The organism is Ensifer sp. SSB1 (assembly GCF_016652895.1).
Classification (GTDB): domain Bacteria; phylum Pseudomonadota; class Alphaproteobacteria; order Rhizobiales; family Rhizobiaceae; genus Ensifer.
Window position 1 is genome coordinate 1 of record NZ_JAEPRP010000032.1, and the last position, 46,690, is coordinate 46,690.

The window sequence follows — 46,690 nt, forward strand, 5'->3', positions numbered from 1 at the left end:
AGGAAAGCTGTATTAATCAGCAAACGAGATTTTATAACAGTCAAACTGAGTAACGGCGGGATCTTGCCGTAATAGGTGATGGTGAGATTGCCATCACCGAGGGGACGGACGTTGATGGTGCTGCCGACGATGGCGTACCCGGCCGGGACACCCGAGCGGCCAGCGTAGCTCTCGGTGAGCTGCTGAAGAGACACTGCACGGATCGGCAGCCCGTTGGCGTTCTTGACCTCCCTCGCCTCGAGGAAATCGGTCGGCAGCGTGCCGGCGCCATTCGTGATGGTGACAGGAGCCACGACCTCCATATCGGCAACACGAAGGAAGCGGTTCAGCTTCACCTCGGCCATGCCGACGAAGCGCGGGAAAAGGTGGGCGACGTCGTTGCGGCCGCTGTACTCGCCAGCATCGATGAGCAGCGAGGCGTAGTCGGCAATGGTGCTCATAGGGGAACCTTCCGGGCGCGCTCGGCGTCGGCAAACATGCGGGAGCGGTCTATGAGGCGAGAAATCTGCTCATTCGCTTCCCGGTGAGCCTCGGGGTTTTCCTCGGCGCTGGGCCGGCTCGCCTCGATGGCCTTCACCTTGGATCTGATGCGGTCAAATTCGACGCTCATATCCGGCCGTCCTTCGTCCTGAATGCGCGGTTGTCGCCGTCATTCAGCCAGCGCGAGACATAGCCGTCGTCGCTCTGCTGGATGGCGGGGGCAAGCTGCTCGTGAAAGATGTTGAGCGGGACCGACGCAACGCGATGCCAATCGCCTCGCCAGGCCCGCTCTGCACTATTGCGGACGGCGGCATTTTCACTCACGAGGTTCGTTACCGGATAGTCGGTGCGGTAGACGTAGCGTGCGCCATCGTACATCCGCCAGACAGACCGGCCCGTTTTCGGGTCGTATGTGACCAGCTCGAAATCACCGTCCTTGATCGCCACTGGCTTAGTCCTTCTTGACGCGAGCCAGAGCGCCGCTCTCGATGCCTTCGAGTGCCACCTCGACCGGAACCTTGATGATGGTGCCGGCGCGCTGGCGCTCGCCCTCTTCGTCCCAGAAGTCGCGTTTGATCTCGACTTCGATCAGGTTTTCCTTCGGCTTGTCGGTCTGATTGTCCTGCGGCTTGTTGTCAGCCATGTTCGTTTCTCCTGGTTGGAAATGGAAAAGGCGGCCCGAAAGCCGCCTCTACGCTCAATGATATGACGCGCCGATCAGCTCGACGCGGTGAGGCCGAAGACGTCAGCGACGACGCCGTGAGCGGCTTCGTTCGTGACCTTGAGGCAGCCCTCGCCGATCAGGACGAACTTCTCGGCGTCGCCCGTCTTCGCAACGGCCTTGTCTTCCTTGATGGAACGGAACCAGTTCCATGCCAGGTGGTCAGGGTCGAGCAGGAAGGCATTGCGGGCCACGCCGGCATCGGTCGCCTGTACGCGGTTCGGCACGATCGACACCTTGCCGAACGGGCCTTCGTAGATGTCCGCCGTGGCGACGATGGTGTTCTTGCTCTTGCCGTCGGCCGCATAGCGGAACGATGCGACGTTGGTGTCCGACATGAAGGTGACGAACACGCTCTTGACGTAGGGCGAGACTACGCCGTAACGGACGTTACCGCCCGAGTTGTAGGCCGCCTGCATCGTGCCATCGAGCAACGCCTTGGTGAACGCGCGCTGCGTCCCGTTGGTCGCGGCAACAGTCAGGCCGGAACCCGAGCTGAAACCGCCGTTGGCGCCGGTGGCACCGCGGGAGACGTTGGTCGTCAGCCAGGACGGCAGACCACCAGAGACGCGGGCGGCACCGCCCACAGAAGCGACGTTGGAGACGAGCGAGTATTCGACGTCCTTGCGCAGTTCCACACCACGCATCAGCTTCTGATATTTGCGCTTTTCCGCCTGACCGGCGTTGTCGGCCTCTTCCTGCGAGCCCGAGATGATGCCGGTCTTACGCATGATCTGCGTATAGTTGCCGACGCGGGCCGCCGGCGTCGAGGCGCCGAAGGTGTACTCATCGCCTTCCGTCTGGACGTTCGTGCCAGGAGGAGAAAGGGCGATGGTTTCCCATTCGGGGTGCGTGCCTTTGACGCTGGGATGATCGATCATGGAATAGATCGGGGTGTCTTCCGGCGTGATGCGCGACACCACGTCGGAAAGCTGCTCGCGATTGCCCTTTGCGGCAGTCGTCATGAAGGTATTAGCCAATGCGGCCATGGTCGTATTCCTTCGATAGAGGGGTTAGTCGAAGTCGATCGCCATTGCGTCTTTGATCGACCCGGTTTTCGACAACCGCTGCATCGCTTCCTTGTTCTTCCGAACCTGCTGCTGGCCGGGTGCACCGCTCGGGCGGGCCTTCGGTGTCGCCGGGGGAGCGTTGTTGACCTTCGTCAGCGCCTTCCCCTTCGCCTGCTCTGCCTGCATCCCGATCCGGGCATAGTAGGCCAGCCCGAACAGCCGGTGATCAGTGACGCCCTTCAGTTCCTGGTCGGAAAAGCCAAGCTCAAGTGCCGCCGAAAACGCCTGATCGAAGAAAGCCTTGCGGCCGTCCTCTTTCGTCGTCTGCGGGAACACCTGGGCCAGCTTCTCGCTCTCGGCTTGAAGCGTCTCCTGGGTCGCCGACGATTGAAGCTCGCCGGCTACTGCCGTGGAGTCGTTCGCCAGTTCGATGATCTGGTTGATGTTCGCCAAACCGTCGTCATACAGCGCCTTCTGGCGGGTGTACTCGGCGGGGTTCTGATACGCCAACTGACGTGGCGGCTCAGGCGGCAAACGTTCCGCCAGATAGGAAGCGATACCCTTGACCGTGTTGGCCACGCGGGTTGTCATGGTCTCAAGAGCGCGCCCTTTGTTGGCAGTCTCCTGAGTTTTGTAACGGTAGTCGCGCTCCCGCATGTACCCGAGCTTCAGCTCGGACAACGGTACCTGCTCGCCACCCTTCAGAGTGACAAGCTGGCTGTCGGCTTCGTTGGCCGCCTCGCCATTCTCGGCATCGACTGGCTCGTCGCCTTCGGCGTCGTCTGCGGTCTCGCCGGCCTCTTGACCATCCTCGATGGTCTCATCCGTCTCGCCTTCGATCCCTTCCTCGCCTTGTTCCGAGTTGGCCGGCTCGTCGTCGTAGCCTGGCTCCCAGAAGTTCAGATTGTCGGGGTTGTCGAGCTGGGTCGAGGGTTGCACGGTTTCGTTCCCAGCCGCGGCCGGGTTGACGCTCTCGCTCATGATGTTGTGCCTTTTGAGGTTTGGCCCAGGCCCTATGCCGGGGCGCCCTTCCCGTCAGCCTTGGCTTGTTCCTCGGCGAGGAACTTGAGCTTGCTGCGGAATTTCCTGATGGCCCGCGCTTCTGCCGCGAAGGCGGCGCGGGTTTCGTCGTCGGTAACCGGGGCGTTGATGCACCCGTTGATAGCTGCTGCTTCCAGATCGTCCATGACGGCGTGAAACAGCGGATTGTCGAGCATCGCGCGCGCTGCGGCTTGCTTTTCTTCCTGCGTCATCCTGGCTGCCCTCCAATCTGGGTTTGCGGGATGCGCTGACCGACAAAGGCCTGCGCCAACGCCTGCTGGCGCTTCAGTTCGATTTCCTGATCGATCTGGTAGCGCTTGATCTCGGTTTCAGCTTCGATCTTCGCCATGTCGACGCGGGTCTGTGCTTCAAGCTTCATCCGGTCGGTCTCTGCCTGAAGCTGCGCCTTCTGAACGTCGGCCTGCGCCTGCGCCTGGACCTTCTGCATTTCCGGATCTGGCTTGGCTGCATCGGCCGCCAACCGCTTCTGAAGCTGCTCGGGGTCCGGCTTCGTGAAATACAGGTCAGGAGACTTCAGGCCGGCTGCCTCGACCGTTTTCGCGATCGAGTTATAGAGGTTGTCAGGCGACACATAGGGGTTGTTGACCGGGCCTAGCGACGCGAGCAGCTTCTCCTGCAACTGCTGGACCATCTGCACCATCATCATGTCGCGCTCACGCGTGCCGGCGCCGAGACCGGTGTTGACGGTCGCGTCCATGGCAGCATTCCAATGCCGAGGGTCGAAGGTCACCCACTTACCGCGCAGACGAACCGTGCGCGGCTGATCCTGATGCTTGATGGTCAGCTTCAGAAGGCCCTGAAAAACTCGCTTCAGGCCCTGCGCAAACGTGCGAACCATCAGCTCGGTCTGGCCGATGCCAGCGGCCTCGATCATCGACGACGCTTTCGCGGTCATGTTCTGCAGAGCGTCGGGCGCCATGCCGCTCGATGCGTCGGAAATGCCTGTGCGGTCCGTCGCCTCCTGATCAAGGTAGCCCAGCATGTTGAACGACTTGTCAGCGACCATCGGCACCTGATTGTAGCCGACAGCGGCGCGAACGTCCGTGTTCTGGCTCACGCGGATAGGCTGGCCGAATTTCGGGTTGAGCACCGCCTCGGGGTTCTCGATCGTGCCTTCCTGCACGATTGGCTGAAGGTTGTTCTGCCAGTACAGGTTATCGAGCGTCTGACGCAGCAGCACCGTCTTGATGCGCTGGATTTCCGCCATGTCGTCGGTGATCGAGTTGCCTTCGCGCTGGTGCGGCCGGCGTTCCGTGATCAGGTCGGCAAACGGTACCTCGTCCCATTCCTCATTTTCGAGGAGGTTTTTCTCTGCGGTACCGCCTGCAAAGACCATACGGCGCAGCTCGGCGATTCCGTCGTCGTCAGCGTCGATCCGGACATAGAGCTCGTAGTAATCGACCTCCTGGGCTGCCTTGTCCGACTGGTCGTCGGCGTTCACGACGTCACGGCGACGGGCGGATTCCTCGGTTTCCTTGTCGTTGTCGCGGGTCGACGCCGGCAACTCGTCGATCACGGCGCGATCATAGCCCATCGCGATCAAGTCAGACCGACGCATCTTCATGCTGATGCCGGTGCAGAGGCTATCCTCGATCGACATCGCGTCGGGATGGATGAGGAATTCTTCGAGCGGTACCGCGGCGAGGCGCGTGCACCCATATACCGACGTCCTGCGGATCTTAACGTCATAGAGCGTGGTCGGCACCGGGCCTTCCGGTGTCTGGATTACCTCGATGTACTGCCCTTGCTCCAAAACATCGACGTCATCGCCGCCAACGAGCTGCACCAGCGCATTCTGATCAAGGCCGGTATGCCGGGAAACCGCGACGACACGCTTCTTGTCGTACCACCAGCGGATGACACCGTTGCGCAGCTTAAGCGCATCGTGCGCAGCATCCTGCACCGCGTCATAACCATCGCTCTCCGGAAACACGATGTAGTTGATGTAGTCGGTGGCCTGCTCGGCGCCGGCTTCGTCGCCCTGGTTCACCGGTTCGTACTCAACGACCTTGTCATTGCCGAGGATGGTCCGGATGAGCGACGGCAACACCTTCTTGATGGCAGACCGCACGTCGCGCGAGACGACTTTCGACCGGTTCGCATCGGCCGGCACGTCCCTCATCACGCCATCGTAATACTCCATCGCCTTGACGCGATCGGCTGACGACTGGTCGCGAAAGTCTTCGCAGTCCTTGACCAATTGCGTCACCTGCGAGGTGACCTGTTCGTTCGATACGGCGGGCATTAGGCGCGGTCCTTTGGCTTAACCTGCGGCACAGACACTGCCTTGCGGTTTGGGCGGGGCTTGAAAAGCGCCTCGGCCTGGGCTTTCGCTGCTCGCTTGTCGCGCGCCGGAGGGATGATTAGGCAACCGCCCGGCGACGGTGGTTTGGGAAATCCTGGCGTGCCCATGTCAAACAACTCCCTTTCGATCCGTGAAGCCCCAGCCCTTGTTGTCGGGCTTGACCTTCGCAAAGCGCTTCATCATCAGCGCGTAACGGGACGCCGAAAGCACGTCGTCCATCTCCTTGACGACCTTCCCATCCTTGCGGTGGTAGAGAAGGAACTCGTCGAACCACTCCGGACACGTCGAGAACACTTTCCAGCGCCCGGTGATCATCCGGTCGAGCATGTCCATCAGACCCGCCTCGACGCTGTTGCTGCCGTCGTCGAACGTGGCCTTTTCCGGCAGCAGGTTCAGCCCCTGCGCCTTGTATTGCGTCGCAAGGTTCTGGCCTGCCGCCGTGTCGTTGTTGCCATCGTGCGGCCATGACCATGGAAGCCAGCTGCCCCAGGCCTTGAGCGCTGCAGCGTGAACGATCGGTGTCGCCTCTCGCTGCCGGTAAACCTTCGTGACATAGATCACGTCTGCATCGCGGTCCCACGCCAGAGCGGCGCCGGCCGTCGGGTGATCCCATCCAAAGTCCATGCCGCCGATCTGGACCCAATGCTTCGGGATCTCGAACGGCGCGACCTTGATGCTCTCTTCCGTCACCGGGAAGATGCGGCCCGAGCCCAGCGCCGGGATGCCCTTCGTGCGTGCCTCGCGCTCGTGCGCCGGATAGCTGGCGATGATCTTTGCCCGCTCCTCCGGCGTGTAATGCTCGGCGTCGTCGATCGTCATCGTGGTGACGTTGCGGTCTACGGCGCCGGGATCGTCCCCAGGCTTGATGTAGCGTCGTACCACTTCGCTCATCCCCTGCAACGGCGTGAACGTGACCGCGATTAGGCCACCCGTCGCATTGGTGCGGGTGATGCCCTCGAAATAGACGGCTTGCGGCGGCTCTTCATCGAACCAGACGTAATTGACCGTGTTGGCCTGCCACTTCGACCGGCCTTGCTCGTAGGCCTTGAAGAGCAGTGTCGAGACGCCACCCGACTTATGCCGAACCGTAACGCTATCAAGCGCACCAGATACGCCTGAGCGCTTGGTGGTCGCGACAATGGCCTTTTTCGGAACATACCCGGTTCCCCAATCCTCGGGGTTCATCGGCGGCCCGATCATGAGCCGCTGCACGCCATCGCGCGTCAGTTCGTACGATTCGGAACCGGCAAGCATGACGATCGGCCCGGAGAACCGATATCCTTGCCACCAGTCCGGATATTCCCCTGTGAGGTGCATCGCCGCTTCGGCAGCGCCCGCCAGCGTCTTGCCGAGCTGGTTGCCGGCCATGAATAGCCGCTCTCGGTAGGCGGCGCCTGCGAGGTGGAACTCGCGCTGCTTCTTATAGGGGCTATAGGAACCGAGCCGGTTTGCTCGTTGCCGCCGCTCTAGCTCCTCAAGAAGCTGCACCGCCTCCAATTTTTCCGAGTAACTCAGCGAGCCGAGCGCCGATAGATTCATCCGTCATGCCCTCGAACTTGTTCGTAACCTCGCGCCGGTTCGTGTAGCTGTCGCCAACTTCCTTAGCGGCCTGCTCCATCAGCGAAGCCGCCAGCACCATGTTGCCCGAGGTTTCGGCCTTCTCTGCCATGCGCTGAAGAGCGCGCAGACGAACGGCGCGATGGCTGATCGCAATCGAGGCGGTATCCTCAAGGAAGGCCTTGCGGGTTTCTTCGAACAGGACGCGCCACTTTGGCGCCAGACCTGAAGCTGCCTTCTTGTTCGGGTCGTGGCTCTCGACCAGCTGCCGGCTCACATCGAGGCCGAAATCCTTCTTGACTGCGGATGCCACGACCGACGGGCTGTCGAAGCATGCCAGAGCCTGCACGATGTAGGTTTTCACCTCGTCCGTTAGCTTTCCTTTAGCCATTGATCGTCAAAGTCCGGTCAAATCTTAAGGAGATACTTGATGACTTCAGGCATGCAGGCTCTCAATGACTTTGTAGACACGCACGGGATCGAACGCAGTTCGACGGGACGATGCACCTTTGACGCTGATGTCGACTTTGTGGGTGACCACAATCGAGCCGTCGAAGAAACCGAAGTCACCATCAGCTTTCATACGGGAGACCGAAACCAAGTGCGCATGACACCGAAAGGCGATCTAACCCTAAAGTTCTTCCACATGGATTTCGCCGATGGGCCGCAGGAATTCCAGTTTGATGGCCAGATCCTTACAATCACCGGCAACTCACAGAAGATGGATAACTATAAGGTGACCGTGCAGCCGGCTCGGTAGCTAAGCAACTCGGAGCTGGCAGGTACCGCATGCATGCGCGATCTGCACTCTGGCGATCTCGGGTTTCTGGTTGGCTGCATCGACCATGGCGCGGACGCCTGCAGCATCTGCCCCATAGCGTCTGACCACACCGACGAACTCCTCGACGTCGTGTCCGCGAATGACGAACACCGGGCGTCCGGTCGCCTTGCTGAACTTCGGGGCGCCGAATGCATCGACGTCCTGGGCGGCGTGATAGAGCTCGTGCTCGACCAGCGCCATGAACTCGGCGTCTCCGCACTCTCGGCAGTAGTCAGCATCCAACGTGATGATGAAATCCGGGACGTGGCCGAACCACTGCTTCACCTGCATCTCTGCCCGGGCGCGAGACCACTTGCCCATTGTGCCCTGTGGCGACCCTGTCTCGCACTGGCCGATGACACGGCGGCCCTTCTTGCAGTTGCCGACTGTGGTCCAGAGGTAGCCGATATCAGCAAATCTAAGGTGGACATGATCCGGGTTGTGAACCGGCGACGCGGGATCGAGGAACGTTCCCTCTACCCAGTTTGGCATGTCCTCAGCCGGGGCGAAGCTCGGCGAGCAGATGTCGTCAAACATCGTTGCTGGCGGTTGCGGACGCATTAAATCACCTTGCCTCCGGACAACGCCTGCGCGAACTTCTGATTTCGTCCGCTTCAGGACGAGCAGCGGCTAACCTGCGGAGAAGAGAATGAAACTGGTACAGTTCACATATGCCTCAAACAACAATCTACCCGTGTACATCAACCCCGAACAAGTCGTTGCGGTTAAAGCGACGACCAACAGCACGCTAATTCATGTCGCAGTGGCTGCGGATGGCGGTGGGGTTGCCTATTTCCCCGTCCGAGAGACGTTGGCAGAAGTCGTTGGGCTGCTTCAGCAGGATTAAGCGTAACGCAACATCGGGGAACCGGGCCAGAGGTCCGGCTCCCTGTTCAGGCAAAATCTGGTAACGATGGGAGCGATGCCCCCCAGGGAGACACGAATGGCTGAGAACGATAGCGAGAGACCCGCTGAGCCTGCCAAAAAGCCGCCCTACTCGTACGGCGAGCCGTTACCGCAAGGGCACGATTGGATCGGGGTAATCTACAGGTTCTTGATCGCTCTCAAATCTGCCTTCCCGAGAAAGAGGAAGTGAGCTGGCGAGCTACCAGGCTGCTCTACTCCGACGAAAACCCTGAATTTCTACTGAATGTTGAAGTTCTAATACTCGCCGAACGACGTAAGAACGCCCCGTGTACGAAAGAGGATTTCTAACCCTTTCGGATTATTGCGAATTTGACAACCGTCAGGTCCTAAACTCGTCGCGTAACGGTTGAGAATTGGGCGATTTAGCCGCCGATTAGCACTAGAACGATGCGAGAACGACGGATGCTACGAAGCTGGATACTTCAACCCAATAGATTTACGGGCTTTGAGCTTCCAGGTCGAATTGAAGGCGACCACCCTGCGCTTAGACAGCGGTCAGGCCTCCAAACGTAAAAACCCGCCTTTCGGGCGGGTAGTTGGCAGCGTCCGGTCACAGTTCTGACGTTGGAAAGACTCTACCGGGGTTTCGCGTCGAAAGTCAATTCGTTTCGAGACCGAAACATTACTTATACCCAAAGCACTTGGCGCATGCGACCAGATCCTGTTCCAGCACAGGCGCCACGTCCCGCTCGCTGATCTCGAACTTGAGACCGATCTGTTTGGCGGTCAGGCCTTGAGCGCAATAGGCGGTCAAACGCGCGGATACGAGCGCTCCGAGGACGGACGCAGCCCCCTTCAACTCCTCCATCGCTTCGAGACGTGTTTCAGGGATACCCTTCCAGCCGGCGCCGATGGCTCCGTTGAGGTCTGGAGAGGATGCCGAGGCGGTCCCGGCCTGCTCCCATAGCCGGGCGTAGTGCGAACCGGCGTGATAGAGGTACATGCCCGGCCCTCCCCGACCGTATCGCCACTCGAATGTACCTGGCAGCGCCCGTACGCTCTGCTTCGTCGTCCGGTTCGACGACACGCGCACGGATACCTTGCTGACCTTCGTTCCGTCGAAGCCGGGGTTACGCAACTTCTTTGCCGCTGACGTCTGCTTCAAATCTTGAAATCCTTCAGCTTATCCATGATCTCGGTTTTCGCCGGTCGCTGGCGGGCGTTGCCTTTGCCATCGGCACGATTGGCGTAGCGTGACTGCGCGCCGAATGTCAGTTCCCGGCAGGTAAAGCCCTTCGCCCTCAAATTCCTGACCTCTACGCGGCACTCACTCTCGTCGAGGTGATGTTTGAACAGCTCACATCTGCCGTTCTCAAGCCGGTTTATTCGCCAGTTCAGATGCGTCATGTCCGGAATGCGATAGAACTCGTAGCTGACTATTACGGGCTTCGGTCGGAAGTTGAGCTTGATTTGCGGGGCCGCCTTCTGACGTTCAGTCTGCTTCTCCAGCCGTTCTATGTTGTCCCTGCCAAGCAGGTTCTGCATCCAGCGTCGCTGTGTGGCTTCGTCGGCCTCTTCGAAATGGCTCATGCCTCACCTCGCGCAGCTTTCTCGGCGAGATACGTTGCAACATCGACTTTCCGCACTTCGGATGCGGCTCCGAAGGTCCCGAGCTTGTAGTCGCGGTAGGCTCGTTCGCCCACCGGGTCGAATGTCTTCGCGGCAACCGCTCGCACCCAGCCCGGGGCCTTAGCCGCATTCACCTTCATGCGGTGTTCCTGCTTGGCCGTCATCTTGTCCTTGCGCTTCTCCTTCTTCGACTTCGGACGCTGGGGTTTGCCCCAAAGGACCTTCTTGTTGCCCTTCGGTCGAGCTGGCGCGTGGGCGTCATTGTCGAGGCGATCGAGCGCCTTCCATGCTGCGGCGTTGGTATCGAACGGGCCTTCGACAAGCTTTCCGCGCTGGTCGACGACCTCATACTGGCCGTCGTCGTTGCGGCTGACGTTGAGGATTCTGGTCATTGGCTCGCCTCACTCAGACGGCGGCGAAGTTTCCAGCGGACAATCAAGATTCTGATAGCAATCATGCTGCGCCTCCTTCGGCACGAGGTGTCTTGAAGTGATGAGGTAGAAGCCGGTGGATCTTGCGCTCTGCTGCGGCTCGCTTCTTGGCCGCAAACCTCTCGATACGCCGGTACATTTCGGCTTCGATCGCGTCGTCCGTTTCGACGCCGACGGCAAAGAGCCTGTCACGCAGCGCGATCATGCTCTCCTTTGACGGGCCTGCGGCTATAACCGTGACGCGGTCGAGCCTGCTGTCGTTCCCCGCCGACGTGTACGTCTTCGGCATCACCCTATCGATTTGATGGACGAGGAAGATTTCCGACGGGCGGCAGTTATCCCAGCCACCGCCGCGCCTAGCGAAGTTTTCGAGGTGCTGTGGCATCGGCTCGAAGTAGGGGCCGTAGGGTTGATTGAATGCCAACACCCACTGGTCAGGCTTGATGACGACGACGGCGCTCATGCGGCACCTCCCGTGGGGTGATCGCCGCTCCAGCCATACGACTGACGGGCAATCTCACGCTCGACCGCCAACCAAAAACCACCGATTTCTTCATTAATGGCAGTGTCTTTGAGGCCGATTTTCGAAAGGCTGATTTCAAGAGCTTCCGTAACGACCGACCGGTAATGAGCCGCAGATTTTTCGGTCGGCTTGTCGAGCAATTTTTCAGCCACGTCTCTAATTTTCCCGATCCGATGTATCAACGGATAAGCGATGAGCTTGCATTCGGGACGCCAGTCGAACAGGGGAAGGATCCGGTTGTCATTCGACGCCATCAGGTATCCCCTCCCAAACTATATATAGCACTTGGGAAAGTCCAAATTGGTTGAACCGTTGTTTTCATTGAGGTTTTTTTCATGGAGTAACCTCATCATGCCGTTCGAATTTGGGGTTTACCAAGCGGACGGACTTGGGGATTACCAAGTGAGCTTTTTCTTTTCCGGCCTATTTTTGCCCGAGCCTCAGCCTTTTGCTTCCGCACGCTTTCTGACCAAAGCTTGGCCTCGGCTTGAGTGAATTTCTTCCACTCGTTTGTTGAAGGAAGCCCCTCATGAGTGCCATCGAATGTTATCGTGTAGACCGTTGGATGCGCTGTACCGTTGCCGGCGCGCCCCTTACGCATCTTGACCAAGCCCTTGTATTCGAGCTCATCGAGAGAATCGGCTACGAAGTCGCAAGTGACGCCGAACTCAATGAACTGATCGTGGGTCACGATCAGATTTCCGTTCATCCGCCGCCCATGGCTAATATGTTCAATGATCAAACGGTCGAGCGACTTGCGTGCGTTGACTGAGAGCGTTCTCCAGGATGCCGATTCTAGAAGGTCGCGTGTTATGGCCATCCAACCGCCCTGATCGTTCGGCGGCAGCGTATTCTTGGAAACCATGCTTTGACGTTTGCCGCGTTCCGTGCGGCTCTTATCGCGCGGGTTGAATTCAGCCATTAGCGTTCCCCCCTGCCGGCACGAATGTCTTGAGCTGCTTTACAAGCCTCGCAGGCCTGCAGAGCGCTCAATTCGAATTTCGTCTTAATGAAATGGACGACGTGCGATGGCACGGGGTTTTGTTCAGAGAGCCACCCTGCGGCGGCCCCCACTTTCTCTTCTTGGGCAACTCCAATCATGCGGCGCGCCCTTTTTCATCGAGGACGACCAAGTCTGAACGGAGGAAGTATCTGGCGTGGGAGCCAGGGAAAGGCCCCGCGTGCAACTCGTGAACGGTCTCGATGGCGATCCCGTACCCTCGAAGCTTAAAAATGTAGTGGGAAACCCGTGGGGCTGGGTTGTCGATGCTCGTGCATCCGACCTTCCCCGACTTCATCAACTCCTTGAGCATCCAGGCATCTCGGCCAATAACCGTGATTGGGAGCCCTAGCGGCGCTCCTTTGTCCATGATCTGGACGCGCATGGTGTACTGTGCTTTACCTACTTTCGTCATCGGCGGTCCTTATCGCTGGTGAGGAGGGGCCGTGGAAAACGGCTTTCAATCGAGCAGCGTGGGTGCGGTCGCCAAACTCAGCCCATGCTGCTTTTCTATTTCGGCTCATGCCGACACCTTGGCGCGCTCGCGCTCCCAAGCAGTCAAATCTTCCTCTTTGAAAAACTTTCGGCGGTTGACGACCATGGGCTTAGGGAAGCCAAGGGCTTCGTTCCTCTGCCAGCGAAAGAGCGTCATTTCCGATATCGAATAGCGCGTCATCACCTGCGCACTTGTCAGGTAACTTCTTTGCATATAATGGAACCTCCATCACTTCAGTTACTGATGGGTATTGATACCATGAATCGCCACCGAATCGCAATGGCATCAATGGCCTATCTGCTTGTGGTCAGTGGTTCTTTGGACTACTTGGGGAAAACGGGGAGTAACTAAATGGCCGGCGATGAACTGAAGACAATCAAGTTTCAGATGATGCTTTCAGAATCGGAAGCCGCAGCTCTTGACGATTGGGGATTCGCGAACCGGATCAAATCAAGAGCCGAGGTAATCAGGCGGCTGTGCCAGATCGGACTTCTAGCCGTCGAGGAGACACACAACCTCCGCCGCAATAAGAATGCAACCGTCGACGAGATGATAGCGTTTCTCGAAAGGTCTGACGCTGCGCAAAGACGCGGCGAAGCGATCGACCCGAATGACGTCGGACTCGTAAAGTTCGCGTTTGCGGTTGCCCAAGCCGCAGTTCATGCTGGCGGCGTTGCTGACATCGTCGACGCATTGAGCAAAGGAAGCGACCTGGAAAGCGCGGTTGCGGCGGCCGATGAAGAGAAGAAAAAGCTCAGAGCGAAGTTGGCAGAAGATCAGCGGGACTTTGCCGAGATGCTAATCGACTTCCCTGACAAAACCGCCAACGAATGAGCACCAGCCGCTAAGTGCCTGCCTTTTCTCCTGCAGATACTCATAGCGATTATAAATTTTCGCCACGCCTTTAATCGTTCCGCTTTGATGGTTCAGCACCGCCTCGACAACGTGCACCGGGATCCCTAGCCTGGCCATGCCACTAGCAGCAGTGCGGCGCAAATCGTGCAGCGTCCACCCATCCAGCTTCACGTCTTCAGGTTTCAGCCCAGCGGCTGCGGCCTCCTTATGGGCTATCGCCAACATCTCGCGATCGATCGCCTTCTTACCTCTCGAAAAGCCACTGACAGCGGTCTCTCCGGTCGTTGAGAACAAGTACGTTTCGCCGATCTTTGGCAATCCAGCGATCACATCCAGTACGAGCGAAGTCAGAGGGACGAGATGCTCCTTCCCGTTCTTGGAGCGCTCCGGCGGGATAGTCCAGAGTTGATCATTGCCGGTAAGTTCGAACTCGGCCCTGGGAGCATGCGCGACCTCGTTACGACGCTGCGCCGTCAGCAGCAACAATTTGACGAGTGGACCGAAGGGCCATCCGACCTTTTCGCAGGCGAGCCACACCAGCCTGATCTCCCGGTCTGTCAGAACGCGTTCCCGACTGGCGCCCTGCTTGGCTGTCGAGCCCTTGGGAACGGGCGAAGCGTCCACAATGTCACGATCAACAGCCCAATTGAAAAACTTGCTTAGAATGGCGCGCACCCGCGACGCTGATTCCGGGGCTCCTGAGTCCGCGATATCATCCAGCAGCTTCACGACGTCGCGCTTGGTGATTGTCCGGATGTCTCTGTCCTTCCACTCGGGTCGAATGCGCTTGTCGATAAACGAGATGGTATTTGTCTGTGTGCTCTCGCGGTTCTTCTTCTTCACGTGACGCTTTACAAACTCGTCGAGAACGTCACCTACAAGATCCACGTTCACCGGCTCTGGCGCCTGGGCCCTCTCCTCCTCGCGCACCTCGGCAGGGTCTCTTCCGTCCGAGACAATGCGAGATGCTTCCTGGGCCTTTTCCCTGGCCTTCGCTAGCGTGAAGGTCGCGTCTTCGCCGAGCACGAATGGCCCGATGGTCAATTTACGCGGCCGACCAATATGGCGATACCGGAAAGCCCAACTCATCGCGCCACTGGGCTGGACAACAAGATAAAGCCCAGGTTGCCCGGCGTCGGGAATTTCGGTCCTGACGCTGTAGCCCTTGGCTGCGGCCGACTTTGCGATTGCTTCGAGTTTCTTCTGGTTCAGAACCGACTTTGCCATCGGAGCTTTCTTTAGGGTAACAAGGGGTAACAGAATTCGGTGACTGGCACTGATAGGAAGTGGTGTTATCACACCCCGTCAAACACAACCAAGCCCCTGATTTGCAAGGCGCACAAGAAAAATTAATGATTGACACTGACTGCTAGTGAAAGGATGTTTCACATCATTCGTAATGATGGGGTCACGTGTTCGAGTCACGTAAGCGGCACCATTCTCCTCCGGAAATCAGTATTGAAAGTGTCGGCTTGGCATCGTTCCAGCCTACTGTATCCCTGCCTGCTGGACGACACTGCAACGTCAGCCGCCCGCCGATTCTTCCCGGAACAGCACTATGCCGCGCGGATCGTCCACCCATATTTCGGGTCCGACACGGCTCCAGGCGCGTCCACGCCAGCCAACGTAATTTCCAGGCCTTGCGCACTCGGCAGTTGACGCTTTTGCGGAAACCATGACCGGCTTGGTTCGACGGCGATCAGCAGCCCCTCATCATTACCGATCGCGGCAAAACCGGACGAGGCCGGTCCGAGCGTTGCCATCCCGAACGCCCTGAGGCACTCGGCAACGAGGCTCCCGACATCTTCCGTCGGCAGCCCGACCTCGCTCAGGCAGGATAAATCAGCCCCGCTGAACGGTCGATCCCCTGCGGGGTCGGCCAGCCTGCGACGGCCGATCAACTCCAGCACCGAGCGATCGGGACCGTCGAAGTAGACAGACTTTGCCTGCCAATGTCCGTCAAGAACGAAGCACTCCCTACCGTCCGGTTCCCGCTGGACAGGCGTACGCTCCTTCAGCCATTCCACTGCGGCATCAAACCGATCATAGGGCACATTGAAAGCCAGGTGCACGCCGCACGGCGCCTCTTCCGCCGCAGAGATCAGACGGATTTCACTCCACCCCGCCTGGATGGAATTCCCGGTTACCGGCAGGTCCAGCACGTCACGAAAGAACGCGGCGCTCTTCAAGATATCCAATGCAGGGAGTGTCAGTTTATCTATGCGCATGAAATCCGATCCCCATCGAAGCGATTTGGCTGTATCGGACACCGTTTTAAGTTGAGGTCAAGACGCGCGTGACGCCAATTCACCACGGCCGACAGGGGGCCTCGTCGATATGGGGGCGCGAAGTTGAGACTGGGGAGGAGTTGAATTGGCAGGCATGCCGTGACGAAAGCCATCAAGCCGGCGCACCACAATGGCGGTGGCCCGGCCTGGTATCGTGATCGAGCCGATCCCGTTGGACCAACCTCCGCAGTCTCCCTTCGGCAACTCAGCGCGCATGCTAACGTTAGGTGACCAGTAGTCGACCGGTCACCTAACGCGCCAAGGTTCTGTCACCAGACACGGGTCCGCGGACGTCGCCGCAGACCCGCCTCCGCCCCGGAGAATCACTTCAGATTGCCGTCGCCGCTGCGATCCGCCGTTTTGAAGTCCGCCATCACCCGGTCCAGAAATTCGGCCCGGGTGATCTTGCCGTCGCTATTGGCATCGGTGGCGGCAAACTGCTGAGCAGTGAGCGCCTGTTTCGTCTCGTCGGGGGTAAGGTTACCGTCCTTGTTCTTGTCCAGGCTCGCAAAGGCCGTCGTCATGAAGGCCTCGTACTCGGACCGATCGACCGCACCGTCCTTATTGCGGTCGAGCGCATCCATCTGCCCCTGGCTCACCGTTGCAGCCTGCTGCGCGACAGCGAGACCAGCCGGGCAGAACACAAGGACACTCAAAAGAACGAGTTTTCTCATCCCTCAACCTTCCGTGATCAATAGTAACGGCACGTCAGCGCATTGCCGGCTGCAGCGCCGAGCGTGGCGCCACCGCCAACAGCCCAGAGCTGACCGGTGCCTGAGCCGATCGTCGAGCCGATCAGGCCGCCGACGATTGCGCCACCCACCGTTCCGGCGATGCAGCCGAATTCGTTGCCCGTCGGGCCGCTCTTCGATACGTAGGCGGATTGGCACCCGGACAAGGCTAGGGCGCCGGCAAGAATGATAGTTACGGTCTGCTTGCTCATTTTATCCTCCAATATGGCCGTCTGTTTAGAATAGAGATCGGGCGGAGGCGCCATTGAGTGGCGTCAGATGTAAATAAGCTTCCGAGTATGCTCCCAGGATAAGGGAGGCTCTTCTGTTCAATCAGAAGCAGCTCACGAATAAAACACAGAGTCCGGAGACAAAGACCCCAAACTTGCGGGGCGAATACTACCCTTAGCGACCGGCGATGACAATGTTCCACGTAGTATTAGCTTTTCCAACTGAAATAACCCTCACCCTCGTCGACCACGTGCGCCAAAGGACGGAAATCCCTGTCCCTAGATTTTTTTGGGTCTCCCGCGAATTATCATCGTTTGCGACAAGGCAAGCGGCAGCCTAGGTCTGGCTCGCCCCCGGGCACAGCTCCTTGCATTTACCCGAAGCTCACCGAGCGACCTGTCGGACGAAAGGCACGCTCAACGGGAACCGATGCGGCTATCCGTCGCTGTTTGGGCCTGACGACCCATTTCCGGGCCCAGCCAGCGGCTCACTCGCCGCACAAGAAAGAAAAGATCGAGTGGATAGAATGACGATAACAAAATTAGGCCTTGCTACTACAATCCTCTTTTCGCTTGCCACGACCGCCTTCGCCGAGAACGACGAGCAGGCCCGGATTACTGCCGCCGTGGACAAGGCCATCGAGCCGATCATGCGCGAATACAAGGTGCCGGGCGTCGCGATCGCGGTCACCGTCAATGGCCGGAATTACTTCGCCAATTACGGCGTCGCGTCCAAGGAAACGAAAGCACCCGTCACCGAAAACACGCTGTTCGAACTGGGTTCGATCAGCAAGACCTTTGCCGGCACGCTCGCATCCTATGCGCAGGTGCTCGGCAAGCTGTCCCTCGAGGACCATCCGGGCAAGTACGTGCCAGGCCTTGGCGGCAGCGCGATCGACAAGGCGACCCTCCTCAATCTCGCCACCTATACTGCCGGCGGCCTGCCGCTGCAGTTCCCCGACGCGGTCAAGAGCGACGCCGACATGGTGGCTTACTTCCGTGATTGGAAGCCCGCCGCCGAACCGGGGAAGAGGCGCCGTTACTCCAATCCGAGCATCGGCCTCTTCGGCCATGTCGCGGGCCTGGCGATGGGCAGCAGTTTCGCCACGGCGCTCGAGACCGTGCTGTTCCCGAAGCTCAACCTCAAGCACAGCTATGTCATCGTGCCGGCGCGCGCGATGAACGACTACGCCTGGGGCTACGGCAAGGCTGACAAGCCGATCCGGGTAAGCCCAGGCATGTTCGACGCGGAAGCGTACGGCGTCAAATCGTCAGCGGCAGACATGATCCGCTTCGTCGAGGCCAACATCAGGCCCGAACAGTTCGACGACACCGTTCGCCGCGCCATAGAAGGAACGCATGTCGGCTACTTCGACACCAAGAAAATGGTCCAGGGGCTCGGTTGGGAACAATATCCCTATCCGGTTTCGCTGGAGCGGGTGCTCGACGGCAACTCCCGTGCCATGGCACTCGAGGCCAACCCGGTTACGGCCTTGATCCCCCCGAAGCGTCCGGCGGGCGCGACGCTTTACAACAAGACCGGATCCACCAACGGCTTTGGCGGATACGTCGCCTTCGTGCCGCAAAAGAAGATCGGCGTCGTGTTGCTTGCCAACCGCAGCTTCCCGAATCCCGAGCGGATCAAGGCGGCGCATGCGATCCTGGAAACGCTGGCTGCCGCGTCCGAATAGGCAGGCGGAGCCTTCGATAAAGACGACCCCCGTGTTGCGGCAGGCTCGCCACGGGGGAATCTGCGTTCATCAACAACTCTGTAGCGAAACTTCAATAAGCGCGCGCTTGCATATTAACGCCGAGTGTTGTCATCTTCGTTTCGCGAAAGCGCGATCAGATGCAGTCGAGTTCAGGCGTATGTGGGGATGCCGATGTTCGAGCGGGTGGGGTTTCAAAGTTCGTTGCGGCACAAATGCGCAGACAGGGGACGAATAGTGTTCGTGCTGGCGGCCTTGGCGCTGGTGTCCGGCTGCGGTGGCCATGCGAAAGGCGTGATGGCGCCCATTGCACTCACAGCTCCGGTCCCGGGCGCATCCACAGTCGACATGCTGGTCGCCACGACGCGCGAACCCTCAGGTGACCCGGCAACGCTGTTTTCCGGCGAACGTGACGCCAATACCTTCCTGACCGACGTCGCAGTCTCGATCCCGCCGGACACGGCGCGCAAATCTGGCACCGTGCAGTGGCCGCGCAAGCTGCCCCCGGATCCCACCAAGGAATTCGCCGTCACCCGTGTGCGTCAGCTCCAGACACTCGATGAGGCCAAGTCCTGGTTCCTACAGCACGACGTCGAGGGCAATGCCTTCGTCTTCGTGCACGGATTCAACAACCGCTACGAGGATTCGGTCTACCGGCTCGCGCAGATCGTCCACGACTCGGACGTCAAGGCGACGCCCGTTCTCTTCACCTGGCCTTCGCGCGCCAATGTGTTCGACTACAACTACGACAAGGAAAGCACGAACTATTCGCGCACGGCGCTGGAAGACATCCTGAAGAAGCTCTCCGACGCGCCGAAGGTCAAGAGCATTACCATCCTTGCCCACTCGATGGGGACCTGGCTGACCATGGAGACGCTTCGGCAAATGGGCATCCGTGATGGCAACGTGCCCGCCAAGATCGAGAACGTCATCCTCGCGTCGCCCGACATCGACCTCGACGTCTTCGCCAAGCAGTTCGTCGAGATGGGCCACAAGCGGCCCAAATTCACGATCTTCGTTTCGCAGGACGACCGCGCGCTGGCGCTTTCCAGCTTCATTTCCGGCGACGTTTCCCGCCTCGGAGCGATCGATCCTTCTGCCGAGCCCTACCGCAGCCAGCTGGAACGGGCCGGCATCACCGCAATCGACCTGACCAAGGTCAAATCGGAGGATGGCCTCCACCACGGAAAATTCGCGGAAAGCCCGCAAATCGTCCAGCTCATTGGCACACGGTTGGCTACGGGCCAGACACTCACGGACTCCGACATCTCGGTTGGAACCGGCATTGCGGCAGTCGTTGCCGGCACGGCAAGAAACGTCGGCAATGTTGCTGCAGTCACCGTATCGGCGCCGGTATCGATGCTCGAAAACCCGATGCCGACCCCCAAGAAGAAGAAAGTCGTCGGCGAAACGCTGGCGACCGACGTGCCGACGCCGGTGAAGATCAAGTAAGCGGCCGCCGTTTTTGGCGGCAGCCTGCCGTCAACCCTCGTCGCCGACGAAACGATAGCCGACGCCCGGCTCAGTGCGGATGATCTTCGGGTCGGCGGGGTCACGCTCGATCTTGCCGCGCAGCTGGCCGATGAAGACGCGCAGATAATGCAGGTCTTCGCCATGCGCGACGCCCCAGACCGAGGTCAGCAGCGTCTTGTGTGTAACGACGCGGCCGGCGTGATGGGCGAGCATGACCAGGAGGTCATATTCCTTCGGCGTCAGCCGCACCGGTTCGCCGTCCTTGGTCACCACCCGCTTGATCGTGTCGATCGACACGCCATCGGCGGAAAGCTGGGTCTGGCCGCCTTCCATCTGCACGCGATGGCGAAGGGCAGCTCGAATGCGGGCGGTCAGCTCGCCGATGCCGAAGGGTTTTTCGATGTAATCATCGGCGCCGAGGTCAAGCGCTGCGATCTTCTCGCTTTCGCGGTCGCGGGCCGAAAGGATGATGATCGGCACCTGCGACCAGCCGCGCAGATTGGCGATGACTTCCTTGCCGTCCATATCGGGCAGGCCGAGATCGAGGATGACGACATCCGGAGCCGTCGTCGCAGCTGCTTTCAGCGCCTCGGCGCCGGTCATGGCCTCCCGAACATCGTAGCCGGCGGCGCTGAGGGCCGGTTTCAGAAAACGCTGGATTTGGGGTTCGTCGTCGACAACGAGGATACGCTCCACGCTCATGCACGGTCCTTTTCGGATATTTCAGGCTTGGCGGCGGGAAAGCGCATGGAAATGCGCGTGCCGCGGCGGCGAAGCGCCGGGCTTTCCGCCTTGATCTGGCCGCCCATTGCCTCGACGAAACCCTTGGCGATCGAAAGCCCGAGGCCCGTACCTGGCGTGCGGCCATCCGCCTTGCCGCGGCGGAAAAACTTTTCGAAGACCTGTTCGAGATCCTTGGGCGCGATGCCCTTGCCGAGATCGGTCACCGACAGCACGATCTCTTTGCCGTCCGAGCGGGCATAGATGCTGATCGGCTCGTCGCCGCCATACTTGTTGGCATTGTCGAGCAGGTTGAAGAGCACCTGCCCGAGAAGCACGCTGTCGCCGCGCATCAGGGGCAGATCGGGCGCGATGCTGGTTTCGATCTCGCGGTCAGGGAAATACTTGCGGGCACGATCGACGGCAGCTCGAACCGCGTCGACGACATCGACCCAATCGCGCTTGGCGTTGACAGTACCCGCCTCGATGCGGGTCATGTCGAGCAGGTTGGCGACGAAACGGGTCAGTCGCCCACCTTCTTCCTCGATCGACTTCAACAGATCGTCGCGGCTTTCCGGCGGCATGCGGTCGCCAAGTTGGCGCAAGCTGGTGACGGCCCCTGTGATGGTGGCAAGCGGCGTCCGAAGGTCATGGGATATCGACGACAGGAGGGCCGCGCGAAAGCGCTCGCCCTCGAGTTTTGCCGCCTGATCCAGGCTTTCGCGCGACAAGCGCGCCCGGTCGACGGCAATCGCCGTCTGGTCGAGGATCGCGGCCAGCGCGCGCTCCTCGTTGATCTCTAGCGGCTTGTCGGCCTGGATGAAACCACAGACGCCGACAACGCCGTGCGGGCTCGTCAGCGGGCGGAAGTGAAAGGGGCTGTTCGGTAGCGTGCCGGTTCCGTTGCCGGCCGGCTCCTGCTTGTCCATTGCCCAGCGCGCCGCCATGATATCGGTGACGTCGAGCTCCGTATCCGGTGGCCAGGCAGCCTTCAGCTGCAGATCGCCCTCCTCGGGCAACAGCAGCGCCGAGCTGCGCTTCAACGTCGACTGCATCTGCGTCACGGCCGCCCAGAGCACGTCATCGGCCTTGGCCGTACCGGAAAGCTTGCGGGAGAAATCATAGAGCGCCTGGGTTGCAGCAGCGCGCCGGCGCGCCGTCTTTGCCTGTTCGCGAACCCGCGATGCCAGGCTGCCGGCAAGGGCGGCGGCAGCAAGGAAGATGACGAGCGCGAAGACCTCGTGCGGCTCGGCAATTGTGAAAGTGCCGGTCGGCCGAATGAAGAAGAAATTGTAGGCGAGCACCGAAAACAGCGCCGCCGCGATCGCCGCGACGTGGCCTGCATAGGTCGCAGAAGCCAGCACGGCGAGCAGATAGAGCAGCGAGATGTTGGGCAGAACGACGAAACGGCCGAGCAGCAAACCGATCGCGGTTGCCGCCCCCACCGACCCGGCGGCGATGCCGATCGCGCGTCCGAGCCCCGGCGGCAGGGACCTCTTTACGGTGGATCGCCGCTTGGCCGGCACCGTTTCGCGATCGGTGACGAGGTGGATACCGACACCGGACACCCGCTCCGCCAGAGCATCGGGAAGCGGCTGGCGAAACAACCGCATCGGGAGGGACTGACGGCGGGCGCCGATGACGATCTGCGTTGCGTGTTCGCGACGCGCAAGCTTCAGGATTTCCTCGACGAAATCGTTGCCGATGATGCGGCGCGTCTCAGCGCCCAGCTGTTCGGCGAGGCGAAAGGTCTCGTCGAGGCGGCGGACGTCCTCGCCATCACCACTCTCTCGGTCGGCGCGCTCGATGAACACGACGATCCAGGGAGCATTCAAGCCCTCGGCCAGCCGGCTTGCGGTGCGCACCACCTTTTCGGAGAGTGGATCGGAGCCGATGCAGACCAGCAGACGCTCGCCACTCGCCCAGATCCCTTCGATCGCACTCTGCTTGAGATAGTCGACCATCTGGTCGTCGACGCGGTCGGCGGTGCGCCGAAGCGCGAGTTCGCGCAGGGCCGTCAGGTTGCCGAGGCGGAAGAAGCGGTCGACCGCGCGCTTGGCGCTGTCGGGCAGATAGACCTTGCCCTCCTTCAACCGCTCGATCAGCTCAGCCGGCGGCAGATCGACAAGCAGCACGTCGTCAGCGCGCTTCAACACCGTGTCCGGCACCCGTTCGCGCACCGGCACACCCGCAATCTGCGCGACGATGTCAGAGAGGCTTTCGAGATGCTGGATGTTGAGCGCGGTCCAGACATCGATGCCCGCAGCGATCAGTTCCTCGATATCCTGGTAACGCTTCGGGTGCCGGCTTTCAGCCGAATTGCTGTGGGCAAGCTCGTCAACGACGATGATCTTGGGTCGCCGGGCAAGGGCCGCATCGAGATCGAATTCGGAAAGCACACGGCCGCGATGGTTCACATCGCGGCGCGGCAGGATTTCCAGACCCTCGACCAGCGCGGCGGTTTCGCCGCGTCCGTGGGTTTCGACCAGCCCGATGACGATATCGACGCCGTCTTCCTTCAGTCGGCGTGCCCGCATCAACATCGCATAGGTCTTGCCGACGCCGGGGGCGGCGCCGAGGAAAACGGTCAGTTTTCCCCGACGGTCCTGTGCAGCGAGCGCCAGCAGGGCGTCTGGGTCTGGGCGACTTTTGGCGTCGCGTTCACTGTCGGGCATTCATTGTCTCAGGTTTGAGGCGCATCAAGAGCCAGGTTCAGTTCTAGCACATTGACGCGCGGCTCGCCTACGATCCCGAAGAGCCGGCCTTCCGTTGCCTTGTCGACCAGGGCGGCGATATCCGCCTCGGTGAGGCCGCGCGCCTTGGCGACGCGAGCGACCTGCGCATCGGCGTAAGCCGGCGTGATATGCGGGTCGAGGCCGGAGCCGGATGTCGTCACCGCATCCGCGGGGATTTCGCCGGCGAGGCCTGCGGACTTCAGCCACTCGACGTCGGCGGCGACGCGATCCTTCAGCTTGACCGAGGTGGCCCCGAGATTGGAGCCGCTCGACGCACCGGCATTATAGGCCTCCGGGCCGGTCGCGGATGGGCGCGGCCAGAAGTATTTGTCGGACGTGAAGTTCTGGCCGATCAGCGCGGAGCCGATCAGGGTGCCGTCCTTCCTGATGAGGCTGCCATTTGCCTGAGCGGGCATCAACACCTGCGCGGCGCCGGTGATGGCGAAGGGATAGGCAAGGCCGGTGATGGCAGACAGAAGCACGATCATCACGATGGCGGGGCGAAGTTGGTTCAGCATGGTTACACCAGATTGAATGCGTTGACGGCGAGGTCGACCAGCTTGATGCCTGCGAAGGGCAGGAGAAGACCGCCGAGGCCGTAGACAATGAGGTTGCGACGCAGCAGGGCGGCCGCGCCGACCGGCCGATACCTGACGCCCTTCAGCGCCAGCGGGATCAGCGCGACGATGATCAGCGCGTTGAAGATGACGGCCGAGAGGATCGCCGATTGCGGCGAGCCGAGGCCCATTATGTTGAGCGCGGCCAGCGCCGGATAGGTGGTGATGAACAGCGCCGGGATGATGGCGAAGTACTTCGCCACGTCGTTGGCGATCGAAAACGTCGTGAGCGAGCCGCGGGTCATCAGCAGCTGCTTGCCGATCTCGACAATCTCGATGAGCTTCGTCGGGCTGGAATCGAGGTCCACCATGTTGGCGGCCTCGCGGGCGGCCTGCGTCCCGGTCTGCATCGCGACGCCGACATCGGCCTGGGCGAGCGCCGGAGCGTCGTTGGTGCCGTCGCCGCACATGGCGATCAGACGGCCGCCCTGTTGCTCCCGGCGGATATAGGCAAGTTTGTCCTCCGGCGTCGCTTCGGCGAGGAAGTCGTCAACCCCCGCTTCAGAGGCAATGGCCGCGGCGGTCACCGGGTTATCGCCGGTGACCATGACGGTGCGGATGCCCATGGCACGCAGGGCCGCGAAGCGCTCCTTGATGCCCGGCTTCACCACGTCCTTGAGATGGATGACGCCGAGCAGGCGCGGACCATCGGCAACGGCAAGCGGCGTGCCGCCGGTGCGCGCCACCTGGTCGACGGCGCGGCGGAACTCGTTCGGCACGTTCTCGTCGCGGATGCCGGTGAACTTCAGGATGGAATCGACAGCACCCTTGCGCAGCCGGCGCCCGCCGAAGTCGACGCCCGAGAGCCTGGTTTCCGCGGCAAAGGGGATGACGGCGTCGATCCGGGTCGAACCCATCCGGTTTGCACCACCCCCAACGGCGAGCGCCACGACTTCACCTTTTTCCGAGACGGGAAGCGACACATCCGGGGTCTGGCGGCCGAACTCACCGGTCGCAAGTGCAGCAATCGAGCGCCCCTCCGGCGTTTCATCGGCAAGGCTCGCAAGGAGCGCCGCATCGGCAACCTCGGCCTCCGTCACGCCGGGGACCGGCATGAAGTCGGCGGCCATGCGGTTACCGAAGGTGATCGTGCCCGTCTTGTCGAGCAGCAGCGTATCGACGTCGCCGGCAGCCTCCACAGCCCGGCCGGAGGTGGCGATCACGTTGAAGCGGACCAGGCGGTCCATGCCGGCAATGCCGATTGCCGAAAGCAGACCACCGATGGTGGTCGGGATCAGCGTTACCAGCAGCGCAGCGAGCACGGTGACCGAGAGAACCGTACCGGAATAACCGGCAAGGCCCCAGAGCGTGACGACGGCGACGAGGAAGATCAGCGTCAGGCCCGAGAGCAGGATCGACAGCGCGATCTCGTTCGGGGTCTTCTGACGCTGGGCGCCTTCGATCAGCGCGATCATGCGATCGACGAAGGTGTTTCCGGGGGCAACGGCGATGCGTACCTTGATCCAGTCGGACAGCACCTGCGTGCCGCCGGTGACGGCCGAACGGTCGCCGCCGGACTCGCGGATGACGGGCGCGGATTCACCGGTGATGGCGCTTTCGTTGACAGAGGCGACGCCCTCGACCACCTCGCCGTCGCCGGGGATCAGATCCCCGGCTTCGACCAGCACGAGATCGCCGACCTTCAGCGATATCGCCGGGATTTCCTGGGTTTCGCGGCCTTCCGCCGATACGAGCTTGCGGGCCGTCAGTTCGGACTTGGTGCGCCGCAGGCTGTCGGCCTGTGCCTTGCCGCGCCCTTCGGCGACGGCTTCTGCGAAGGTGGCAAACAGCACGGTGAACCACAGCCAGGCAGCGATCTGCCCGGAGAAGAGCGGGCTGCCGCTGCCGGTTGCAAGGTCACGGACAAAGAAGCCGGTGACCACGGCCGCAACCACCTCGGTGACGAAGATCACCGGGTTGCGCACGAGCTGGCGGGGATCGAGCTTGACGAACGCCGCCTTGACCGCCGGCAGAAGAATGGCCGGGTCCAGAAGACTGGGAGCAACTGGTTTGGAAGTCATGTGTCGAATTCCTTAGAAGGTCTGGCCGGCAAGCATCGAAAAATGCTCGACGATGGGACCGAGAGCGAGCGCCGGGAAGAACTGCAGCCCGCCGAGAATGAGGATGATGCCGACGAGCAGGCCGACGAAGAGCGGCGTGTCGGTCGGGAAGGTGCCCTTGGACGCCGGCACGCGGGTCTTGACGGCAATGGCGCCGGCGATCGCCATGACGGGAACGGCATAGGCGAAGCGGCCGAGCAGCATCGCGAGGCCGAGTGTCGTGTTGTACCAGGGCGTATTGCCGGTCAGCCCACCGAAGGCCGAGCCGTTGTTGCCGGCGGCGGAAGTGAAGGCATAGAGGATTTCCGACAGGCCGTGCGGCCCGGCGGTGCCGATGCTCGCGATCGCGAAGGGTAGCATGGCGGAGACGGCGGCAAAACCGAGGATCGTCACCGGCAGGATGAGCACCGCAAACATCGCGTATTTCATCTCGCGCGCTTCGATCTTCTTGCCGAGCAGTTCGGGCGTGCGGCCGACCATCAGGCCGGCGACGAAGACGGCGAGGATCGCGAAGACGACCATGCCATAGAGGCCGGAACCGACGCCGCCGGGCAAAACCTCGCCGAGCTGCATCAGGAACATCGGCACGAGGCCACCAAGACCGGTCAACGAGCCGTGCATGCCGTTGACGCCGCCATCCGACAGACCGGTGGTAACAGCCGCATAAAGCGCCGTCATCGCCTGGCCGAAACGGACTTCCTTGCCTTCCATGTTGCCCTGGGCGGCATCGAGACCGAGCGCCGTCAGGATCGGGTTGCCCTGGGATTCCGCCCAGTAGACAACGGCAACACCGGAAATCAGAAGGATTGCGGTGACGGCGATGAAGGCCCAGGCCTGACGACGGTTACCGACCATCTGGCCGAAGGTGTAGACGAGCGCTGCCGAGATCGACAGCATCGCGAAGATGTTGAGGTAGTTGGAAAACGCCGTCGGGTTCTCGAACGGGTGAGCGGCGTTGACGTTGAAGAAGCCGCCGCCATTGGTGCCGAGCTGCTTGATCGCCTCCTGGCTTGCGACCGGACCGATCGAGATCGTTTGCTTGGCGCCCTCGAGCGTCGTTGCCGTGAGGTCGGCGTGGAAGGTCTGCGGCAGACCGCTCCAGACCATGGCGAGCGCCATGACGACCGCGATCGGCAAGAGCACATAGAGCGTCGAACGGGTGAGATCGACCCAGAAATTGCCGACGGTTGCGGCATTCGAACGGGCAAAGGCGCGGGTGACCGCGAGCGCCATGGCGATACCGGTCGCAGCCGAGACGAAGTTGTGCACCGTCAATCCGGCCATCTGGCTGAAATGGCTGAGGGTCGTTTCGCCGCCGTAGTTCTGCCAGTTGGTGTTGGTGACGAAGCTGACCGCCGTGTTGAAGGCAAGGTCGGAGGGCATGCCCGCAAAACCCTGCGGGTTCATCGGCAGGTAGGCCTGCAGCCTCAGGATCGCATAGAGCGAAACGAAGCCGGCGAGGCTGAAGGCCAGCATCGACATCGTATAGGCGAGCCAGCCCTGTTCCTTGTTCGGATCGACGCCGGCAGCGAGATAAAGGCCGCGCTCGACGGGACCGAGAATGGGTGAAAAGACGTTGCGTTCGCCGGAGAAGACCCGCGCCATATAAAGCCCCAGCGGCTTGATGACGATCAGGACGGCGACGAAAAGGAGGCTGATCTGCAGCCACCCGATGATAGACATGAGATTTCTCCGCTAAGGGCGACCGGACGGCACGAAGGACGCCCGGCTGATGCGAACGGCCAAGGGTGCGAACCCTTCGCCGGGATCAGAACCGTTCCGGGCGAACGAGGGTGACGACGAGATAGGCCGCGAGCGCGACGGCGACGGCGAGACCGATCAGGGCTTCGAACATCGTGACCCTCCTAGAGACGGCTCAGCGCGCGCGCATAAAGCGCGAACACGACAAAGCCACCGATGCCGGCGGCAAGGAAAAGAACATCGGACATGCAAATACTCCGGACTGTTGAGGTCCGGATCTTGCGCCCGCGGCGGGTCAATTATCGATTGCGATGGTTGGAAGGGCGCATAAGGAAAAGGTAAAGACGCCCGTTTCTCCAGTTCGGGAAGGCGAGAAGCGGCCTTCGTGAACACAGGATCGGATCAATGTCCGCGTATCGGCAAGACGTTGAACGCATTCGCGCGGCCGAGCTTTTGCGGCCGCTGGCTTGGCGCGAATGCGCCTAGCCCTTGATGATGTGGTTGACGTTCGTTTCCGTGGGAGCGGTGACTTCGCGCATCCACTCGCGCCAGATGGCCACCAGCAGCGCCATCAGCACCGGACCGACGAAGAGGCCGAGGAAGCCCATGGTCTTCACACCGCCGACGAGGCCGAAGAAGGTCGGCAGGAACGGGAGCTTGATCGGTCCACCGACGAGTCGCGGCCGCAGCGTCTTGTCGACGATGAAGAGCTCGGTCGTGCCCCAGGCAAAGAGAGCAATACCGTGAACCGGAGAGCCACTGGCGACGAGATAGACCGAGACCAGCGTGAAGCAGAGCGGCGCGCCGCCGGGAATGAGGGCCATGAGGCCAGTGATGATGCCGAGCGTAACCGGCGACGGCACGCCGGCAAGCCAGTAGGCCACGCCGAGCACGATGCCCTCGCCGATGGCGATGATGCCCATGCCCGTGACCGTCGAGCTGATCGTCAGCGGCACGACGCGCGACAGGCGCTCCCAGCGCATCGGGAAGATGCGCTCGCCAAGCTTATCGAGCTGGCCGGAGAAGGAATGGCCGTCGCGATAGACGAAAAACAGCGTGATCAGCATGAACAGCAGCGTCAGGAAGGCGTGGAACGTCGAGGCACCGACAACCAGAACGCCACGATAGATATTGCCGATGTTGGAACCGCTGACGAGCTGGACGAGTTCGCCAAGCGCACCCGGGTGACCGATATGCTTCACCCATTGCTCGCCGAGCCAGGCGCCGGCGACCGGGATACCGGACAGCCAGGCAGGGACCAGTGCACCATTGGCATTGGTCTCGACCGCCCAGACGACCCAGTCGCGTACTTCATCGACCGCATAGACCGCGGCGATCGAGATCGGCACGACGATGAAGGAAATGACGCAAACGATGGCGATGGTCGCGGCGAGCGTGCGATTGCCGTTCACGGCGGCAAGCAGCCGGCGGTAGATCGGCCAGCTGGCAAAACCGATGACGACGGCGGCCAGCACCGGCACCACGAAGCCATGGAAGAAATAGACGCCTGCAAGGAGAACGAAGACCAGCATCCAGCGGGCAGCGGTCATCGGGCCGACAAGGGCATGGCGCGAAATGGCTGTGTGCCCGAGGAGCCGTGGCTCCACCGCAAAGTTCTCTCGTTCGCGATTACCCAATTGCACCAATGATCCTCCGTCTTCCGACGAGCTTACAACAAACCCGCGGCCTTGCCAGCCTGCCTAGTGCCGCGCGCCGCCCCTTTGCCCCTGCTTTACGGTAGTTTCAGGGCCATAAGCGACGCTAGCGGCGGGACATGACAGAAAAATTTAGGAGGGTGCAAGTTCTCCAGGCCTTCTTTCGGCAAAGCCGGTCATTCCGCCGCAGGCTTTGCGGCCAGGCGAGCGGGGGGCTGAGCACGATCGACGAAGACGGATGCGAGGAAGATGCCGAAGCCGGCAACACCGAGAACGGCACCGACAAGACCGGTGGAGGTCCAGCCATAGCCTGCGGCGATCGAGGCGCCGCCAAGCCAGGCGCCCAGCGCATTGGCAAGGTTGAAGGCGGAATGGCTGAGTGCCGCCGCCAGTGTCTGTGCCTCGCCGGCGACATCCATCAGCCGCGTCTGCACACCCGGCACGACCGCGAAACCGCCGCCGATGAAGAGCACGTTGACGATCGCGATCCACGGATTGCCCATGGTGAAATAGAAGAGCACATAGGCAAAGATGTTGAAGACGATGGCGATGCCGATCGCCGGCAACAGCGCCCAGTCGGCAAGTCGCGCGCCCACGATGTTGCCGAGGATCATGCCGGCGCCGAAGACCGACAGCATGATCGGCACATTGGCAAGCGAGACACCCGCGACTTCGGTGAGCGCCGGGGTGATGTAGCTGAAGACCGCGAACATGCCGCCGCAGCCGATGGCGCAGATGCCGAGCATCAGCCAGACCTGCAGCTTGCCGAGCGCTCCCAGTTCGCGGAGCGGCGTCGCCTTCGGGTTGCCCTTGTCGCGCGGCACGTGGACGAAGCTCAGCGCCACGGTCAAAAGGCTGATAGCGCCGACGATCGCAAAGGCGGACCGCCAGCCGAGCGCCTGGCCGAACCAGGCGACGAGCGGCGTGCCGAAAAGGGTGGCGATCGTCAGCCCCATCATCACCCGGCCAACGGCGCGGGCCCGTTGGTGCGGCGGCGCGAGACCCGCCGCGACCAGGGCGGCAACGCCGAAATAGGCACCATGCGGCAGGCCGGCGAAGAAGCGCGCGGCGATCAGCGTGTAGAAGTCCGGCGCGATCGCACTGGCGAAATTGCCGACGGCGAAGATCAGCATCAGTGCGAGCAGCACGCGGAAGCGGGAGAAGCGGGCGGCCAGCACCGCAATCAACGGCGCACCGACGACCACGCCGAGCGCATAGGCGCTGATCACGGCCCCGGCCCGCGGCACCGACACAGCAACATCATCGGCGACCTGCGGCAACAGACCCATGATGGCGAATTCGCCGGTGCCGATCCCGAAGCCGCCGACGGCGAGCGCCACTTCGGCGGCGGAGACGCGCGCCCGGCGCGGTTCGACGGCGGAGGAATAAGCTTCGTCACACATGAGCAATAGCCTGCATCGTCCGACCCAAGGGAGAAGACCGGAGAAGAATCTGGGGAATATATCGGCGGATGTCGGATCGAACCAACAAGGATATGCTGCAATGCAATACAGTGTTTTCCCTTGGCAGGCAAAGCTTTTGCAGCTCTCGTCATACTTTTTCGGGAGCGCAGTCAGCGCCTGTTAACCGTAAGCTTGGTTGACGTTTACGTCAAAGTTAGATAATCCCGAATCTCAGCTTGAAGAGGTGTATCAAAAGCATCATCTTCATCGGCATGAGAAGGTCGGGAGGGATTTTCTCAGGCCGCGAGCAGGCCAGCCTGTGGCGACCAGAGGGAGAGAGGTCATGGCGGAAGTCAGCGCACAACAAACGGGTACCAGCCCAGGCAAGATCTGGCTGAAATCCTATCCATCCGGAATAGCCGCCGAAATCGGCCCCCTACCCTATAAATCGATCGGCGAGTTCTTCGACCACGCCGTTGCCCGTTATTCGAACCGTCCGGCCTTCACCTGCATGGGCAAGACGTTGAGCTTTGCCGACCTCAATGCCGAGTCCGCCAAGATCGGCGCTTGGCTGCAGTCCCTTGGCCTTGCCAAGGGCGATCGCGTCGCGGTGATGATGCCCAACGTCCTGCAGAACCCGGTCATCGTTTACGGCATTCTCAGAGCCGGCTTCACCGTGGTGAACGTCAACCCGCTCTATACGCCGCGCGAATTGCAGCACCAGTTGGTCGATTCCGGCGCCAAGGCGATCTTCGTTCTCGAGAACTTTGCGCATACGGTGCAGCAGGTCCTCGACAAGACCTCGGTTAAACACGTCGTCGTCGCCACGATGGGCGACATGCTTGGTCTGAAGGGTGCGATCGTCAATCTGGTGGTGCGCCGGATCAAGAAGCTGGTTCCCGCCTGGTCGATCCCCGGCCACCTCCCCTTCAAGAGCGCGCTTGCCAAGGGCGGCCGCAACACAATGAAGAAGCCGAACGTCGCCGCAAGCGATGTCGCCTTCCTGCAATATACCGGCGGCACGACCGGGGTCTCGAAGGGTGCGACCCTCACCCATTCGAACCTGCTGTCGAACATGGCGCAGATGGAGATCTGGTTCGAGACGGCATTTCGCTCGCGCGCACGCCCCGACAACCTCGTCTTCATGTGCGCGCTGCCGCTCTATCATATCTTCGCGCTCACGGTGAATTCACTGATGGGGCTTGCCACTGGCGGCAACAACATCCTGATCCCCAATCCGCGCGACATTCCGGGCTTCGTCAAGGAACTGGGCAAGCACAAGACCAACATCTTCCCCGGCCTCAACACGCTGTTCAACGCACTGATGAACAATGCGGAGTTCCAGAAGCTCGACTTCTCGTCGTTGATGCTGACCTTCGGCGGCGGCATGGCGATCCAGCGCCCGGTCGCCGAACGCTGGAAACAGATGACCGGATGCTCGATCGCCGAAGGCTACGGCCTGTCGGAGACCTCGCCAGTGGCAACGGCCAACATCCTCGACGCAACCGAGTTCACCGGCACGATCGGCATGCCGATCCCGTCCACCGATGTCGAAATCCGCGACGACCAGGGCAACACCTTGCCGATCGGTGAAGTCGGCGAGATATGCATCCGCGGCCCGCAGGTGATGGCCGGCTACTGGCAGCGGCCTGATGAAACCGCCAAGGCGATCTCGCCGGATGGCTTCTTCCGCTCGGGCGATGTCGGCTTCATGAACGCGGCCGGACTCGTCAAGATCGTCGACCGCAAGAAGGACATGATCCTCGTCTCGGGCTTCAACGTTTTCCCGAACGAGATCGAGGAAGTGGCGATGACCCATCCCGGCATCCTCGAATGCGCCGCGATCGGCATCCCGGACGAGCACTCCGGCGAGGCGGTCAAGCTTTTCGTGGTCAAGAAGGATCCCGCACTGACGGAGGACGACGTCAAGCGTCACTGCGCCGCCAATCTCACCAACTACAAGCGCCCGCGTTTCGTCGAATTCCGTACCGAATTGCCAAAGACCAATGTCGGCAAGATCCTGCGCAAGGACCTGCGCGGGTAAACTACTCCAAAATTCAAACGATTTAAAAAATCCTGAAAACCGCCACTTCGGCGGTTTTCCAGTCTTGATTTGGTCCACTTAAAGCGAATAGCTACGCAGGCGATTGTCCGACACACTGTCCGACCAAGGAGCCCCGCGATGAAAGCGCTTGTCGACCAACTCAAAGCAACCGCCTCTGAGACCAACGCAACCGATATCCGCGCGGCCTTCGCCAGCGACGCCGATCGCTTCCAGCGCTTCAGCACCACGCTCGGTGATATGCTGTTCGACTATTCGAAATGCGCCGTCAACGACAAGGTGCTCGACGGCCTGGAAGCGCTCGCCAAGGCGGCCAAGGTCGAGGAGAAGCGGGACGCGATGTTCCGCGGCGACATCATCAACATCACCGAGGAGCGCGCCGTGCTGCACACGGCGCTGCGCAACCGCGGCAACCGCCCCATCCTCGTCGACGGCAAGGACGTGATGCCCGACGTCAACGGCGTGCTTGCCGCCATGGGCGCTTTCGCCGACGGCGTCCGCTCGGGAGCGCTCAAGGGTGCGACCGGCAAGAAGATCACCGACGTCATAAACATCGGCATCGGCGGCTCCGACCTCGGCCCCGTCATGGCGACGCTGGCGCTAGCACCTTTCCATGATGGTCCGCGCCTACACTTTGTTTCCAACATCGACGGCGCCCATATCGCCGACACGCTGAAGCTCGTCGATCCGGAAACCTCGCTCTTCATCATCGCCTCGAAGACTTTCACCACCATCGAGACGATGACCAATGCCGCGACAGCTCGCGCCTTCATCGCCGACAAGCTCGGCGAAGCTGCCGTCGGCCATCACTTCGCTGCCGTCTCGACCGCACTCGACAAGGTAGCCGCCTTCGGCATCGACCACGCTCGCGTCTTCGGTTTCTGGGACTGGGTCGGCGGGCGCTACTCGATCTGGTCGGCGATCGGCCTGCCGCTGATGATCGCCATCGGCAAGGAGAATTTCGGCCGCTTCCTCGATGGCGGTCATGCCATCGACGAACATTTCCGCACCGCGCCGATCCGTGAGAACATTCCGGTTCTGCTCGGCCTGCTCGGCTTCTACCATCGCAACGTGCTCGGCTACCCGTCGCGCGCGATCCTGCCCTATGACCAGCGCCTGTCGCGCTTCCCGGCCTACCTGCAGCAGCTCGACATGGAATCGAACGGCAAGGCGGTCACGCTCGACAGCACGCCCGTCGAGTACTCGACCGGTCCGGTTGTCTGGGGCGAGCCCGGCACCAATGGCCAACACGCCTTCTACCAGCTCATCCACCAGGGCACGGACATCATCCCGGCCGAGTTCATGATCGCCGCCAACGGCCACGAGAAGAACCTGCGCCACCAGCACGAACTGCTGATTGCCAATTGCCTGGCACAGTCCGAGGCGCTGATGAAGGGCCGTACGCTTGCCGAGGCCAAGGCACAGCTGACCGCCAAGGGCATGGCCGATGCCAAGGCCGACAAGATTGCTCCGCACCGCGTCTTCACCGGCAACCGCCCGTCGCTGACGATCGTCTACGACCAGCTCGATCCCTTCGCGCTCGGTCGGCTCATTGCCCTTTATGAGCACCGCGTCTTCGTCGAAGGTGCGCTGTTCAACATCAACTCCTTCGACCAGTGGGGCGTCGAGCTCGGCAAGGAGCTGGCAACCGGCCTGCTTCCTGTTGTCGAAGGCAAGGAGAGTGCAGCCGGTCACGATTCTTCGACCGCAGGTCTGGTAGCAGCCTTGCTGAAGGCCGCGCATTAACCAGGCCCGCGTGGTTCACCCCGGAACCGCACAGCTCTAAGCAACAAGGCCCGAGGCGCGCGTCGCACCTCGGGCCCCATCATTTTGCGCAGGCCGGTAGCGCCATGGCGCCCGCTGGTTTCAGCACCTGCATCAGATCGAGATTCGACAACACCGGAAAATAGTCCGTGTCCGGCGCCAACTGCATCCAGGCATTGACCGCGACCTTGCGGCCCGCCGGGAAGTCACCACGCCAGCAGCCGCCCGAGAAATTGACCGACAGGCTGCCACGGTTGCCGGGCGCGTTCCCTTGTGCCAATGCGATCTTCGCCTGCAACACCCGCAAACGTGCGGCATCGGTCTCAGCGAGCGCCAAAACGTAGAGCGTCTCGCCCGAAGATATGCGGTCTGCGAGTACGGAACTCGACACCCCTCCCGCCTGAACGTCGAGCGCATAGTTCTGGCTCTCCGGAGGAGCATTCCCGTCCCGCCAGGAGAGCCCCAGCGTGGCATCGCCTCGCCTCAGGACGAGCTCCTTCGGTACGACGAGCGCGACACGAAGATCGGCCGGATTGGTCTTCGAGGGGTCGAGCCTCGACAACTTGTCGATCGAGCCGACGTTCAGTGCCGCACTGGCGGCAAGCAGGTTCAACAGCAGGAAAAGGAAAGGGTTTTTGAGAAAACGAAAAGGCATGGCGCGACACCAAAATCACAATTGACGACAATTACTTATTGTTTTACGATAAAAATACAAGTCAAACGATAAAGGAATTTTGATGCCGAATACCGCCGAGAGGCTGCGCAAGCTCAGCCGATTCATGAAGGTCATGGTGGTTTTGAGCGGCGCGTTGTTTTGCTCTGCCGTCGTCTACGGGCACTGGCAGATTTTCTTCGACCGGCAGGGCTTCGAGCAGGAAATACGCGACATCGTCTTTCCGCGCGTGGAAATCATCACCCTTTCCTACCGCGCAATCGCCACGGTCATTTTCCTGACTGCGATCAACAATGCACTCGTCATCGCCGGCCTCGTCTTTGCCTGGCAGCTTTTCGATGGCTTTCAGCGCGGCGAGATCCTCTCCGGCCGCAACGGCGTTCTGCTTCGGCGGGTGGGACTGACGGCGATCGCCGGTTCGCTGTGCATAACGATCAGCAACGCAATCGGTATCCTGGCGGTCACCTACGACAATCCCGGCACGACGGGACACTCAGTCATGTTCGACATCAACGGAGGCACCATCATCGTGATGCTGATGTCCGGGCTCGTCGTCGGCCTCGGCCACGTTATGGTCATCGCGTCGGGGGTCGAAGCGGAGAACAGGAGCTTCGTCTAACGCATGCCGATTGTCGTCAATCTCGATGTAATGCTGGCGAAACGGAAAGTCCGCTCACGCGATCTCGCCGAGCAGGTGGGGATCACCGAGCAGAACATCTCGCTGTTGAAATCGGGAAAAGTGAAAGGCGTGCGCTTCGATACGCTGGAGAAGATCTGCGCCGCATTGGAATGCCAGCCGGGCGATATCCTGGAATACCGCCCGGAACCGGAAGAATAAGAAAAGCTCAGAGGCCGATTTCGTGCTTCCACGGCGGGTTTGCGCCAGCGCGCGAGACGGTGACGGCCGCCGCCTTGGCGCCGAGCGCCAGCGCGTTGCGGACGGCGGTTTCGGTGAGATCGGCGACATCGGCCTTGGTCAGGAGACCGGCGAGCTTCAGCGACGCCAGCACGCCGGCATCGAACGTGTCGCCGGCGCCGACCGTATCGACCACCGTGACCTTTTCGCCGGCGACTTCGACCTTGTGACGCGCCGTATAGCCGACGGCGCCATCGGCACCCTTGGTGATCAGCACCAGCTTCGGTCCGCGCTTCAGCCATTCGGCAGCAAGATCGTCGTGGCTGCCCTCCATGCCGAACCAAGCGATATCCTCGTCGGAGAACTTGATGATATCCGACATCGCCGCCATACGGTTCATGCGCGCGAGATGGGCTTCCCTATCCTTGATGAAGCCGGGACGGATGTTCGGATCGAAGGAGATCACCCGCTTTTCGTGCTCGCGCGTCATCAATGCTTCATAGGTCGAGCCGCAGGGCTCCGGGATCAGGCTGATCGCGCCGAAGTGCAGCGCCTCGCAGAAATCGCCGAGCGCCGGCAGGTGCTCGCGGGCGATCATGCGTCCGGCGGTGTTTTCGTCGAAAAAGGCGTAGCTCGCATGGCCGTTGACGAGTTTGACGAAGGCGAGCGTCGTAGGCAGCGAGAGGGTCGCGCAGGGGCCGAAATCCACGTTCGCCGCCTTCAGCGTCTCGCGCAGGATATCGCCGAACATGTCGTCGGAGAGGCCGGTAAAAAAGCCGGTCGGAATGCCGAGCCGCCCGAGCGCGATCGCCGTGTTGAAGATCGCCCCGCCAGCATAGGGCGCGAAAGCATTCTCGCCCGCGGTCGTGTCCCGCGGCAGCATGTCGATCAGCGCTTCTCCGCAACATACGATCATCGGCTTTTCCTCCCCGATAGTATTTCAATCGATTTAAAACGAATAACTCAAGACTCGACGAGGCCCCGGCGGAACCGGGGCCTCGTCGAACATTATGCCAGCGCGCTCACGCCACCGTTGCGGCCCGACCAAGCGAGCGGCGCGGTGAGGAAGGCCACGACTTCGCCCAGCGTCTTCTCGTCGAACAGCTTCTGCTCGCGGGCAACCGCTAGCACGTTGCGCCAGGTGGCGATCCAGTGCAGGTCGACGCCCTTGCCCTTCATCTCGCCGACCGCTTCCGGGAAGATGTCGTAGTAGAAGAGCGCAATGCCATGGTCGACGATGCCGCCAGCCGCACGGATGGCGTCGATGAACTTGAACATCGAGCCGCCGGCCGTCGTCAGGTCCTCGATGACGAGGACGCGGGCGCCTTCCGGCATATGGCCTTCGATCTGGGCGTTGCGGCCGTGGCCCTTGGGCGCCTTGCGGACATAGATCATCGGCAGGCCGAGGCGCTCGGCGAGCATCGCGGCAAAGGGAATGCCCGCAGTTTCGCCACCGGCCACCACGTCGAACTTCTCAAAACCGGCTTCGCGCAGGATCGACGCTGCAGCAAAATCCATCACCGCCGAACGGATGCGCGGATAGGAAATCAGCTTGCGGCAGTCGATGTAAACCGGGCTCGCCATGCCGGACGATAGCTTGTAGGGCTTGTCGGCGCTGAAATGCACGGCCTTGATCTCCCAGAGCATCTTGGCGACCAGCTCGGCCATGACGGCCTTGTCGGTGAACGCGTTGGAAAACATCAAACTCTCCTTCAATTCTCTGCAGCGCCGCGCGTCTGTTCAGACGCGCAAAGGTCGCTGCAACATCATTGACTGCTGCATAATTTTGTCCTTGGATCCATCCGATCCAAGGAATTATGCAGTGGCGATCAGACGACGGCCCAGTGCAGTGGGAACATCGGATCGAACACGGTGACCGGACCGGCGCCGGTCTCGATCTTCTTCGGATAGGTGACAACCTCTGCCTGCTTGCGCAGCGTGATCGTTTCCTCGTTGACCGGCAGGCCGTACCAGGCGGGGCCGTTCAGCGAGGCGAAGGCTTCGAGCCTGTCGAGCGCGCCTTCCTCTTCGAACACATGCGCCAGGCAGCTCATGGTGTTGATCGAAGTGTAGATGCCGGCGCAGCCGCAGGCGCACTCCTTCAGCGGATCGACATGGGGTGCCGAGTCCGTGCCGAGGAAGAAGCGCTTGTCGCCGGAAACCGCGGCAGCGCGCAGCGCCAGGCGATGGTTCTCGCGCTTGGCAACCGGCAGGCAGTAGTAATGCGGCTTGATCCCGCCGACGAGAATGGCGTTGCGGTTGATGATCAAGTGATGGGTGGTGATCGAACCCGCAAGGTTCGCCTTCGACGCCTTGATGTAGTCGATACCGTCCTTGGTGGTGACATGCTCCATCGTCACCTTCAGCTCCGGCAGCCGCTTGCGCAGCGGATCGAGCACGGTCTCGATGAACACGGCCTCGCGGTCGAAGATATCGACATCCGAGCTCGTGACCTCGCCATGCACGCAGAGAGGCAGGCCGATCTTCGCCATGCGCTCCAGCACCGGCATCGCCTCATCGATGTTGCGCACGCCGCTGTGCGAGTTGGTCGTCGCGCCCGCGGGATAGAGCTTGACGGCCTTGACGAGGCCGCTCCTGTGGCCGGCCTCGACGTCGTCGGGGCTGGTACCTGCGGTCAGATAAAGCGTCATCAGCGGCTCGAACCGGTCCCCGGTTGGGATCGCCGAGAGGATACGCTCTCGATAGGCGCTCGCATCTGCCGTCGTGACGATAGGCGGAACCAGGTTGGGCATGATGATCGCGCGGGCGAAATGGCGGCTGGTATCGGCGATAACGCCCTTCAGCATATCGCCGTCGCGCAGGTGAAGGTGCCAATCATCCGGCCGGCGGATTACGAGGTCTTGCATGGTCAGCGTTCTCCTAGGTCAGAGCAGGCGCAGACGGAAATCCGCCGCTCCAGGCTCGTCGCGCCCGACCCGCGCGCGCGGCTTTGCAGCCGGCAGGTGCGGGTCGCGGGCGGTTTCTCATGTGGTGGAACCGCGTCTCGATATCACCAATGCGCCAGGAAACACAATCGACAATCCAACCATCGCTCAGAAATCCGCTAGCACCAGATCGGCCGGCCGCTGACGGTCAACGACGCGGCGGGCATTCGGAATGTCGTTGCCGAAGGCTTTTCGCTTCGCCGCCTCCTCGTCATAACCATGATCGTACCAGCGCTTCAAAAGTCGCCGCTCCAGCTCCTCAACGCCTGGATTGATGAAGATGGTAAAATCGAAGGCGCCCTCCAGCTTGTTCCACGGCGACTCGTCGAGCAGCAGATAGTTGCCTTCCACCAGAACGATGCGGGTCTCGGGTGAGACGATCCGGGCAGAGGCGATCGCGATCTCTCGCGTACGATCGAAGACCGGCACCAGCACCTCGCCATCATTGGCGCGCACTGCCGCAACAGTCGACAGGAACGCCCTGACGTCGAAGGTTTCCGGCGCTCCCTTGCGCGGCAGCAGGCCCTTTTCCTCCAGAACGGCATTGTCCATATGGAAACCGTCCATCGGCAGCACCGCCGCCTTTTCGCCACCGGCCACCAGCGTCTCGGCGAGTGCATCCGAAAGCGTCGACTTGCCGGCACCGGGCGGACCGGCAATGGCGACGACGAAACGGGCGGCGCCGCCGGCCGCCCGCTTCAGGATTTCGTTGGCGATCGGCTCGACGTTCATGCCGCAAGCGCCTCGCGCGGCGGCTCCTTGGCGCCGGTCATGAAGGCCACCGCATCCGACATCGTGTGCTCCTTCGGATTTATGACGCAGAGGCGCTTGCCGAGACGGTGAACATGGATCCGGTCGGCCACCTCGAACACATGCGGCATGTTGTGCGAGATCAAGACGATCGGCAGACCGCGCGAACGCACGTCAAGGATCAACTCCAGCACGCGCCGGCTTTCCTTGACGCCGAGCGCGGCTGTCGGCTCGTCCATGATCACCACCTTGGAGCCGAAGGCTGCGGCACGGGCCACCGCCACGCCCTGGCGCTGGCCGCCCGAGAGCGTTTCCACCGCCTGGTTGATGTTCTGGATGGTCATCAGGCCGAGCTCGGACAGTTTGGCCCGCGCCTTCTTCTCCATCTCGGCCCGGTCAAGCGTGCGGAAGAGCTTGCCCATGAGGCCGGGTTTGCGGATTTCGCGACCGAGGAACATGTTGTCGGCGATCGACAGCGCCGGCGACAGTGCCAGGTTCTGATAGACCGTCTCGATACCGGCCGTTCGCGCATCCATCGGCGAGCGGAAATTCACCGGCTTGCCTTCCAGCCTTATCTCGCCTTCATCCGGCGAGATGGCGCCGGAAATCGCCTTGATCATCGAGGACTTGCCGGCACCGTTGTCGCCGATCACGGCGAGGATTTCGCCGGGATAGAGATCGAAATCCGCATGATCGAGCGCGGTGACCCGACCATATCGCTTGACCAGGCCGCGTGCGGTGAGAATGGGTTCCTGAGCCATCAGCCTGCTACCTTTCTGATCCATTGGTCGATTGCGACGGCGGTGATGATCAAAACGCCGGTGAGGAAGACTTTCCATTGCGGGTCGGCACCCAGCATGTTGAGGCCCATGGAGACCACGCCGACGATCATCGCACCGATCAGCGTGCCAAGGATCGATCCGCGTCCACCGAACAGCGAGATACCGCCGATCACGGCCGCAGTGATGGCCTGCAGATTGTAGTCGGTGACGGCTGCGGAGGGCGAGATCGAGCCATTGCGGCCGATCGAGACCCAGGCGGCAAGAGCGGCGATCAGACCGGCGAGCGTGTAGGCGCTGAGGAGCACGCGGCTGGTGCGGATACCGGAGAGCTTGGCGGCTTCCGGATCGTCGCCGACAGCATAGAGGTGCCGTCCCCAGGCGGTGTGGTTGAGCGCGTACCAGAGGCCGAAGACCAGCACGACCATCATCACTACGCCAAGCGTGAACACCGCAGAGCCCACCTTGAAGCTGACGCCGAAGACGTGGAGCATCTGGGTGACCGCCGTCACATCGGCCTCGCGGATCGTAGCGTTGGCGGAGTAGATGAAGTTCGTCGACATGATCACGTACCAGGTGCCGAGCGTGACGATAAACGGCGGAAGCTTGACCCTGGAGACGAGGAAACCGTTGAGGAAGCCGCAAGCGCCGCCGACGACAAAGCCGAGGAAAATCGCGATTGGCGCGGGAAGCCCGTAGGTCACGGCGCAATTGCCCATGATGACCGCCGAGAGCACCATGATCACGCCGATCGAAAGATCAATGCCGGCCGTCAGGATCACCAGTGTCTGCGCTGCGCCGAGAATACCGACGATGGCGATCTGCTGCAGGATGAGGGTCAACGTATAGGACGAGAAGAACTTGCCCCCGATGGCCATGCCGAAGATCAGGATCGCGGCGACCAGGACGATGAACGGCACGGCTGCCGGGGTCGAATGCAGGAAATGCTGGATCTTCTGGACCGCTGTCTTGTCATGCGTATCGAACGACGCGACCTGCGTCGAACTGTTGACCAGGACTTTTTCGAATTCCTGGGATGGCTGTGCGGCTGCGTTGGGCTCGCCCATGGACCTTCCTCCCGTGAACCCCACTCCCAAGGGGTTGCGATGCTGCTCGGTGCACAGCCCGCCCACCGTGTGGCGGGCATCAGCACTCTTACAAGAAGCTGCGCGGTTTTCATCGCCTTGTCAAAGACATCGGCGCTTACGCGAAGGGCGGCCGGGGCCGCCCTTCCGTAGCTCGTTCATGCGTTCGAAACGTAGAGGCGATCAGCCCCAGCACTTATCCGTGCCGACCTTGGTGTCGATCGATTCGACGCCGGCAGCCGGCTTGTCGGTCACGAGCGAAACACCGGTGTCGAAGAAGTCCTTGCCTTCGGTCGGCTTCGGCTTTTCGCCGGTATCGGCGAACTTCTTGATTGCCTCGATGCCGAGTGCGGCCATCATCAGCGGGTACTGCTGCGAGGTGGCGCCAATGACGCCTTCGGCGACCGATTTGACACCCGGGCAACCGCCGTCGACGGAGACGATCAACACGTCCTTTTCCTTGCCGACGGCTTTCAGCGCCTGATAGGCGCCGACGGCAGCCGGCTCATTGATGGTGTGGATGACGTTGATATCCGGATCCTTCTGCAGAAGGTTTTCCATGGCCTTGCGGCCACCCTCTTCGTTGCCGTTGGTCACGTCGTGGCCGACGATGCGCGGATCATCCTCGTCGCCGATCTTGTTCGGGTCCTTCGGGTCGATGCCGAAGCCGATCATGAAGCCCTGGTCGCGCAGGACGTCGACCGTCGGCTGCGACGGCGTCAGATCGAGGAAGCCGATCTTGGCGGTCTTGGCGCCTTCGCCCATGGTGGCCGCAGCCCATTGGCCGATCAGCTTGCCAGCCAGCAGGTTGTCGGTTGCAAAGGTCGCGTCGGCTGCGGTTGCCGGATCAAGCGGCGTATCGAGGGCAATCACCAGCAGGCCGGCATCCTGCGCTTTCTTCACCTGGTCGACGATCGCCTTGGTATCGGAAGCCGCGATCAGGATGCCCTTCGCGCCATCGGCGATGCAGGATTCGATCGCAGCCACCTGGCTGTCATGGTCGCCGTCGATCTTGCCGGCATAGGCCTTCAGCGTCACGCCGAGTTCCTTGGCCTTGGCGGTCGCGCCTTCCTTCATCTTGACGAAGAACGGGTTGGTATCGGTCTTGGTGATCAGGCAGGCGCTGACATCGGCGGCCTGCGCCGGCGCGGCGAAGACGACGCCAAGCGACAGCGCGCCGAAAGCGGCGGAAAGAACAGTCTTCTTCATGAAATCCTCCCAAGGATTGAAAATCGTGCCGGCGTACCGGCCCAGGCCACGCCACCGCAGCATTCTCCTCCGCTGCGAGCGACGCTTCCGAGATAAAAACAAACACTAAATTTCCGGGGTGTCAATAAATAAATCAAATTGAATTATTATTTCGATGTGTCATTCTTGCGATGACGACGCTCCGCCGGAGGATTGGTGCGCCCATCAAATTGACAGAGCCGCGACAAGTGGAAACAAGAGACCTGCGCCAAGCGGGCACCAGAACGGGATCAGGGAAAATCGCATGCGGTTTTCCGCCCGCATCCCGCTCTCATTTATGATCCAGTGCCAACGGGAGGAGACGGTGGCATGTCATTGACAGACGGTCCTGATCGGGGACCGACGCAACCTGAAGTCATCGACCCGAGCGGCGGCGCCAACCAGACGCGTGTGCGCGCCTACAATGAGCGCCTGGTCATGTCGCTGGTCAGGCGTCACGGCGGCCTTTCGAAGGCCGATATCGCTCGCCGCTCGGGCCTTTCGGCGCAGACCGTTTCGGTCATCATGCGGGCGCTGGAAAGCGATGGCCTTCTGGTCAAGGGCGATCCGGTTCGCGGCAAGGTCGGACAGCCTTCGACGCCGATGCGGCTCAATCCGGACGCGGTCTTTTCCTTCGGCGTCAAGATCGGCCGGCGCAGCGCCGATCTCGTGCTGATGGATTTCGTCGGCAGCATCCGGCTGCATCTGCACCATGTGCACGCCTATCCGCTGCCCGGCGATCTCGTCGACTTCATCATTTCCGGCATGGCCAAGCTCGAACAGCAGCTCTCACCGGACCAGAGGAAGCGGATCGCCGGCATCGGCATCGCCACGCCCTTCGAGCTCTGGAACTGGGCGGAGGAAGTGGGCGCCCCACGCGAGGAAATGAACAAGTGGCGCGACGTCGATCTGCAGGCGGCAGTCTCGGCCCGCACCACCTATCCGGTCTTTCTGCAGAATGACGGCACCAGCGCCTGCGGCGCGGAACTCGCGTTCGGCGTCGGCGCCAGCTATCCGGACTTCGTCTATTTCTACATCGGCTCGTTCATCGGCGGCGGCGTCGTCCTGAACTCAGCACTCTTTTCCGGACGCACCGGCACCGCCGGCGCCGTTGGCCCGCTGCCGGTCTCAGGCAAGGACGGCAAGACTATCCAGCTCCTGAAGATCGCCTCGGTTTTCGTGCTCGAGAACCTCTTGCGCGCACGCGGCATCGATCCGCGGCCACTCTGGTACTCGGCCGATGACTGGATCGATTTCGGCGAGCCGCTGGACGTCTGGATCGACGACTGTGGCGCAGCACTCGCCCAGGCGGTCGTGTCGGCCGTTTCCATCGTCGACTTCTCCGCCGTCGTCATCGATGGCGGCTTCCCGCCCTGGGTCCGCGCCCGGCTGCTCGCCGCCACGCGCAAGGCGCTCTATGAGCTCGACCTTCAGGGCGTGACCATTCCGGAGCTGGTGGAAGGCATCGTCGGCAGCCATGCGCGCGCCATCGGCGGCGCCAGCCTGCCGCTCTTCTCCCGCTACCTGCTCGACACCAATGTCCTCTTCAAGGAGCTCGGCTGATGCTGAAAGGAATTAACCCGATCCTCAGTCCCGAGCTGCTGGCAACGCTCCGGGCGATGGGCCATGGCGACGAGATCGCGCTGGTCGATGGCAACTACCCGGGGCAGGAGCACGCGCGCCGTCTCGTCCGTCTCGACGGACACCCGTTGATCCCGGTGCTCGACGCCATCCTCAGCGTTTTCCCGATCGATGATTTCGTGCCCGAAGCGATCTTCCGTGCCACGGTCAAGCAGGACAGGGACGCGCTCGACCCGGTGCACAGCGAGATCATCGCATGCTGCAGCCGGCATGAGCCGGACCGCCCGGTCATTCCCTTGCTCGGCGCGGACTTCTACCCGCGGGTGAGGGCTGCCCACACCGTGGTCCAGACGAGTGAACCCAGGCTCTACGGCAACGTCATCCTGCGCAAGGGCGTGATCTATCCCTGAAACGCAAAAAGCCCGCCGATGGACGGCGGGCTTTTGTGATTGCGGCGAGACCAAGTCTCAGGCGCCGCGCTTGTCGACCGACAAGGCACCGGGGCCGAAGGCGGCCAGCACGAAGAAACCGCCGGCGATAGCAACGTTCTTCATCATCATCAGGCCGTTGAAGACGGTCAACAGGCCGTTGGCTTCCGGCGGGAAGTTCGGGATGCTGATTGCGCCGCTGTGGAAGGCGAACGCCGTGACCAGGCTGAACAGACCCAGCAGATAGGCGGCAATCTTGGTCTGGAAGCCGACGAGAACGGCAAGGCCGGCCACCAGCTCGAAGAGGCCAGCGAGGTAGGCGAGTGCGGTCGGTGCCGGCCAGCCGGCGCCGGTGATCATCTGGGCAGTGCCCGACGGATCCATCAGCTTGCTGAAACCGGACATGATGAACATGATAGAGAGCAGGACGCGTCCGACGAGGACGACAACATTCTGAGGCATGCGAGGCTCCTGTGAGAAATGGGGTGTTGGCAACAGAAGTACCAGCATTCTCAAAATCAGCTAGCCGTCGCGCGGGCGACAGATCGTTCACAAAAATGAAACGACCCGGAGACATCGTCAACCTTTGCGGCTGGCATTCTCTCGCTCGTCTGACGGCGGACACGGAACTACATCGTCAGCAAATCGTTCTTTTCTATTGCAAGGACGCAGCGGCTAGGCGAAGAATTTCGGCGCGGCAGGGGACGCCGCCCGGGGGCATGTCATGAACGAAATCAACAGGAGCCCGACATTCTGGCGCTCGTTTCCGATCTTTGAAGAATTCGACAAGAATGCCATTGCCGAACTTGCCGATATCGCGACCTACAGGAAGTGGCCGGCCGGCACGGTAATCTTCCAGCGCGGCGACGAAGGCAATTACATGATTGTCGTCATCTCCGGGCGCATCAAGCTATCGCTGATCACCCCGCAGGGCCGCGAGCTGATGCTGCGCCAGCACGAGGCCGGCGCGATCTTCGGCGAAATGGCGGTGCTGGACGGCCAGACGCGCTCCGCCGATGCCACGGCGATGACCGCCTCCGAGGGCTATGTGATCGGCAAGAAAGCCTTTCTCGATATCGTCACCAATCGACCGGAGGCAGCCGAGGCCGTCATCCGCTTCCTCTGCGCCCAGCTACGAGACACAACCGAGCGACTGGAGACCATTGCACTCTACGACCTCAACGCCCGTGTCGCGCGCTTCTTCCTCGCGACACTCCGCCAGATCCACGGCAACGAGTTGCCGGAGAGCGCCAATCTCAGGCTGACCATGAGCCAGACGGATATCGCCGGTGTACTCGGTGCCAGCCGGCCGAAGGTCAACCGCGCCATCCAATGGCTGGAAGAGAGCGGCGCCATCAAGCGGAACGACGGCATCATCGCCTGCAAGGTCGGTCGCCTGCACAGTATTGCCGACCCGGAGGAGCACTAGACCGCATGGTCACTGAGCCGCGCCGGCCATTGC

Annotated in this window: 51 protein-coding genes; 12 read left to right on the forward strand and 39 right to left on the reverse strand. The window is 61.4% G+C overall.

Going from position 1 to position 46,690, the window contains the following annotated elements; translation table 11 throughout:
* The 10 genes from I8N66_RS10620 to I8N66_RS10665 form a co-directional block, all read right to left on the reverse strand.
* Nucleotides 1–440: hypothetical protein (locus I8N66_RS10620; protein WP_291153324.1), on the reverse strand; the 440-nt coding region annotated here is incomplete at its 3' end.
* A complete protein-coding gene (locus tag I8N66_RS10625; RefSeq protein ID WP_291153325.1) occupies nucleotides 437–610 on the reverse strand; it encodes a hypothetical protein in 174 nt (57 codons plus the stop codon). The genes I8N66_RS10620 and I8N66_RS10625, both read right to left, overlap by 4 nt.
* A complete protein-coding gene (locus I8N66_RS10630) occupies nucleotides 607–927 on the reverse strand; it encodes a hypothetical protein (protein WP_291153327.1) in 321 nt (106 codons plus the stop codon). The genes I8N66_RS10625 and I8N66_RS10630 overlap by 4 nt, the downstream gene beginning before the upstream one ends.
* Before the next feature lie 4 nt (nucleotides 928–931).
* On the reverse strand, nucleotides 932–1,123 hold the full coding sequence (locus tag I8N66_RS10635) for a hypothetical protein (RefSeq protein WP_291153330.1): 192 nt from the start codon (nucleotides 1,121–1,123) through the stop codon (nucleotides 932–934).
* Nucleotides 1,124–1,197: 74 nt separating this feature from the next.
* Nucleotides 1,198–2,190: a DUF5309 domain-containing protein gene (locus I8N66_RS10640; protein ID WP_291153333.1), complete on the reverse strand. Its 993-nt coding sequence runs from the start codon at nucleotides 2,188–2,190 to the stop codon at nucleotides 1,198–1,200.
* Nucleotides 2,191–2,214: 24 nt separating this feature from the next.
* Entirely contained in the window at nucleotides 2,215–3,192 is a 978-nt protein-coding gene (locus tag I8N66_RS10645) for a hypothetical protein (protein WP_291153336.1), read from the reverse strand.
* A 32-nt stretch (nucleotides 3,193–3,224) separates the two neighbouring features.
* Nucleotides 3,225–3,464, reverse strand: coding sequence for a hypothetical protein (locus tag I8N66_RS10650; RefSeq protein WP_291153339.1), 240 nt, complete (start codon nucleotides 3,462–3,464; stop codon nucleotides 3,225–3,227).
* The gene (locus I8N66_RS10655) at nucleotides 3,461–5,518 is read right to left on the reverse strand and encodes a phage portal protein (protein WP_291153342.1); all 2,058 of its coding nucleotides are present in this window, start codon (nucleotides 5,516–5,518) and stop codon (nucleotides 3,461–3,463) included. Before I8N66_RS10655 ends, I8N66_RS10650 begins: the two co-directional genes overlap by 4 nt.
* A gap of 168 nt (nucleotides 5,519–5,686) precedes the next feature.
* On the reverse strand, nucleotides 5,687–7,117 hold the full coding sequence (locus I8N66_RS10660) for a terminase family protein (protein ID WP_291153345.1): 1,431 nt from the start codon (nucleotides 7,115–7,117) through the stop codon (nucleotides 5,687–5,689).
* Nucleotides 7,053–7,526 (reverse strand): DUF2280 domain-containing protein, encoded by a 474-nt coding sequence (locus I8N66_RS10665; RefSeq protein WP_291153348.1) that lies wholly within the window; start codon nucleotides 7,524–7,526, stop codon nucleotides 7,053–7,055. Before I8N66_RS10665 ends, I8N66_RS10660 begins: the two co-directional genes overlap by 65 nt.
* A 39-nt stretch (nucleotides 7,527–7,565) precedes the next feature.
* Here I8N66_RS10665 and I8N66_RS10670 point away from each other — a divergent pair, with 39 nt between their 5' ends.
* On the forward strand, nucleotides 7,566–7,895 hold the full coding sequence (locus tag I8N66_RS10670; protein WP_291153351.1) for a hypothetical protein: 330 nt from the start codon (nucleotides 7,566–7,568) through the stop codon (nucleotides 7,893–7,895).
* On the opposite strand, the gene I8N66_RS10675 is transcribed toward I8N66_RS10670, so the two are convergent.
* Entirely contained in the window at nucleotides 7,896–8,516 is a 621-nt protein-coding gene (locus tag I8N66_RS10675; protein ID WP_365887114.1) for a putative metallopeptidase, read from the reverse strand. It lies immediately after the preceding gene.
* Between the two features lie 88 nt (nucleotides 8,517–8,604).
* On the opposite strand from I8N66_RS10675, the gene I8N66_RS10680 reads away from it, so the two are divergent.
* Entirely contained in the window at nucleotides 8,605–8,802 is a 198-nt protein-coding gene (locus I8N66_RS10680; protein ID WP_291153357.1) for a hypothetical protein, read from the forward strand.
* Between the two features lie 702 nt (nucleotides 8,803–9,504).
* On the opposite strand, the gene I8N66_RS10685 is transcribed toward I8N66_RS10680, so the two are convergent.
* From I8N66_RS10685 to I8N66_RS10715, 7 genes are all read right to left on the reverse strand, one after another.
* A complete protein-coding gene (locus I8N66_RS10685; protein WP_291153360.1) occupies nucleotides 9,505–9,987 on the reverse strand; it encodes a hypothetical protein in 483 nt (160 codons plus the stop codon).
* Entirely contained in the window at nucleotides 9,984–10,412 is a 429-nt protein-coding gene (locus I8N66_RS10690) for a hypothetical protein (protein WP_291153362.1), read from the reverse strand. Before I8N66_RS10690 ends, I8N66_RS10685 begins: the two co-directional genes overlap by 4 nt.
* A complete protein-coding gene (locus I8N66_RS10695) occupies nucleotides 10,409–10,843 on the reverse strand; it encodes a hypothetical protein (protein WP_291153364.1) in 435 nt (144 codons plus the stop codon). The genes I8N66_RS10690 and I8N66_RS10695 overlap by 4 nt, the downstream gene beginning before the upstream one ends.
* Nucleotides 10,844–10,904: 61 nt before the next feature.
* The gene (locus tag I8N66_RS10700) at nucleotides 10,905–11,345 is read right to left on the reverse strand and encodes a hypothetical protein (protein ID WP_291153367.1); all 441 of its coding nucleotides are present in this window, start codon (nucleotides 11,343–11,345) and stop codon (nucleotides 10,905–10,907) included.
* Nucleotides 11,342–11,659, reverse strand: a complete 318-nt coding sequence (locus tag I8N66_RS10705) for a DUF6074 family protein (protein WP_291153370.1) — start codon at nucleotides 11,657–11,659, stop codon at nucleotides 11,342–11,344. The genes I8N66_RS10700 and I8N66_RS10705 overlap by 4 nt, the downstream gene beginning before the upstream one ends.
* Nucleotides 11,660–11,754: 95 nt before the next feature.
* On the reverse strand, nucleotides 11,755–12,327 hold the full coding sequence (locus I8N66_RS10710; protein ID WP_291153373.1) for a hypothetical protein: 573 nt from the start codon (nucleotides 12,325–12,327) through the stop codon (nucleotides 11,755–11,757).
* A 598-nt stretch (nucleotides 12,328–12,925) separates the two neighbouring features.
* Nucleotides 12,926–13,114 carry a DNA-binding protein gene (locus tag I8N66_RS10715; protein WP_291153376.1) on the reverse strand — a complete coding sequence of 63 codons (189 nt, stop codon included), beginning with the start codon at nucleotides 13,112–13,114 and terminating at the stop codon, nucleotides 12,926–12,928.
* A gap of 138 nt (nucleotides 13,115–13,252) precedes the next feature.
* On the opposite strand from I8N66_RS10715, the gene I8N66_RS10720 reads away from it, so the two are divergent.
* Entirely contained in the window at nucleotides 13,253–13,735 is a 483-nt protein-coding gene (locus I8N66_RS10720) for a hypothetical protein (protein ID WP_291153379.1), read from the forward strand.
* On the opposite strand, the gene I8N66_RS10725 is transcribed toward I8N66_RS10720, so the two are convergent.
* The 4 genes from I8N66_RS10725 to I8N66_RS10740 form a co-directional block, all read right to left on the reverse strand.
* Nucleotides 13,700–14,983 carry an integrase arm-type DNA-binding domain-containing protein gene (locus tag I8N66_RS10725; protein ID WP_291153382.1) on the reverse strand — a complete coding sequence of 428 codons (1,284 nt, stop codon included), beginning with the start codon at nucleotides 14,981–14,983 and terminating at the stop codon, nucleotides 13,700–13,702. The two genes, I8N66_RS10720 and I8N66_RS10725, sit on opposite strands and share 36 nt — an antisense overlap.
* 329 nt (nucleotides 14,984–15,312) lie before the next feature.
* Nucleotides 15,313–15,984 carry a hypothetical protein gene (locus tag I8N66_RS10730; RefSeq protein ID WP_291153383.1) on the reverse strand — a complete coding sequence of 224 codons (672 nt, stop codon included), beginning with the start codon at nucleotides 15,982–15,984 and terminating at the stop codon, nucleotides 15,313–15,315.
* Between the two features lie 383 nt (nucleotides 15,985–16,367).
* Complete coding sequence (locus I8N66_RS10735) at nucleotides 16,368–16,718, reverse strand: EF-hand domain-containing protein (RefSeq protein ID WP_113536544.1); 351 nt, start codon at nucleotides 16,716–16,718, stop codon at nucleotides 16,368–16,370.
* A 17-nt stretch (nucleotides 16,719–16,735) separates the two neighbouring features.
* The gene (locus I8N66_RS10740) at nucleotides 16,736–16,987 is read right to left on the reverse strand and encodes a glycine zipper 2TM domain-containing protein (RefSeq protein WP_057248089.1); all 252 of its coding nucleotides are present in this window, start codon (nucleotides 16,985–16,987) and stop codon (nucleotides 16,736–16,738) included.
* A 545-nt stretch (nucleotides 16,988–17,532) separates the two neighbouring features.
* Between I8N66_RS10740 and ampC the strand changes: the two genes are divergently transcribed.
* Nucleotides 17,533–18,696, forward strand: a complete 1,164-nt coding sequence (gene ampC / locus I8N66_RS10745) for a class C beta-lactamase (protein ID WP_291153388.1) — start codon at nucleotides 17,533–17,535, stop codon at nucleotides 18,694–18,696.
* Between the two features lie 315 nt (nucleotides 18,697–19,011).
* A complete protein-coding gene (locus I8N66_RS10750) occupies nucleotides 19,012–20,166 on the forward strand; it encodes an alpha/beta hydrolase (RefSeq protein ID WP_291153427.1) in 1,155 nt (384 codons plus the stop codon).
* A 30-nt stretch (nucleotides 20,167–20,196) separates the two neighbouring features.
* Here I8N66_RS10750 and I8N66_RS10755 read toward each other — a convergent pair whose 3' ends face one another.
* The 8 genes from I8N66_RS10755 to I8N66_RS10785 form a co-directional block, all read right to left on the reverse strand.
* Nucleotides 20,197–20,889, reverse strand: coding sequence for a response regulator transcription factor (locus I8N66_RS10755; protein ID WP_223726331.1), 693 nt, complete (start codon nucleotides 20,887–20,889; stop codon nucleotides 20,197–20,199).
* The gene (locus tag I8N66_RS10760) at nucleotides 20,886–23,582 is read right to left on the reverse strand and encodes a sensor histidine kinase KdpD (protein ID WP_291153391.1); all 2,697 of its coding nucleotides are present in this window, start codon (nucleotides 23,580–23,582) and stop codon (nucleotides 20,886–20,888) included. The genes I8N66_RS10755 and I8N66_RS10760 overlap by 4 nt, the downstream gene beginning before the upstream one ends.
* An 8-nt stretch (nucleotides 23,583–23,590) precedes the next feature.
* Nucleotides 23,591–24,160, reverse strand: coding sequence for a potassium-transporting ATPase subunit KdpC (gene kdpC / locus I8N66_RS10765; protein ID WP_291153393.1), 570 nt, complete (start codon nucleotides 24,158–24,160; stop codon nucleotides 23,591–23,593).
* A gap of 2 nt (nucleotides 24,161–24,162) precedes the next feature.
* Nucleotides 24,163–26,280, reverse strand: coding sequence for a potassium-transporting ATPase subunit KdpB (gene kdpB / locus I8N66_RS10770; protein WP_291153396.1), 2,118 nt, complete (start codon nucleotides 26,278–26,280; stop codon nucleotides 24,163–24,165).
* Nucleotides 26,281–26,292: 12 nt separating this feature from the next.
* Nucleotides 26,293–28,002: a potassium-transporting ATPase subunit KdpA gene (kdpA, locus tag I8N66_RS10775; RefSeq protein WP_291153400.1), complete on the reverse strand. Its 1,710-nt coding sequence runs from the start codon at nucleotides 28,000–28,002 to the stop codon at nucleotides 26,293–26,295.
* A gap of 85 nt (nucleotides 28,003–28,087) precedes the next feature.
* Nucleotides 28,088–28,174 carry a K(+)-transporting ATPase subunit F gene (gene kdpF / locus I8N66_RS37525; RefSeq protein ID WP_057248082.1) on the reverse strand — a complete coding sequence of 29 codons (87 nt, stop codon included), beginning with the start codon at nucleotides 28,172–28,174 and terminating at the stop codon, nucleotides 28,088–28,090.
* A 328-nt stretch (nucleotides 28,175–28,502) separates the two neighbouring features.
* Nucleotides 28,503–29,663 carry an AI-2E family transporter gene (locus I8N66_RS10780; RefSeq protein WP_113536766.1) on the reverse strand — a complete coding sequence of 387 codons (1,161 nt, stop codon included), beginning with the start codon at nucleotides 29,661–29,663 and terminating at the stop codon, nucleotides 28,503–28,505.
* Nucleotides 29,664–29,851: 188 nt separating this feature from the next.
* Complete coding sequence (locus tag I8N66_RS10785) at nucleotides 29,852–31,078, reverse strand: MFS transporter (RefSeq protein ID WP_291153404.1); 1,227 nt, start codon at nucleotides 31,076–31,078, stop codon at nucleotides 29,852–29,854.
* Nucleotides 31,079–31,421: 343 nt separating this feature from the next.
* Between I8N66_RS10785 and I8N66_RS10790 the strand changes: the two genes are divergently transcribed.
* Nucleotides 31,422–33,122 (forward strand): long-chain fatty acid--CoA ligase, encoded by a 1,701-nt coding sequence (locus I8N66_RS10790; RefSeq protein WP_291153406.1) that lies wholly within the window; start codon nucleotides 31,422–31,424, stop codon nucleotides 33,120–33,122.
* Between the two features lie 138 nt (nucleotides 33,123–33,260).
* Nucleotides 33,261–34,886, forward strand: a complete 1,626-nt coding sequence (gene pgi / locus I8N66_RS10795) for a glucose-6-phosphate isomerase (RefSeq protein WP_291153408.1) — start codon at nucleotides 33,261–33,263, stop codon at nucleotides 34,884–34,886.
* 79 nt (nucleotides 34,887–34,965) lie between these two features.
* On the opposite strand, the gene I8N66_RS10800 is transcribed toward pgi, so the two are convergent.
* The gene (locus tag I8N66_RS10800) at nucleotides 34,966–35,559 is read right to left on the reverse strand and encodes a hypothetical protein (RefSeq protein WP_291153410.1); all 594 of its coding nucleotides are present in this window, start codon (nucleotides 35,557–35,559) and stop codon (nucleotides 34,966–34,968) included.
* 82 nt (nucleotides 35,560–35,641) lie between these two features.
* Here I8N66_RS10800 and I8N66_RS10805 point away from each other — a divergent pair, with 82 nt between their 5' ends.
* Complete coding sequence (locus tag I8N66_RS10805; RefSeq protein ID WP_291153412.1) at nucleotides 35,642–36,196, forward strand: DUF2975 domain-containing protein; 555 nt, start codon at nucleotides 35,642–35,644, stop codon at nucleotides 36,194–36,196.
* A gap of 3 nt (nucleotides 36,197–36,199) precedes the next feature.
* Nucleotides 36,200–36,415, forward strand: a complete 216-nt coding sequence (locus tag I8N66_RS10810) for a helix-turn-helix transcriptional regulator (RefSeq protein ID WP_113536556.1) — start codon at nucleotides 36,200–36,202, stop codon at nucleotides 36,413–36,415.
* Between the two features lie 7 nt (nucleotides 36,416–36,422).
* Here the strand turns inward: I8N66_RS10810 and I8N66_RS10815 are convergent, their stop codons facing one another.
* The 7 genes from I8N66_RS10815 to I8N66_RS10845 form a co-directional block, all read right to left on the reverse strand.
* Nucleotides 36,423–37,349: a carbohydrate kinase gene (locus tag I8N66_RS10815; RefSeq protein WP_113536557.1), complete on the reverse strand. Its 927-nt coding sequence runs from the start codon at nucleotides 37,347–37,349 to the stop codon at nucleotides 36,423–36,425.
* A 92-nt stretch (nucleotides 37,350–37,441) separates the two neighbouring features.
* Nucleotides 37,442–38,134, reverse strand: a complete 693-nt coding sequence (locus I8N66_RS10820) for an orotate phosphoribosyltransferase (RefSeq protein ID WP_291153415.1) — start codon at nucleotides 38,132–38,134, stop codon at nucleotides 37,442–37,444.
* 128 nt (nucleotides 38,135–38,262) lie between these two features.
* Nucleotides 38,263–39,300 (reverse strand): dihydroorotase, encoded by a 1,038-nt coding sequence (pyrC, locus tag I8N66_RS10825; protein ID WP_113536558.1) that lies wholly within the window; start codon nucleotides 39,298–39,300, stop codon nucleotides 38,263–38,265.
* Nucleotides 39,301–39,486: 186 nt separating this feature from the next.
* On the reverse strand, nucleotides 39,487–40,110 hold the full coding sequence (locus I8N66_RS10830; RefSeq protein ID WP_113536559.1) for a nucleoside triphosphate hydrolase: 624 nt from the start codon (nucleotides 40,108–40,110) through the stop codon (nucleotides 39,487–39,489).
* Nucleotides 40,107–40,889 carry an ATP-binding cassette domain-containing protein gene (locus tag I8N66_RS10835; protein ID WP_113536560.1) on the reverse strand — a complete coding sequence of 261 codons (783 nt, stop codon included), beginning with the start codon at nucleotides 40,887–40,889 and terminating at the stop codon, nucleotides 40,107–40,109. Before I8N66_RS10835 ends, I8N66_RS10830 begins: the two co-directional genes overlap by 4 nt.
* The gene (locus I8N66_RS10840; RefSeq protein WP_113536561.1) at nucleotides 40,889–41,974 is read right to left on the reverse strand and encodes an ABC transporter permease; all 1,086 of its coding nucleotides are present in this window, start codon (nucleotides 41,972–41,974) and stop codon (nucleotides 40,889–40,891) included. Before I8N66_RS10840 ends, I8N66_RS10835 begins: the two co-directional genes overlap by 1 nt.
* Before the next feature lie 201 nt (nucleotides 41,975–42,175).
* Entirely contained in the window at nucleotides 42,176–43,201 is a 1,026-nt protein-coding gene (locus I8N66_RS10845) for a sugar ABC transporter substrate-binding protein (RefSeq protein WP_113536767.1), read from the reverse strand.
* 348 nt (nucleotides 43,202–43,549) lie between these two features.
* On the opposite strand from I8N66_RS10845, the gene I8N66_RS10850 reads away from it, so the two are divergent.
* The gene (locus I8N66_RS10850; protein WP_113536562.1) at nucleotides 43,550–44,782 is read left to right on the forward strand and encodes an ROK family transcriptional regulator; all 1,233 of its coding nucleotides are present in this window, start codon (nucleotides 43,550–43,552) and stop codon (nucleotides 44,780–44,782) included.
* Complete coding sequence (locus I8N66_RS10855) at nucleotides 44,782–45,210, forward strand: RbsD/FucU family protein (RefSeq protein ID WP_113536563.1); 429 nt, start codon at nucleotides 44,782–44,784, stop codon at nucleotides 45,208–45,210. Before I8N66_RS10850 ends, I8N66_RS10855 begins: the two co-directional genes overlap by 1 nt.
* A 57-nt stretch (nucleotides 45,211–45,267) precedes the next feature.
* On the opposite strand, the gene I8N66_RS10860 is transcribed toward I8N66_RS10855, so the two are convergent.
* Complete coding sequence (locus I8N66_RS10860; protein ID WP_113536564.1) at nucleotides 45,268–45,690, reverse strand: DoxX family protein; 423 nt, start codon at nucleotides 45,688–45,690, stop codon at nucleotides 45,268–45,270.
* A gap of 262 nt (nucleotides 45,691–45,952) precedes the next feature.
* Here I8N66_RS10860 and I8N66_RS10865 point away from each other — a divergent pair, with 262 nt between their 5' ends.
* Nucleotides 45,953–46,657, forward strand: a complete 705-nt coding sequence (locus I8N66_RS10865; protein ID WP_113536565.1) for a Crp/Fnr family transcriptional regulator — start codon at nucleotides 45,953–45,955, stop codon at nucleotides 46,655–46,657.
* Nucleotides 46,658–46,690 lie beyond the last annotated feature (33 nt).

Bases quoted from the DNA above. Each gene is read 5' to 3' on its own strand.
- I8N66_RS10790 (WP_291153406.1), top strand. From the start codon at position 31,422: ATGGCGGAAGTCAGCGCACAACAAACGGGTACCAGCCCAGGCAAGATC.
- I8N66_RS10860 (WP_113536564.1), bottom strand. From the start codon at position 45,690: ATGCCTCAGAATGTTGTCGTCCTCGTCGGACGCGTCCTGCTCTCTATC.
- I8N66_RS10740 (WP_057248089.1), bottom strand. From the start codon at position 16,987: ATGAGCAAGCAGACCGTAACTATCATTCTTGCCGGCGCCCTAGCCTTG.
- I8N66_RS10720 (WP_291153379.1), top strand. From the start codon at position 13,253: ATGGCCGGCGATGAACTGAAGACAATCAAGTTTCAGATGATGCTTTCA.
- I8N66_RS10755 (WP_223726331.1), bottom strand. From the start codon at position 20,889: ATGAGCGTGGAGCGTATCCTCGTTGTCGACGACGAACCCCAAATCCAG.
- ampC (WP_291153388.1), top strand. From the start codon at position 17,533: ATGACGATAACAAAATTAGGCCTTGCTACTACAATCCTCTTTTCGCTT.
- I8N66_RS10695 (WP_291153364.1), bottom strand. From the start codon at position 10,843: ATGACCAGAATCCTCAACGTCAGCCGCAACGACGACGGCCAGTATGAG.
- I8N66_RS10805 (WP_291153412.1), top strand. From the start codon at position 35,642: ATGCCGAATACCGCCGAGAGGCTGCGCAAGCTCAGCCGATTCATGAAG.
- I8N66_RS10820 (WP_291153415.1), bottom strand. From the start codon at position 38,134: ATGTTTTCCAACGCGTTCACCGACAAGGCCGTCATGGCCGAGCTGGTC.
- I8N66_RS10660 (WP_291153345.1), bottom strand. From the start codon at position 7,117: ATGAATCTATCGGCGCTCGGCTCGCTGAGTTACTCGGAAAAATTGGAG.
- I8N66_RS10690 (WP_291153362.1), bottom strand. From the start codon at position 10,412: ATGAGCCATTTCGAAGAGGCCGACGAAGCCACACAGCGACGCTGGATG.
- I8N66_RS10705 (WP_291153370.1), bottom strand. From the start codon at position 11,659: ATGGCGTCGAATGACAACCGGATCCTTCCCCTGTTCGACTGGCGTCCC.
- I8N66_RS10655 (WP_291153342.1), bottom strand. From the start codon at position 5,518: ATGCCCGCCGTATCGAACGAACAGGTCACCTCGCAGGTGACGCAATTG.
- I8N66_RS10680 (WP_291153357.1), top strand. From the start codon at position 8,605: ATGAAACTGGTACAGTTCACATATGCCTCAAACAACAATCTACCCGTG.
- I8N66_RS10815 (WP_113536557.1), bottom strand. From the start codon at position 37,349: ATGATCGTATGTTGCGGAGAAGCGCTGATCGACATGCTGCCGCGGGAC.
- kdpB (WP_291153396.1), bottom strand. From the start codon at position 26,280: ATGACTTCCAAACCAGTTGCTCCCAGTCTTCTGGACCCGGCCATTCTT.
- I8N66_RS10675 (WP_365887114.1), bottom strand. From the start codon at position 8,516: ATGCGTCCGCAACCGCCAGCAACGATGTTTGACGACATCTGCTCGCCG.
- I8N66_RS10670 (WP_291153351.1), top strand. From the start codon at position 7,566: ATGACTTCAGGCATGCAGGCTCTCAATGACTTTGTAGACACGCACGGG.
- I8N66_RS10645 (WP_291153336.1), bottom strand. From the start codon at position 3,192: ATGAGCGAGAGCGTCAACCCGGCCGCGGCTGGGAACGAAACCGTGCAA.
- kdpA (WP_291153400.1), bottom strand. From the start codon at position 28,002: ATGTCTATCATCGGGTGGCTGCAGATCAGCCTCCTTTTCGTCGCCGTC.
- pyrC (WP_113536558.1), bottom strand. From the start codon at position 39,300: ATGCAAGACCTCGTAATCCGCCGGCCGGATGATTGGCACCTTCACCTG.
- I8N66_RS10725 (WP_291153382.1), bottom strand. From the start codon at position 14,983: ATGGCAAAGTCGGTTCTGAACCAGAAGAAACTCGAAGCAATCGCAAAG.
- I8N66_RS10830 (WP_113536559.1), bottom strand. From the start codon at position 40,110: ATGAACGTCGAGCCGATCGCCAACGAAATCCTGAAGCGGGCGGCCGGC.
- kdpF (WP_057248082.1), bottom strand. From the start codon at position 28,174: ATGTTCGAAGCCCTGATCGGTCTCGCCGTCGCCGTCGCGCTCGCGGCC.
- I8N66_RS10700 (WP_291153367.1), bottom strand. From the start codon at position 11,345: ATGAGCGCCGTCGTCGTCATCAAGCCTGACCAGTGGGTGTTGGCATTC.
- I8N66_RS10640 (WP_291153333.1), bottom strand. From the start codon at position 2,190: ATGGCCGCATTGGCTAATACCTTCATGACGACTGCCGCAAAGGGCAAT.
- I8N66_RS10715 (WP_291153376.1), bottom strand. From the start codon at position 13,114: ATGCAAAGAAGTTACCTGACAAGTGCGCAGGTGATGACGCGCTATTCG.
- I8N66_RS10750 (WP_291153427.1), top strand. From the start codon at position 19,012: ATGGCGCCCATTGCACTCACAGCTCCGGTCCCGGGCGCATCCACAGTC.
- I8N66_RS10730 (WP_291153383.1), bottom strand. From the start codon at position 15,984: ATGCGCATAGATAAACTGACACTCCCTGCATTGGATATCTTGAAGAGC.
- I8N66_RS10735 (WP_113536544.1), bottom strand. From the start codon at position 16,718: ATGAGAAAACTCGTTCTTTTGAGTGTCCTTGTGTTCTGCCCGGCTGGT.
- I8N66_RS10710 (WP_291153373.1), bottom strand. From the start codon at position 12,327: ATGGCTGAATTCAACCCGCGCGATAAGAGCCGCACGGAACGCGGCAAA.
- I8N66_RS10760 (WP_291153391.1), bottom strand. From the start codon at position 23,582: ATGCCCGACAGTGAACGCGACGCCAAAAGTCGCCCAGACCCAGACGCC.
- I8N66_RS10865 (WP_113536565.1), top strand. From the start codon at position 45,953: ATGAACGAAATCAACAGGAGCCCGACATTCTGGCGCTCGTTTCCGATC.
- I8N66_RS10840 (WP_113536561.1), bottom strand. From the start codon at position 41,974: ATGGGCGAGCCCAACGCAGCCGCACAGCCATCCCAGGAATTCGAAAAA.
- I8N66_RS10850 (WP_113536562.1), top strand. From the start codon at position 43,550: ATGTCATTGACAGACGGTCCTGATCGGGGACCGACGCAACCTGAAGTC.
- I8N66_RS10625 (WP_291153325.1), bottom strand. From the start codon at position 610: ATGAGCGTCGAATTTGACCGCATCAGATCCAAGGTGAAGGCCATCGAG.
- I8N66_RS10800 (WP_291153410.1), bottom strand. From the start codon at position 35,559: ATGCCTTTTCGTTTTCTCAAAAACCCTTTCCTTTTCCTGCTGTTGAAC.
- I8N66_RS10785 (WP_291153404.1), bottom strand. From the start codon at position 31,078: ATGTGTGACGAAGCTTATTCCTCCGCCGTCGAACCGCGCCGGGCGCGC.
- pgi (WP_291153408.1), top strand. From the start codon at position 33,261: ATGAAAGCGCTTGTCGACCAACTCAAAGCAACCGCCTCTGAGACCAAC.
- I8N66_RS10665 (WP_291153348.1), bottom strand. From the start codon at position 7,526: ATGGCTAAAGGAAAGCTAACGGACGAGGTGAAAACCTACATCGTGCAG.
- I8N66_RS10635 (WP_291153330.1), bottom strand. From the start codon at position 1,123: ATGGCTGACAACAAGCCGCAGGACAATCAGACCGACAAGCCGAAGGAA.
- I8N66_RS10835 (WP_113536560.1), bottom strand. From the start codon at position 40,889: ATGGCTCAGGAACCCATTCTCACCGCACGCGGCCTGGTCAAGCGATAT.
- I8N66_RS10810 (WP_113536556.1), top strand. From the start codon at position 36,200: ATGCCGATTGTCGTCAATCTCGATGTAATGCTGGCGAAACGGAAAGTC.
- I8N66_RS10855 (WP_113536563.1), top strand. From the start codon at position 44,782: ATGCTGAAAGGAATTAACCCGATCCTCAGTCCCGAGCTGCTGGCAACG.
- I8N66_RS10650 (WP_291153339.1), bottom strand. From the start codon at position 3,464: ATGACGCAGGAAGAAAAGCAAGCCGCAGCGCGCGCGATGCTCGACAAT.
- kdpC (WP_291153393.1), bottom strand. From the start codon at position 24,160: ATGCTGAACCAACTTCGCCCCGCCATCGTGATGATCGTGCTTCTGTCT.
- I8N66_RS10845 (WP_113536767.1), bottom strand. From the start codon at position 43,201: ATGAAGAAGACTGTTCTTTCCGCCGCTTTCGGCGCGCTGTCGCTTGGC.